Genomic DNA, 48,827 nt, shown 5'->3' with positions numbered 1-48,827 from the left:
GGCATACGAGATGCTGACAGGGGAGAAGCTGTAGATCGGCTGCAAATCAGTTGCAAATCAGCTGTAACCAGGCCTTCAGACCGCGCTCTTTCTGAAAGTGTAACCTTGTCACAGAATTCCTTTTGTTTTTTCTGTACAATACAGTTACAATAATACTTACAGAAGGGATGGATGATCATGAAAGTGAAGCTGGATAAACGGCTGACCGAGCACATGAAGGAAAAGGGACTTAGCCACATCCTGATCAGCCCTCATGTGTGCGCCACGTGAGGCGGCCCGATGCTGAATATATCGGCAAGGTTTGCCGATCCGGATGAGGCGGCCTCCCTGAAAGAAAATGGCTTTCAGAGCTTCGCCCACGATTTTGGCGAGGTCCTGATCTACCGGGAGCCGCTGCGCACGGCCGACACCGTGACCCTCGGTCTCTCCCGCTTTTTCAAAAAGATTACTGTAAACGGGATTTATTCCACATAAAGCAGAAAGGAGAAGAGTTCCCGGGAACCTGTGTAAGCAAGGTTCTCAAGAGAGCTCTTCTCCTTTGTCTTTATTTTGTATTTCTTATTCTGTATCTCTATTTTGTATACTTTTCCACAATCTCCTGCATGCGGTCAAACTGCTGCTCCATCTCATCCACCAGACGGAACTGTGTCCTGGCCCGGACCAGATTGTGCTCCGGATAATCTGTCTTGAAATAGGTATCTCCCTGGAGATAATCTGTCAGGAAGCGAATGCCGCACTCCAGCGTCATGAGCCGGGCACCCCAGGGAAGGCTCTTTATCTCCGCCTCAGTCAGAACATCCTTCGTCTCCTCCAGATACCCCTTCACATACAGCTCGTAGAGGGAAATGTCAAAGTGCATCAGATCCAGATTGGGCTCGTCCTCCTCTGCCGTGGCGGCGCCGAAGCGTATGGAGTCACCGAAATCATTGGCCGCAAGTCCTGGCATGATGGTATCCAGATCGATGATGCACAGCCCTTTCCCCGTCTTCTCGTCAAAAAGAATGTTGTTCAGCTTTGTGTCATTGTGGGTCACCCGCAGGGGCAGGATGCCTGCGTTCTGCTGCTCCACCAGCACACCGCAGTCCTTCTCTCTGGCCAGCGCAAAATCAATCTCCGGCTGACAGGAAGCGGCACGGTTTTTCAGATCCCGTTTCAGGGCGACCTGGAAGGCATCAAACCGCTTGACCGTGTTGTGGAAATCCGGGATCGTCTCATTTAATCTGGATGCCGGATAGTCGCAAAGCTGCTTCAGGAAATGGCCGAAGCTGCTGCCGGACTGATAGAACTGCTCCGGCTTCTCCACAAGCTGGTAGCAGACAGAGTCCGGGATGAAATTGTAGCATCTCCAGGGCTCCCCCTCGCTGTCCTCAAAGTAGTTACATCCGCTCTTTGTCTTGATGTAGGAGAGGGTTTCCCGATCCGGGTCTCCTCCCTCCCTGCGGATCACATTTCTCAGATACTCGGTCACGCCGAAGATATTGTCCATGACTCCGGCCGGATCCTTAAATACGTTGCTGTTCACCCTCTGCAGGACATAGGACAGCTCATCACCATCCTGGCCGGGCATGTAGACCGCGTAGGTCTCATTGATGTGGCCGGCTCCAAAGGGCTTCACATAGCTGCAGCGGTTGCCAAAGCCAAAGGCGTAGATGGCATCCTCCAGGTTCCTGTCCTCCACGCCGTCAATCTTTCTTCTGGTAGAAAAGATCACTTCCCCGGCCTCCACCTTCACCTTTGAGGCAATGCGGCAGTTCGCCTTCACCACGCTCCCCAGGCCGATGTGGGCGCCCCGCTCCACGTAGGAGTCGTGGTCCACCACAGCGCCGCTGTTGATGAGGACTCCGTGCTCCACCACTGTGTGGGTGTTGACAATAGCCCTCTGCATAATAAAGCTCCCTCTTCCGATAGATGCACTGGGGCTTACCACCGCCGACGGATGGATGATGGCCGGCACATTGTACCCCGCCTCCATCAGCTTCTCTGTCCAGTAAAGGCGCATGTTGTTGTCTCCCAGGGCCGCCACAGCCGTGTCATACTGTCCCAGAAAGCTCTCATAGTCGCAGCATTTTCCCACCACATCCGGCTCTCTCACCGCGTCGTCAAGAAACACTGCCTTCTCATATCCCAGAAGCTGCGCGGTCTCCTGGATCATATGGCCAAATCCGCCGGCCCCAAGTATCAGTAAACTCTTCATAACCTTCTCCGCAGGAGAGCTCACCGGCCCTCCTGTCCCCTTTCTTCTTGTTAAATACATATATTATAACATATCGCCAGGAAAACGGAAGCATTTATCAGAGCAGATATGCTCCTTCATCCACCCGCAGATGAGATCCGCAATCTGGTCGCTGTTGTCCTCCATCATGAGGGCGTGGGTGTTTCCTCTTATGCCCATCTCGGGCAGAGACATCCAGGTGCTGTCCCCTCCCAGCTCCAGAAGCCACTCGTGAAGCCTGCGCATGCTGTCCTCCCAGGCGAACGCGCCGGGCCACTTGTAGCCGTCGATACAGTACTCCTCGCCCAGGAAGTCTCCATACACAAAGAGAAACGGTATATCCTTAAAGGGCGAAACGTCCACCTTGTCCACGTCCATGTTGGAGGAGCTCTCCACCAGGATGACGCCCCTGACATTTTCCGCGTTTTTGAGAGCAGCCTCCAGGGCAAAGAGTCCGCCCTGGCTGTGTGCCATGACGATCATGCCCTCCTTCATGCTGGCAAAGTACTCGTCATAGGCCGCCTGCACCATGGCGTTGGAGGTGGTCCATCTGGGCACATGCTGCTTCATGAACTGGTCGTATTTACTGTAGTCGAATCGGCTTCCCTCGTAGGGGACACCGTATTTCGGCCCCAGACGGTAGGTAGTCCACCGCTCCGCGTAGCTGTTAAACATGGGCGGGCCCTGGTTGATCTCCGGAAACTGGGCCCAGGAGGACCGCCCTCTCTCCACGCCGTCAGACACATTTACATTGAAGCCATTCTGGAGAAAGCGGAATTCCCACCCCGGCCGCCCGTCCTGAGTGCTCTCCCACAGCGCGCCGGAGGAGCCGCCTCCGTGGATCATGCAGACCGGGTAGGGGACCACCGGGTCCTCCAGCCTTGTATACTGCACGTACATCTGCCCGGCCTGGAAATCTCCGTTGGGGTCATAGGTCACCGGCGGGCCCCCGGGCCAGAAGCTGGTCTGGATCGGGGCGCTCCCCTCAATGGTCACCTTTTTCCCTCCAATGTGATAGCTTCCCTTTGCAATAATGCTGACTGCTCTCTTCACGTCTCTGTCACCTCTTTCTTAAGCTTCTGAAAAGCTCCTGAAAATCTTCTCTTTCCCTTAAAAATGCGTACTGCTCATTCTTCTCAATGGCCGTCATGAGGGCATCCTTTATCTGCCCTCCAAGATCCGGGTCCAGCTCCTTCGTGGCAATGTGGGCAAAAAGGAAAGATTTTTCCATATCCCGTGGTCTGGACAGGGAGTCCAGCATCTCCCGCAACAGCTCCACGCAGCGGTCCCCGTCCCTCTCCTCCACGGCCACCGTAAATTCCAGAGTCAGGCCGCTGTAATCCCACTGCCAGGCCTCCATCACCTTCCGCCCGTAGCCGGCGATCTCCCGGGCCCGCTCCCGGTCACCCTCCCGCGCGGCCACAGTGGCCAGATTGTCGAGAAGCAGATAGACCTCTATGATGGAGCCGTTCAGCTTCTGCTCGATCAGCCTGGCGGCCTCCTCATTTTTCTCCTGCTTCATATACATGGAAATCTGCAGCTGTCTTTTGTCCAGCGAGCTGTACTCGGGAAGGCGCTGCAGGTATTCCCCCGCCTTCTCATAGTCCTCCTCCTGGATACAGAGGGAGGCCAGCGCATATCTGGCGCGGTCCGCGGACACAGGGTCATCGCATTTTACCGCCCTCTCATACAGCCGGACCGCATATTCCTGGCACTCCTGCCGCTGCTCGTCTCCCGCCGTCCTAAGGATCACAAGTCCCCGCAACATGGTAGCCAGCTGGTACAGGAGCTCCCCGCAGGAGGGATATTCCTCCGCCAGGTCCCTGACCCGGTCGACGGCTGCCTCTACCCCCTCCTCCTGGGAAATCCGGGCCACCTCATTCATCTCTTTTGCCATCTCCTCCCGGGTCAGGCTCTCCCGAAAGCACATCAGCGTATTGGGGTCTGACTTCAGAAGCCGGGCCAGGGCGGGGACAAGGGAAATGTCCGGGTAGGTGGCGCCGTTCTCCCACTTGTTCACAGCGGGCGCCGACACGCCCAGATACTCCGCCACCTGCTCCTGGGTGAGACCAAGCTCCCTGCGCTTTCTTCGTATCACATCGTTCATCTGCATAACATGCATAACAGTCTGTTCCTCCTCGTTTTTATTGCGAAGGCCTTCACTACTGTTATTGTAGCAGACGGATATCAGGATGTATATTGAACGGTCCTTAATTTTCAGGAAGTTTTTTTAACTGCAAGTTATGTTTTGTCACAGGATATATGTCATCTCATGCCAGCTCTCGCCGCCCCAGCAGGACTGGGACATACCCCCGTCCTCAAATCCCATCTTCAGGTACATGCCCACCTTTTCCTCCAGACAGGTCAGGACAAGCATCCTGCGGCCACGCTCCCGCTCCTGCCTGACATAGCAGGCCATCAGCTCAGAGGCCAGCCCCTGACGGCGGTACTGCGGCAAAACTCCCAGGCTGAGCACCATGACATTGGCTCCCCTTGGGTCATGGAGGTCTGTCTGCTTAAAAAATTCATCCCGCAGGGTGGACTCATCTGTCACAAGGCCGTTCAGATAGCCCGCCAGCCTTCCCGTCTCCCTGTCCACAGCCACCAGGAACTGTTCCCCCGCCAGGGTGGCCCTGGCCTTTACGACCTCCTTGGTCCCCGCCTCATTGGGCGGGAAGCACAGCCGCTCCGCCTCCGCCGCCTCCAGGACCTCCGACCGCCGGATCAGGCGGATCTCGAACCGCTCTTCCGTGCGGCCGCTTTTCTTCTCGGTCGTCTTCACGGTCATCTTCCCCGTCGTTTTTTCAACTGTTTTCTCAGTCATCCTCTGCTCTTCCTTTTCTTTTTTCATCCCAAAGAGAAAACGGGCAGTGTCACCTGCCCTCCATGTTTATCTTTGCCTCCTGATTTTATCACATATCGGCCTGTCTGTCCAAAAATCTCTGTTCAGAAGCCGAATATCCTCCTCCAAAGGAAGCTCATAGGAAATCAGCCCACTTCCATCCAGGTCCTCTCTTCTCATATCCACTGCCTGGATCCTGTGATTGTCATAGGTCTTGAAATAGTAAACTCCGGTGCAGGCGTTGACACAGCAGGAGTAGGTGGTGACATCTTCCCGCCCCTCCTCTGTCAGTACCATACCCCGCACCATGGACACGCTGTCAAGGATGTGGAAAAACTGGGACACATTTACCCTCTCCTCCCTTGGCGCCCTGGAGTTCCATCTGAGGAAAGCGGCCCGCACAAACCTGGATGCCGGCGACGCGTCTCCCGGAAGTCCGATAGCTCCCATGCCCTGCCCAAAGGGCTCCATGTCCAGGCCCTCGCCAAACCGGTTCTCCGGAGCTCGGGCTGTCAGATTCAGATACTGCCGCAGGTTCATAAGGTGAAAGGGAAATGGTGGATTATTTGTAAGCACCCCAAAGGGATTTTCATAGAGCTTCAGTCCCTCCTCCACCGGCTCGGCCGCCCATGCCTCTTTCCTGTCTGCAAGCATGAAATGCAGCGGGGCCAGCGGGACCTCCGGCGCAAAAGGAATACCCGTCAGATCTGTCTCCTTCAGATATCCCACGGCCTCTCTCACAGAGGAGCACTGCCCCAGCAGCCAGGGGATCACCTCGTAGGGTGTGACCTGGTATTTCTTTTTCCCCGCCACAGGATAAAAGGCATTTCCCGGGAAATTCAGCCCTGCCATGCAAAGCCCTTTCTCGTTGACCGCCTCAGCGTACATAGGATACTCCTCCATCACCGCCGCCATACCGATCATGCCGTAATGGCGGCCCATGGACTCCATCCTTTTGAATGTGAGGGGATACTTTCTCGGTGTGATGACCACCCGCTCCCCAAAGGAATACTCCAGGTCCAGATTTCTCCCAAAATAAAAATCTCCATTTTCGTACGTGATACAGGTACACATAGTCATCTCCTCCTATTGTCAGTATCCTCATCCTGCCCGTCCTTTATACCAGGAGGCTATCCCGCCTGTCTTCCCCCCTGTATCCCGGTCGGTCGCGCACTCCTACGCCAGCCCTTTTTCCTCCAGCCAGTCTATCAGGAGCCTCTGCCCTTTATTCCGGCGGCGGGCCATACGCCGGAACTGCAGGATCGTAAGGCCGGTAAAGGCAGCGGTCAGGACCGCCATCAGGACAACGGAGGAGAGGATGCTCTCCCCGCCGCATATCGTACTCCTGAATGCATCTACCGTGTAGGTGAAAGGCAGCCAGTCATGTATCCTGGCTACAAACGGCGGGGAGAGTTCAACCGGGTACGTGCCGGCAGACCCGGAGAGCTGCACGACCATAAATATCAGCATGAGGAAACTCCCCACTTTTCCAAGTGTAATGTTAAAATAGTACATGATCGAGGTAAAGGCTGCCGCTGTCAGGCAGGCAAAGAGCACAGTCTTTGTCATCTCTGCCGGAGCAAATCCATCCACCGCATGCAGAAGGAGGATGAGCAGGAGCCCCTGCAGGGCTGCCACAGGGTAGAGCACGACAGCCTTGCTGGCCCACCAGGAAAAACCACCCTTCAGCCTGCCCGTATATTTTGTAAGAGGATACATGAGGCAAAATGCCAGACATCCTACCCACAGTCCCACAGACATCATGTACGGCGCCATGGCATGCCCGTTATTTTCTACAACAGTCAGCTCCGTCTCCTTCGCATCCAGTGGAGAGGCAAACATGCCCACTGTCTGATCTCCGGCCTTGACTCTGCCGGCCTGTCCGGCCCCGTCCTGCAGCCCCGCTGCCAGCTCTTCCGATCCGGACTGCAGCTCCTTCATCCCCAGGTCCAGCGCCTCCGCGCCCTCATACAGCCTGGCCGCTCCACTGTGGATCTGCCTTGCACCGCCGGAGAGGCTGTCCGCCCCCTTTGTCAGCGTCCCGCTGTTTTCTGTCAGCTGCGCTGTCCCGTCAAACAGGCTGGCTGTGCCTGACGCAAACCTGTCCATCCCCACGGTCATGGCGTCCACTCCATCTGCAAGCTGTCCTGTTCCTTCTGTCAGGACGGTGCTGCCTGCCGCCAGACTGGACACCCCGTCCGCATAGGTCCTGATCCCACGGTCCAGCTCTGCCATTCCGCCAGCCACCGCCCGGCCGCCGGACCGGACCGCACTGACTGCACTGAGCATTTCTCCTCCTGCTGCCTTCAAGCTGTCCGCACCGCCTGCCAGCGCAGTATTCTCTGCCGCAAGGGCCTCGAGCCCGGTGCGGAGGCCGCCGACTTCTTTTGCCGCCTCCGGAAAATATTCTGACGCCTTCTCAAGCTGTCCCAGGGTCCGCGCTGTCTCCCCCACCTCTTCGGACATCTGCTCCGCCTCGCCGCAGAGTCCTCCAACCTCATCTGCCAGCCTGCTAAGCTCATCCGTCTGTACAGGCAGGATCTTTTCCTGCGCAGTCCCCAGCCTTCCGGCTCTCTCATCCAGCACGCTGCTCTCCTTGTCCAGCGCATCCGCACTCCCGGCCAGAAGCTCCTGCACCTCCGCCAGGCTGCCCGCCGTCTGCTCCATCTGCTCTGCGGTTGCAGCCATAGCTCGGTCCCAGCTGTCCAGCGATCCTGACGCGCGCTCTGAAATCTGACGCGCGCTCTCCATATATGCCTCTTTGTCCAGGCCTTCCGGCCCCTGCTGGCTTCCCGCGGAAGCATACAGGGACTGGATCACTGTGTTCAGGCCCTCCAGCGTCTCTCCCGGTACAGAGCCCTCCGCCAGGAGCTAGCTGTATATTCCCTCCAGCTCCCGGGCCGCCTCTGTCATAGCCTCTCTGGTGCCTTGCGCCTGCCGGCCTGCCGCACTGATCCTTTCATTTGCGTCGTCCACACAGCTCTCCACCAGCGCCCCGGCATTTCCAGCCGCCTCTGAGACGGTTGTTCTGGCACTCTCGGTCTGCTCCTCCGCATCAGAAATGCTGCCGCCTGCGCTTCTGACTGTGTCTGACGCCTGGCTGATGCCCTCTGCAGCTTCCCTCATATCTCCCGCCAGCCTGTCCACATCAGACTGTGCCTCCTCCAGCTCTGTCCCGGCAGAACCAAGTGCGTCTGCCACCTCCCGGATCTGCCTGTCTGATGTACTGTCCGAAAGCGCCCGCATCTGTCTGTGCACCTCTTCAAGCCCGGATCCAAGCCGCTCTGCCCCTGCCGCAAGCGAGGTGTCGCCGCCCGAGACCGCACGGTTTACCTCTGATATTCCCTCTGACACCTCCCCCAGATCTTCCAGAGACGCCAGCTGTCTCGAGCTCTCCTCCAGCTCTCCTGCCCCCTGTACATAGGCAGCGGCCTGTCCCACAAAGGTGTTGACAGCACTGACATACTGGTCCGCACCTCCAGCCAGGGCTTCCAGCCCCTCCGCAAGGCCGGAAGCTCCTTCTCCCAGCTCCTCTGAGGCGGACAGAAGCTGCCCTGACCGTGAATGCAGCAGCTCCACCCCGCCGGCGTACACCTTCACTCCTTCATCCAGAGAATGTGTGCCCGCTGTGAGCCGCGGGAGCTCTTCTTGTGCCGCGTCCGCCCCCAGCTTGAGCTGTGCTGCTCCGTCGTTGACCCGCCCTACACCCTCCGTGTATTCCTTCAGTCCTTTATCCAGCGTGTCTGCTCCGTCCGCAAAGGTGAGCGTACTGTCCTCCAGCCTCTTCATATTTTCCGTAAGCTCTCCGCTTCCGTCAGAGGCAGCGGCCACCCCGCCCGCAAGTACCCCGGCTCCGTCTGAAGCCTCCTGCATCCCTTCTCCGGCCTGTGCGATCCGGTCAAACAGGACCTCTGTGTAGGTCTCCGTGACCTGGGATGCAACCTCATCTCTGAGCCTGGCAAGCGCTGTCTCACTCATTTTTGAGGCGATATAATTTGTCCCGGGATTCGTCTCATACCGAAGCTCCATCTTCTGCGGCTCCTCATCCAGGAGCGTGGCTGCATTTCCCGAAAAGTCCTCCGGAATGGTGATCACCATGTACCATGTGCCATTTGCCAGCCCATCCCTGGCACTCTTTTCATCCGTAAAATGGAAGTCAAGGTCCCTGCTGTCCTTCAGAGCCTCCACCATATCGTTTCCTATACTTAATGTCTGCCCCTCGTATTCCACAGGCTGGTCCTCGTTTACCACCGCGACCGGAAGCTGCTCCAGGCTGCCGTACGGGTCCCACATGGATTTCAAAAATAAGCCCGCATAAATAAAGGGGATTACCGTGATCGCCGCCACCACCAAGAGCAGTATCTTGTTGTGTGTCAGGCTGCGTAGTTCTCTTTTTATCATATGCTTCCCTCTTTCTGTCATTTTGCTGATAAAAAATATACCACGGCACTCCTCCCTTTTATACAGACAAAACCCGCCCTGTGTCTGAAAATCAGTCACAGGGCGGGTTTTGCCCATACATTCATCCCCATACATCCATGCATCTCTTTTTTATACAGTCTCAAAGCGCCGGAGCATTTCTTCCACTGTCCCCTTTTTCAGGTCATAGATCCTGTCAAAGAAGAGGCGGATATCCTCTCCCAGCCCGGCCTGCAGCCACTCAGATATCACGCCAAAGCTCACAGCCTTCAAATACTGCACTATCATCAGGCGGTCTGTCTTTTTGATCTGCCGGCCGTCCAGCACAGCCTCAATATAAAGGGCAACAATCTGCTCACACATCTGCCAGAGATATTCATATTTCGTTCGTTATGTTGTTTTATATGCACAATCCATTTCGTCCATAATATTTTTGTAGCCAAAATGTAGCCACTATGTTTATTCACCTCAACTATACCTTCTGCACAAAATATTTTATCATCGGCTTATTTCGGGGCTCCACTTCCATTAATTACAATTTCATTTTTACTAAACACATTATCAATATCTTCCCATGTCATTGGTTCAGAAATGCTAAGAGGATCTATTTGAGAATAAGAGACTATCCGATTTCTTTCACTAGTTCCTTCATTGAAATTTAAACTATTGTATTTCAATGCCTTGGCAAATCCAGAAAGCACATAATCTACACCGCCATTTTGCTTTTCTTTCTGTTCAAACAAACCGTATTGATACAATGATGAAACCATAGCAGTTAGATTCGTTGTTTCTTCATAATCAAAAGAAGCGATATAATCTAATTCTTCGGGTGTACACATTATCAAAAATCTAGCGAGCTTATAATACAGGGAATCTTCCATTTCAGTTAAGAGATAGCATCTCGTAAGTTGAGCAAAATAGTCAACTTTTTTATCATCATTAATTTCATTAATGAGATGAATCTGCTTTTTTACAAATTTCTCATAATCCTTATTATCCTCATTAAATTTGCCCGCCATCTTTACCTGTTCGTTATAATTTCTGAATGTACCGAACATATATCTCTGCATTTTGTCCCAAAACAAAATTGTCGGTGCATGAAAAAGTAGATTCTTTATGTCGGTGCTGGAATCGACCAATGCACTTACATCACCTAGAGAAACTGCTTTAATAATATTCCAAAATGCATCCCCTGCATACGTATGAATATCTTCATCCTTTAAAATTGTTGTTAGCGTTACGATTTGCTTTTCAAACATTTTTATCCCCCTTATTAAATACACTTATCAAACAAAATAATACCATTCTTTCCCCATTTGTAACACAGTGACGACACAACCACCACTCACTTTAATACCATAAACTCAACAAACTTTTATTAATTTCCACTCGTTTTCATCCATTGCTCTGCCTCACCTCTTGTAATACAACAATATTTACATCATTGGTTTTTATTTGTTTCTAACTGTCACGCCTCTATAGCCTGTCTGAATTTTTAACTTTATAATATTCTGCTATAACTATATCCTCAACTTTTCTTTTTATACTACGAAGATTATTATATTGTATCAATGAACCTAACTGTTTGCTGATTTTTTCAATTTCAATCTTAACTAATGTTTTCTCATATATCTTGTCATTCAATTTTTGTGCTACTTCATTAATAAATCGTATTTTTTCTTCTTCTGACAATTCTACAAATCGATATACCATATCAAATCTTGACTTCAGAGGGTCTGGAACTGTCTCTACATATTTCCTTTACCTTGATACTCTATTGCCACTCGCATCTTCCCAATAAAAATATCATATGACAGATGTCCCTTAGCAGTTTTTAAAAAATCCGGACGAAACTGATACCATACAGCTGCCTTGGGATATAACTGTTTAACCATAAAGCTGATTGTCCTCTTCAATAACTCTCCTTTCTCCCTTTTCCACGAATCAGCACTGTATTCTCTTCCGGACAGTAATCTGCCATATCCAGAGCGGAAAGTTCTCCCACCCGAAGCCCCAGACAGAAAAGCAGCTCGATTATACACATATTCCGGACAGCCAGTCTTTCTTTATATTCTGACCAGGCCTGCTGATACTGGAAAGTAGCCGCCAGAATCAGCTCTTTAATCTCTTCCCTGGATAATGTCCTGGGCAATGTCCTTGGCAACTGAAATTTTCTGGCCGTGAACCGGAAGAAAATCTCATTTAAGTTCAAAACCATTCTGAGATAATCACAATACTGCTGAATGGAAACATATTTTCTGCGGATAGAACGGGGTGCTAATTCTATCTCATTCTGCATATAAAAAAATATTCATAGATGCTCCGGTCATTGATATCCCCGTAATGCCGTCTTTCCAGCCACCTGGAAAAATTCTGCAGGTCATTTTTATAGGCATACAGGGTATTGGATGACAAGTTTCTCTGCACAAAAAGCATATCAATAAAGTCCTGGATCAGGACTTCCTGTTGTTCCTTATTATATTCCATAGGCCCCTCCATTTTTCTCCTATCTGTTCATACAATTCCAATGATACCTTCTTATCCTTTTACTGTCCGGGGAGGGTGTCTGAAGAAAAATCCCGGAGGCTTCCGTTCCCGCTGTCTGTCCATATCATACCTTATATAAATTATAGTGTATGGATGGCCGAAAAAAAGGACCCTGCACTGTCTTTTCAAAGGCAGTACAAAGTCCTTTCCCTTCTTTTTTCTCTTATGCCAGTCCCTTTTCCTCTAACCAGTTATCCAGAGTCCTTTTTCCTCTTTTCATCTTAAGGGTTCGGATCTGGAACTCCAGAATGGTCAGCAGGGTAAAGACGATCCACAAAACGGTCAGGAATATTACGGCTTCCTGAATACTTTCTCCTCCTGATATGGTACTTCGGAAGGCTTCCACCGTATAAGTGAACGGTACCCAGTCATGAAGATAAGGGACAAAGCTTCCGGACAGTTCCAGGGGGTAGGTTCCCACAGAACCTGCCAGCTGGATCACCATAAATACCAGCATCAGGAAACTTCCCACTTTGCCAAAAGTATTGGTAAAGAAATACATCACAGACATAAAAGCCACCGAAGCCAGGCAGGCCACCGCCAGGGTTTTCCCCATTTCCACCGGCTCAAAACCGTCACACAGATGAAGCATAAAGATCATCACCGCTGCCTGGAGCAGGGCAATCAGATACAGTACCGATGCCTTGCTTCCCCACCAGGCCAGACCGGATTTCAGCTTTCCGCTGTACTTTGTCAGCGGATACATAAGACTAAAGGCAATACAGCCTACCCAAAGTGCCACAGACATCATATAGGGGGCCATGGCATGGCCGTTATTTTCTACCCTGGTGATCTGTGTTTCTTTTGTTTCCACAGGAGCTGCAAACATATCCGCCGTATCTTCTCCTTTATTCGTATCCCGGATCTGTTTTGCCCCCTCTGCCAGACTGTCTTTTAAAGTCCTAGTTCCTTCCGCCAGCTGTTCAATCCCGGATCCAAGAGTTTTACTTCCATCATGAAGCTGGGAAGCTCCGCTGCTGATCTGGGAGGCTCCGTCCTCCAGCTGTACCGCTCCTCCAAGAAGAGCCTGATTGTTTGCAGTAAGCTGGCCGGTTCCCTGGGACAACTTGCTGGTTCCGGCTACCAAGGTATCCATACCCGCCGAAAGAGTTCCTGCTCCCTGAGAAAGGGTCTGGGCTCCTGTCTTCAGACTTCCAGTTCCCTGTTTCAGATCCTTTGCTCCCTGGGACAGCTGTTCCACTCCCTGGGAAAGAGCCGGAAGCTGTCCCTGCATTTCCTGTACTCCTTTATCCAGATCAGAACTCCCCTGTACCAGACGGCCAAATCCCTCATCCAGCTGCCCGGCTCCCTGTACCAGTGCTTCCGTTCCCTGTGTCTTCAGTGCTCCGGCTCCATCCTTTGCACTCTGGATTCCGCCGGCAAGTGCAGGTGCCGCCTCAGTCAGCTGTTCTACTCCCCGGTTCACTTCTCCACTTCCCTGGGTAAGACGGTCAGCACCTTCCCTCAGCTGAGACAGACTGTCTCCAACCTGTGTGCCGATTCCGCTCTTCAGCTGCTCCATGCCGCTGTCCACTCCTGCCAGATACTGTTCTCCGGCTGTTTCTGTCTGAGCAGACAACTGTCCCAGACCTTCTGATAATGCCTGAAGACCCTTTACCACACTGCTCAGGTCTGTAGAATTTTCCCCTGCCAAACCGGCCCCGGTCATATCCCGGGCCTGCCGGGCTGCCTCTGCCATGGTCTGCTGATCCTGAGACAGGGCGGCACTGCTGTTCCCAAGAGCCTGAGAAGCTTCCTGGAGACGGCTTCCCGCCTCATTGGCTGCATCGGCGTTTTGCTGTGCAGCTGCCACTGCCTCCCAGGCAACGGATGCCACTGCATCTATATCTCCTGAATCAATTGCCTGCTGCAAGGAATCACTTAAATAAGAGGCGTCTGTACTTTCCACACCTCCCAGATTTTCTGCCGCAGCCTGGGCTGCCTCTGCCTGGTTTCCGGCTTCCTGGGCATTCCCCTCTAAAGTATCGCCCAGTTGGTCCCCACTTCCTGTTTCCTGGGACATGCTCTCCGTTCCCTGAATCCCCGCAAGGAGCTGATCGGCACTGGACTTTAACTGGTCCGCGTCCTCTTTCACAGAATCAAAAACCTGTTTTCCTCCATCCTGCAGCTGTCCGTTTACCTGATCAATACTGGCAGAAATGCCGGGGACTGCCTGTTCTTCCAGAAGCTTCATTCCCTGGGAAAGCTGAGCTGCCCCTTCATAAACCTCATTTGTACCTTCCTGAAGTTTCTGTGTCTGCCCGGGAAGCTGGGATGCTGCACTGTTCAGCTGATCCAGTCCTTCCTGTAAAGATGCAAGACCCCTGTCTGTCTGTTCAGCTCCTGCCTTCAGACTTTTGCTTCCCTCTCCCGCTGTCTTGACACCTGCGGCAAGCTGGGAAGACCCCTGGGATAATGCCCGGACTCCCTGAGAAAGTCCCGGGATCTTTCCTTCTAACTGTCCCATGCCCTCTTCCAGGGACTGGGCTCCTGCATCCAGGCTTTCACTTCCGCCAGCAAGTTCTTTTGCCCCGCTGTCCAGGGTTTTCGTCCCCTTGTTCAGTTCACTGGCCCCATCCTGAAGTTCACGTGCTCCCTTGTCTGCGGCTGTTACTCCATCTGTATAAGTCTTTAGTCCCTCTTCTAGGGTCTGACTGCCATCTCTGAATACCAGAGTACTATCTGCCAGAACCTGTAAATTCTCTTCGATCTGTTCATTTCCTGAGGCAAGTGCCCGAGTTCCCTCCTGGAGCTTCCCGGAACCATCTGCCGCTTCCTCCATTCCGTCCCCGGCCTTACCGATCTGTTCAAAAACCGCTTCTGCATAGGTGCGGGTAACTTCTTCCCGGACAGAACTCTGGATTTTCTCCATAGCTGTCTCGCTCATCTTAGAAGCAATGTAATTGGTACCCGGGTTTGTTTCATAAGAAAGTTCCATTTTTTCAGGTTTTTCCCGGGTAAGGGTGGCTGCATTGGCTGAAAAATCCTCCGGTATGGTAATGACCATATAATAACTTCCGTCTTTCAGCCCCTGCCGGGCCCTTTCCTTATCTGTAAAAGAAAAATTCAGAGAACTGTCCTCTTTCAGATTCTCCACCATTTCTTTTCCTATGTTTAATGTTTCTCCCTCATATTCTACCGGTTTATCCTCATTCACCACAGCCACGGGCAATTTGTCCATATTGCCATAAGGGTCCCACATGGATCCCAGAAAAAGGGTGGTATAAATGGTAGGAATTGCAATAATCGCAACAATAACTACCAACATGAGTTTATTACTCAGTAGCTTTTTCCACTCTAGTTTCAGCATTCTCCTGTCTCCTTTCTGTCTGCGCAACTAGTTATAGTTTAATAGATACTATGTTGATTATTTACACATACCGCATTATACTAGGGTTATAAATACCTTACAACCGACAATAATCCTTCGTTGCGTCTATTAATAGACAAAATGTCTATCTAGTGTCTATGGTTTATAATTTTTTTATATTTTCGAAAGGAGAAATCTATGAAAGAAAAAACTGACCGGAGAATCCGCAAAACAAAAGCCCAGCTTCGAGCCGGGCTTGCAAAACTTATGCAGGAAAAAAGTATTAAAGAAATTACTGTAAAAGAACTGGTAGAGGAAGTGGATATCAACCGTTCTACTTTCTATCTCCATTATACGGATATTTTCAATATGCTTTCCACCATTGAAGAAGAACTGCTGGAAGAGATCCGCCAGACCATTCAGAATCATCCGGTCAGTCCCTTTAACGAATCCAGCTTTCCTTTTATTGAGGATATTTTTCATATCCTGGCAGAAAACAAAGATATCTGCATCGCCTTGCTGGGGCCAAACGGGGATATCGCGTTTATCCATCGCATTGAAAATCTGATTTCCACCCACAGTCTTAACGTACTGCGCCGGACTTTTCCGGACACTATTGAAGACCTGAAATATTCCTATTCTTTCTGTCTTTCCGGCTGCATCGGTCTGGTGAAAACCTGGCTAACATCCGATACCGATGAAACGCCTCAATATATGGCCCAGCTCACCTTCCGGCTGATCATGAACGCCCTCCGTCATATGTATCCTGATAACACGCCCTCACAGACTCCTCTGTCAGGTTCCAAAAGCCCTCTGCCGGAATAGATCCGGCAGACACTTCTTCAGGATCTGTGTCTGACCGGGATTTTTATTGCTTTTCCAGAGCTTTCTGATACTCTTCCTTCAGTTCTTTGATTTTTTCCTCCTTTTCCCTGTCATAAAGCTGATTGTCCTCTTCAATAACTCTCCTTTCTCCCTTGTCGGGTAGTAATCAGCGCCGGATACGGCGCATAAGCTTTGTTACTTTCGTCGAAAGTAACGCAAAAGCACTTTCGACAGCCGTTCCGTCCGTCAAAAGCTGCCTTTGCGCCCTGCCGGGGGCTTTTCCCGCCCTACGGACGGGGCTACAGTTCCCGCCGCTTGCATCCGAAGTCATCGCCTTTCGGATCGCAGAGACTACATTCGCCACAGTATTTTCCGCCCGTTTTACAAGCCAGATTAGCGTCTGCATTTCTGCCTCGCTCAACTCCACATTCCCGAAACCCTCATTGAGCATGGCAATTCTCCCAGCTTCATTTAGGTGGGAGATACGGGCTTACCTGTTTTCCCTTTCTGGTTACGCATTTCATTCTGCCAGTCGATCACATCTTTTGCCGTGATCTCAGACATTTTTCTCTGCCCCAGATAAGGAAGAATTTTGCTTTGAATAATGCTTTCCTTAGTAAGCCATGTGTTTTCTTTCAATCGTGGACGCACATCTGCCTCATACAACTTGCAGAAACTCTCTAACGTCATATCCATATTTGCCTGTTTCTGCAACTGAAACTGCCGTTCCCACTCCTGCGCCTCCCGCTTAGTAGCAAACCCACGCTGGCATTTCTGCTTACGCTCCCCTTTCCAGTCTTTATAGCGCACCATTGCATACCAAGTTCCATTTTTCTCAGTTTTGTATACCGGCACTTCTAATTCCTCCCTCGTATGACTGTGTACCGTAAAACTGTTCATAAAAAAACTTGCGGTCAATCCTGCCGGGAATTGTAACACACCCTGTCTTTTCCAGTTCTTTGTTGAGTTTTCGGATCAATTTGTAAGCATAAGACTCGGAAACATCCAGCGCCTCCATGACTTCGCTCACTCGCATAAACATTTTCTCCATAAGCTACCTCTCTTTCTTATTTATTCTATACATTTTTGTATAGTCACATATTACTATACTTTTCTGTATTGGTCAAGTAGTTTTACAGAAATTTCTATACTTTTTTGTATTGGTTTTTCTTGATTGTACCTATACTTTTATGTTATACTCAATCTATCAAAAGACTTCAGATAGGAGAATGGTTATGGCTATTGGCGAAAGAATCCATTATTTCCGGCTGCTCCGTGGCTTTACACAGAAATATCTGGGCAAACTTCTGGGTTTTAGCGACTCTCAGGCAGACGTCCGTATCGCCCAGTATGAAAAAGGCGCACGCAGCCCGAAAGAGAAATATTTAAACGCACTGGCACAGATTTTTGAGGTATCGCCTCACGCTTTGAATGTTCCCGATATTGACACGGATATTGGACTTATGCACACTCTCTTTACACTGGAAGATACCCGTGGTCTGAAAATCGGAAAACTGGACGGCGAACTCTGCCTCCGACTGGACAAAGACACCGGAATGACCTACCACAGTATGTGGGATATGTTTAACGCATGGTATCAGCAGGCAGAAAAACTGGAGTCCGGCGAGATCACCAAAGAAGAATACGATCAGTGGCGTTATACCTATCCTAAAATGGAGGCTGAACAAACCCGCCAGGAATTGGACGCTCTGCGTGAAAAGCGAAAAGCTGAAAACAATACAGATTAAAAAAAGCCAACAAAAAAGGTCTTGCCAAATTGATTTCACTCAATTCAGTAAGACCTTTTCTATCGGTTTCAGTTGGATTTACCTGATAACCTCTGACGAAAAGTGAATAAATGCTTTTCATCCAGTGTTATCATTTTGTTATCAAATAGACCCCTAATGCGTCGCAAACGCCCTGTTTATGCGGGTTCTCAGATTTCTTTACTTACTCAAACTCTATCGTCCCCGGCGGCTTGCTCGTCAAATCGTAGAATACTCTGTTGACCCCTTTGACCTCATTGATGATCCTGCTCATCACCTTCTGCAGCACCTCAAATGGGATCTCAGCTGCCTCGGCTGTCATGAAGTCGATAGTCTTCACCGCACGCAGGGCCACAGCATAGTCGTAGGTCCTCTCGTCACCCATGACGCCGACAGAGCGCATGTTAGTCAGGGCCGCGAAATACTGGTTGATCTCCTTATCCAGGCCGGCCTTTGCGATCTCCTCGCGGTAGATGGCGTCTGCATCCTGGACGATGCGGACCTTCTCAGCTGTCACTTCACCGATGATGCGGATGCCAAGTCCCGGGCCCGGGAAGGGCTGACGGAACACAAGCTCCTCCGGAATGCCAAGCTCAAGGCCTGCCTTGCGGACCTCGTCCTTGAACAGGTCACGGAGCGGCTCGATAATTTCCTTAAAATCTACATAATCCGGGAGCCCGCCTACGTTGTGGTGGGATTTGATCACTGCGGACTCGCCGCCAAGGCCGCTCTCCACCACATCCGGGTAGATGGTGCCCTGGGCCAGGAAATCCACTGCGCCGATCTTCTTTGCTTCCTCCTCGAACACACGGATAAACTCTTCGCCGATGATCTTGCGCTTCTGCTCCGGCTCGGTCACGCCTGCCAGCTTGTTGTAGTAGCGCTCCTGGGCGTTGACCCGGATAAAGTTCAGGTCAAAGTCCCCCTCCGGTCCGAAGACCGCCTCCACCTCGTCTCCCTCGTTCTTGCGGAGAAGACCGTGGTCTACAAATACGCAGGTGAGCTGTTTGCCGATGGCTCTTGACAGAAGGCCTGCTGCCACAGAGGAGTCAACGCCGCCTGACAGAGCCAGGAGCACCTTGCCGTCCCCGACTTTTTCGCGGATCGCCTCAATGGAGCTCTCCACAAAGGAGTCCATTCTCCAGTCACCGCAGCATCCACAGACGCCGCGAACGAAATTGTAGAGCATCTTTGTCCCCTCCTGGGTGTGGAGCACCTCCGGATGGAACTGGATGGCATACAGCTTCTGCTCTTCATTTTCCGCTGCCGCCACAGGGCAGTCAGCTGTGTGGGCCGTGATACGGAATCCCGGGGCCACCTGGGAAATGTAATCGAAATGGCTCATCCAGCACACTGTATTCTCGGATACATTTTCAAACAACTTGGAGCTGCGGTCCACCATCACTTCCGTCTTTCCATATTCGCGCACAGCAGCGCGCTCTACCTTTCCGCCCAGCACATGCATCATAAGCTGTGCGCCGTAGCAAAGTCCGAGAACCGGGATGCCCAGTTCAAAAAGCTCTCTGGAATAGGTAGGTGAGTCTTCCAGATAGCAGCTGTTGGGACCGCCGGTCAAAATGATCCCTTTGGGATTTTTACTTTTGATGGTCTCGATATCGGTCCTGTAAGAATAGATTTCACAGTACACATTGCTCTCGCGGACGCGGCGCGCCACGAGCTGGTTGTACTGACCGCCGAAATCCAGTACAATGACTAATTCTCTTTTCACCGCTTGTTCCTCCTCGTATTTTTTTCCTCAATGGAATAGTTCTATTATAAAGTAGCAGGGCTCTGTTGGCAACAAAAACCGACATTTTGTCCGGCAGCCGCAAACCGTTTTTTCTCCGGCAGACGGTCTGGTCGGCTAGGTCAAAGCCTGGTGCTTCCATTTCCCGCTGAAATACCGGGCGATAAAGCAGATGCTCCGCACCACCCAGTCGATGATCATAGCCACCCACACGCCGAACACTCCCATACCCATATATTTCCCCAGTATATAGCTGAAAATAATGCGGAAGATCCACATGGACACAACGGAGATGACCATGCACATCCTGGCGTCCCCGGAGGCCCGGAAGGTGGCCGGTATAGTAAAGGCCAGCGGCCAGATCAGCACGCAGCACACGGCATAGAAAATGACAATGTCCGCTGTCACCTCCGCTGTCTGGCTGGACAGATTGTAGGCCTTCAGGATCAATGGCAGAGCCAGCACAATGATCACGTTGGTGACCACCATGCAGGCGTAGGTGATGCACAGGAGCTTTTTCGTGTAGTATTTCACCTGCCCGTAGTCCCCGGCACCCACGCACCTGGCGATCACCGTCGTCACCGCCAGAGCGATAGCCATGCCGGGCAGCACCTGGAAGGAGGCGATCACATTGGACACCGCGTTGGCTGCGATGGCGTAGGTGCCAAAGGTGGAGACAAGGCTCAGCACGATGATCTTCCCGAGCTGGAACATGCTGTTCTCCAACCCGTTTGGCACGCCGATACCCAATATTTTACGTATCATATCCCAGTCGGGCCGGTATCCGCGGGAGGGTCTCACATAGATGGCGCGCCGCCGGTCCGCCAGCAGGATCATGATGAGAATGGCCGCCGTCATCCTGGACACCAGCGTGGGGATAGCCACGCCCTCTGTCCCCCTGTGAAAGCCGTAGATCAAAATGGCGTTTCCGGAAATGTTGATGACATTCATAACAATGGAAACCCTCATGGAAATCTCGGAATTTCCCATGGTACGAAAAATGGCCGCCCCGCCGTTGTAGAGAGCGATAAAGGGGATGGAAGCGGTCACGATCATCAGGTAGGTGTCCGCATGCTCCATGACATCCGCCTCGATCTGGCCGAAAACACCGTGCAGGATCCAGTATTTACAGGCGTAGATGAGAAGGGTGATGGCCACGGCGCACACGGTGATAAACCAGACAAGCTGCTCCGCCGCCTGGCAGGCCTTCTCCTTCCTCTGCTGTCCCAGATACTGGCCTGCCACCACGGCGCCGCCGGTTCCCAGGGCGGCAAACACATTGATGAGCAGCACCATGATATTGTCCACAAGAGAGACCCCGGACACAGCCGCCTCCCCCACACTGGCCACCATGATACTGTCCGCCATTCCCACAAGGACTGCCAGCATCTGTTCAATGATCAGCGGAATGATAAGAGCCGTCAATGCCCTGTTATCAAAAATATACTGTTTCTTATCTGTTTCTTCTGTTCTTATCTTCAACGTTCCCCCAGCCTTCTAAAGCTTATCTCTGTGAGCCTTTACATCAAACGCAAAGGTCAGCTCTTTTTCTTCTCCCCGGTACACCGTCAGGCTTCCGGTTCCCTCTTCCCCTCTGGTGCGGACATAGCAGCCTGACATGCCTCCCTCAAGAGCTGCCAGAGCAGGGCCCTCCAGCTCAATGCATCCCTCCGTCTCAAACCGCAGCACATCGTGGGCGTAGGGAGCCAGATTGCCGTTCTGGTCCACAGCCCGCAGCCGGATGGTGGCCATGTCCCATGTGTCATCGTCCGTGAGCACATCTGTGTCGCAGATGCCCGTCAGATGGATCTTCTCCACCGGCGAGATGGTGACTGTCCGGATGACCTGATCGCCCCGCAGGGCCTGGAACCTCCACACAGCTGTCTCCACGCCCCAGCTGCCCATGTATTCGTCGGTCTCCTCCTGCGATGAAGCCTCGCCGTTCACAGCCATTTCCGTTTGCTCTTTCCTTCCGAGCACAGCCTCATACAGCCTGCGAAGCCAGCCTGTCAGGCCTCCGCTCCGCCTCTCGTCTGCCTGTCCCGCCTCCGCTCGGCCTCCGCCTGTCCCGGATGTCTTTGCCTGGCTGGCATCAGCCCCGGGCGCAGTCCGCTCTGCTGGCGAATCTCCCCCGATCAGCACCGGCGAATGGGAAAGATGAGGATATTTCCTGGTGGGAAAATACTCTCCTGCCAGGGCATCATTTTTATAGAGACGCACCCTATCCCCGTTGGTAAAGACCGCCACCTCGCCGATCTGGCCCGCCGGGTGGTCCCCGATGCTCATGGTGCTGCTGACCGTAAGCACCGGCCGATCCTCCTGGCAGGAGGCGTAGACGCTGGCCGCCAGCTTGGGGTTGCGGAACATATCCAGGACGCCATGATAGCAGATTTTGTCCCCGCTGCCAAAATCCTTGTGGGTGTTGTAGTCAAACATACACCACCCGAAGGTGCCGCCGATATCCGCATGGGAGGCCGCGCTGTCCAGTACCCGGACGTGGCGCATGGCGTGCTCCTTCCTGTGCTCCTCATCGTCAAATGCCTTTGTGGGGAACATGTGCCCATTGTATTCTGTGATAAAGTAGGCCTTCTCCATATCCGGCGTCACTGCCGCCTTGGCATCACAGCCCGGATTATCCCCTGTGTGGCTGAAGTCATTGTAGGTGTATACGTCCTCCAGCAAGTGGCTCTTTTTCAGATAGCGCACGCCGCCCGTTGGCCTGGTTGGATCCAGGCCGCGGGCCGTCTCTACGGTTCTTTGGTAGAGTCCGTCATCGTCCTGGCTCTCATTGATCCGGACGCCCCACATGAAAATGCTGGGATGGTTCCGGTACTGGCGGATCATTTCCTCCGTATTTCTCACAGCCTGCTCCTTCCACTCTTCCCCGCCAATGTGCTGCCAGCCGGGGATTTCCGTGAAGACCAGAAGCCCCAGCTCATCGCACCGGTCGATAAAAGCATGACTCTGGGGATAATGGCTGGTGCGCACCGCATTGCAGCCCAGCTCATATTTCAGGATGTCCGCATCCAGTCTCTGCGCTCTGGCCGGCGCCGCATAGCCCATATAGGGCCAGCTCTGGTGCCGGTTCAGTCCCCGTATTTTCACCCGGTTCCCATTCAGCCAGCATCCGTCCGGCTTCATCTCGATCCTCCGGAAGCCAAAGCGGACTTCCTCTGTATCCATGACATTCCCGAATTTCAGGAGCTCCAGGTGCAGCGTGTAGAGCCGGGGATGCTCCGTATCCCAAAGCCCTGCCCGGGGCACATGCATGTGGAAATGATCCTGGAAGCCCTGCTCCTCCAGCCGGGCGAAGATCTCGCCGTCCTCTCCCAGCACACGGGCCCGGATCTGGCAGCCCCGGGCTCCCTCCGCCTCCAGCTTTACCTCCAGATGCTTTCTGTCATCCGGCATGACAAAGACATCCCGAAAATGAATTTTCTCCTTCACCTCCAGGTAGACCGGGCGGTAAATGCCTCCGTAGGTCAGATAGTCCACCACATAGCCAAAGGGCGGGATATCCAAAGTTTCCCGGCTGTCCACCTTGACCACGATCCGGTTTGTCTGGCCGTACCGCAAAAGCCCCGAGAGCTCCACCTCAAAGGCTGTGTATCCGCACCCGTGGACGCCGGCGGATTTTCCGTTGCAGTACACCTCCGCCTGGTGGGCAGCGCCCTCCAGTGTCAGCGCGACGGATTTTCCCTCCCAGTCTCTGGGAATGTCCAGTTCTTTTATGTAAGCGCTTACCATCTGATAATCCTTCTCGTTGCAGTAGCGCAGAGGAAGCATCTTCACTGTGTGGGGAAGCTGAACCCTCTCCAGCTCCTCCAGCCTCTCAGACGGCATGCTGTTCAGACTTCCGGTATAGTGCTGTGTAAAGTACCAGTTGTGGTTGATCTGATAGCGCATGTTGTCCCTCCTTTGTGAGTTTGACTGTCGATTTTCTTCATTAGATATGATAGCTTATACAAAGGAATATTACAAGAAGCCAAAACAACCTGCTATACGCATCATGCCGAGAGGACTTCAGGCAAAAAAGGCTGCCGGGGCCTTTCATATAATGCCCCGGCAGCTTTTCCTGCCTTTCCCTATACAACCGCTTTTTGTTTCCATCTGCCGCTGAAATATCTCAAAGCAAAACAGATACTCCTCACAATCCAGTCAATAATCATTGCCACCCATACTCCATATATTCCCCAATCAGTAGCTCTTGCCAGGATATAGCTGAAAATAATCCTGAAAATCCACATAGATACAACAGAAATCGCAAGACAGACTCTGGCGTCTCCTGCAGCCCGCAAAACGGCAGGAACCGTGAATGCCGCCGGCCAAATCATTACTGTAAAGAAGGCATAAAAAACAACAATAACCGATGCCACTTGTTCTGTCCTGTCCGAAAGATGATATGCCTCCAAAATAAATGGTAGAAGCAAAACAATAAGAAGGTTTATGATAAACAGGCAGATATATGTAATTTTCATCAGCTTTCCCGTGAAATATCTCACCTGAATATAGTCTCCCGCCCCCACGCATCTGGCAATCACAGTATTTACTGCCAGAGTAATCGCCATCCCTGGCAGCACCTGAAAGGATCCAATAATATTGGCAACTGCATTTGCCGCAATTGCATAAGTCCCAAATGTGGATATCAGACTGAGAACTATAATTTTCCCCAGCTGGAACATTCCGTTTTCCAGCCCGTTTGGGATTCCAATACTCAATATCTTACATATCATCACTCTGTCAGGCACGCACTTAGAGAAAATATTGAGATGCAGCTCTCTCTTTTTGTTCTGCAGAAGAATCACGATGAGGAGAGCCCCCACGATCCTGGAAAACAGAGTAGGGACTGCCACACCTTCTGTTCCCCGGTGAAAGCCATAAATGAACATAGCATTTCCGGAGATATTTATAACATTCATGATAAGAGATACATACATAGGAGCCTGGGCTGCTCCGATAATTCGGAATATTGCAGCTCCGCCATTGTATAGTGCAACAAAGGGAATGGAGGCCGCCACGATCAGAAGATACGTCTCCGCATGTCTCATAACTCCCCGATCAATCTGCCCAAAAAGTTCACACAAAATCCAATTTCTGCCTATATAAATCAGTGTCGTAGTTATGACTGCACAGATCGTGACAACCCGCACCAGCTGGTCCGCAGCCTTCTGGGCCTCATTTCTTCGCCCATGTCCCAGAAGCTGTCCCGCAACAACTGCCCCGCCTGCTGCCAGCGCTGAAAACGCATTGTTAAGAAGCACCATAATCGTATCCACAAGGGATACCCCCGATACTGCTTCCTCTCCTACCTCCGCCACCATAATACTGTCTGCCATTCCCACCAGCACTGCCAGCATCTGCTCTGCGACGAGGGGAATGATCAGAGCTGCCAGCATATAGTTGTCAAACAAGATATTTTCTGACAGTTTCTTCCCTTTCAAACTCTTCCCGGCTTTCCCGCACGCAGACTTCAGTCCGCCTTTTCTACATAGTCTTTCATAGCCTTAAAAATAATAGCAACGGATGTAGCCCCGGCATCCTGATACCCAACAGAACGTTCCATGAGAGATTTGGCACGTCCGAATTTGGCAACATATTTTTTTGTGTCCTCCATACCCTGCTCTGCCGCGTTGGCAGCCTTCTCCAGCATTTCCTCCAGACTATTCCTGTTTTCTTCCATAGCCTCCACAGCAGGCTCAAAGGCATCCACCATCGTCTTATCTCCTCGCTGCGCCTGGCCTCTTTTTTTCACAGCCTCCAGTGCATCTCTCATAATCTGCGGAAAATTCTCACAGGTCAGTTCGGTCATCTTCTCTTTACCTTTGATTCCTCCCAGGAACATGGTTCCAAAGATAACTCCTGAGGCTCCGCCCATTGAATTCAGCATCGCCATCCCCATTGTCTTGAAAACTTCATTCACACTGTCAAAGTCTGTTTTGTCTGTAAGAGCCTTTTCCGCCTTCTCCATACCTCCCGCCATGCCGATTCCGTGGTCTCCGTCACCAATCTTGCTGTCAACCTCTGTGAGATAAGGCTTCTGCCCGATAACCGCCCTGCATACTTCACAGAGCATTTCTCTCGTCTGTTCTATCGCAATGCTCTTCATTTCTCTCGTTCCTCCAATCAATACTTCAGCGCTTCTCTGGCGTAATAAGGCGAAAAGCAGGGAACACTGTAATACTTTTTCAGCTCCTCATCCAATCTCAGGATGCTGATGGAAAATCCTCCCATCTCCTGACAGGTACACCACGTCTTGATCTCAGAGTCAAAAACCTTTATTCCATCCATATCAAGATGCTTCCGAAGTTCGTTGTAGACTACGTCCAGCTCCAGAAGAGGCGTGGACCCAAGCCCGTTTACAAGAACCGCCGTTTCATCGCCTTCTCTCAAATTCAGTTCGCTTTTCAATTCTGCGTACATCCGGTCCACAAGCTTGTCTGCCGGCTGCATCTTTGTCCTCTCAATGCCGGCCTCCCCATGGATCCCCATGCCGAACTCAATCTCGTCCTCTCCCAGCTCAAAGGCAGGTTTATCGTTTCCAGGTATAGTGCCCGGACTTGTAGCCACACCAATAGTCGCAATGCTGTCTCTGGCCTTTTCCGTCACCCTGACTGCCTCATCCAGCTCCAGGCCGGCATCACACGCGGCGCCGGCGATTTTTATAACGTAAGCCATCCCGGCAATTCCCCTTCTGTCCTTCCACCGCTCCTTGGGCGCCGATACACAGTCATCCCGCACGCGCACATGCGCTGTCTTTATGTCCTCAAAGTCGCACATCTCCTCGGCCATATCAAAATTCATATTGTCTCCTGCGTAGCAGCCGTATACAAACAGAACACCTTTCCCCTGCTCAGCAGCTTTGGCGGTCTCCGTGATCAACTGAGGATTTGGGGACGCAAAAATATTTCCGCAGGCCACTCCGTCCGCAAGTCCTCTCCCCACAAAGCCTCCAAACATAGGTTCATGTCCGCTTCCCCCGCCGATGATCAGCGCAACTTTATCCTTTCTCCTCTCCTTTGCGAGATATGCATTGCACTCCCCTACCCTCTCATAGTATCTCTCATATGCTTTCAAATACCCGGAGAGCATTTCTTCTACCACTTGACTTGTATCTTCATTTAAAATTTTTTTCATTGCCGCACCTCCGCATGAGCCTACAGGCCAATTTTTTCCATCCGATCCAGGATCTCCTTCACATCGCTCTCGTCCAACTCCACATCTGCCGCCAGCGCTGTGTCTTCTATCTGAAATACTCTGCGCGCGCCGCAGATCACATTTATATCTGAACCTCTGGCAAGCAGAAATGCCACGGCAAGCTGGGGCTGCGTACAGTGATATTTCTCGCAGATATCCTTCAGGCCGTCCACAAAGCCAAGTACCTCCGGAAACTTATCCGGCTTCCACAGCGGAGAGTCTTCTCTTGCATCTCCTGGCTGCACTTTGTAATCTGCTTTCGTTTTTCCTGTCAAAAGACCTCTTTCAAGAGGCATATATCCATGGAAGGAAAGTCCCAGTTCACGGCAGAGCGGAATGATCTCCTTCTCTGCAGAGCGGTCCAGCATACTGTAATGCCCCTGTATGATGTCAATCTCTCCACAGGAGGTATACGCGCGGATCTCATCCGGTGTCATATTGGAGGCTCCTATTGCCCTGATCTTCCCCTCCTTTTTCAGCTCCATCAGTGTGCCTACCGTCTCTTCCACCGGGGTCATGACCGGAGGGCATGCCGGGTTATGTGTATAGTAAATGTCAATGTAATCTGTACCCAGCCTTTTAAGACTTCTTTCTATCTCAGTCCTGATAGCATGGGAGGTAAGGTTTCGCGTAACCCGATGTCCATCCTTCTCAAACCGGAAGCTTCCCTCATCATCGTCCCACCACAGGCCGCACTTTGTGGAAATGATATACTCAGAACGCCTTCCCTTTATTGCTTTTCCGATCACTTCTTCACTGTGTCCAAATCCATATACCGGTGCTGTGTCAATGGTGTTGATGCCGAGCTCCAAGGCCCTGTGGATTGTCCTGACTGACTCGTCATCATCCGAATTTCTCCACCATGTTCCTCCGCCAATCCCCATAGCTCCCATCGTAATGACAGATGCTTTAATTCCGGATCGTCCAATCTCCATATATTTCATAATGTTCACTCCTTTCGTTTAGCTTTCTTTTTTTAGATATTGCGGCATCTCTGTCAGAATACTTACAATACTCTCCACTCCATATACGAGAGCCCCCTCATTCAGCCGGAATCCGCTGTTATGAGTGGGGTATACAGTTCCGTCTTCCTCTGTGTATCTGGCTCCCACCCGGAAATAGCACCCTTTTCTTTTTTTCAGATATTCTGAAAAATCCTCGCATCCCATAACAGGCGGGTGATCCAGAATATGCTCCCTTCCAAAATGGCGGGACAGGATCTCTTCTACCGCCTTTTCTGTCCCTGCCTCATTACAGAGGGGACCGCAGCCTTCTTCTACAGCTATCTCCGTATCTGCTTCATACATTTCACCAATACATTTCACCGTGTTTTCCATGTTCTCTATCAGAATGTCTCTGCACTTTTCATCATGAAAGCGAAGCGTACCTCCGATATGGATCTCCTCCGGAAGGCTGTTGTAGGTCGTGCCGCCATGAATCTGTGTTACGCTGAGAAGCGCGGAAGACATGGGATCGATCTTCCTCGATACAATCCTGTTCAGCATGCACGTCAGCTCCGCTCCTGCCAGGATCATATCCTGAGCGAGATGAGGAAAGGCAGCATGCCCCTCCTTTCCTGTAAGTCGGATATCAAATTTATAATTGGCTGCAAAATTTGCTCCGGGGCGGACAGAAAAAAATCCCACCTCCTCGTCAATACTGTAATGCAGTCCGAAAATCCGATCCACTCCTTCCAGTATATTGCTTTCTTCGATCATCTTCGCGCCACCCGGCTGTACTTCCTCTGCTGGCTGAAAGATGAGCCGGATCTCTCCTCCCAGCTCATCCCTCATCTGATTCAGAATGACAGCCGCTCCCAGCAGGGTAGCCGTATGTCCGTCATGACCACAGGCGTGCATCACTCCGGGATTGACAGAACAGGGGCTGTGGTCTGGATTCTCCTGTATAGGAAGCGCATCCATATCTGCCCTGAAGGCCAGCACAGGCCCGGGAGCCCCTGTCCGCATGACAGCTGCTATCCCGGTCTTTCCTATGCGGCGGATTTCCATATCTGTGTGGGTTTTCAGTATATTCTCCGCAAAGGCCGCCGTATTTTCCTCACAGAATCCCAGCTCCGGATGTGTGTGCAGATAATGGAACCATTCTGTTACTTCAGGTCTTATTTTTTTTGCATATTCCCTTATCTGTTTTCTCAAATCCGTACCTCTCCTTATTTTCCCGCATTAGCATCCAATCTCAGGACACCTCCCGCGCCCACATTCTCATCCGGATGCTCTTTAATAATAACCACCGTGTTTACTTTCCTGCCCTTAAAAAAGTCATCCACCGTTTTTTGTATTCCCTGTACCATATCTCTCTTATACTCAACAGGCTTTCCCGGGGCTGTATAGATAAAGAAAGTAATCTGTCCGCCCTCGTGCGGTGTATTACAGCACTCCGGAATTGGGTATAAATAAACGTCTCTGAGTGTCTCCGGAAGACGAAACGCCTTTACGGCCGCATCTCCGATCACCTTTACAAATTCTCTGCTTTCCTCTTCTGTAAACTGCAGACTTGTAGATACAATAACAGTTGCCATATGATTTTCTCCTCTCTTTCAATTAATAGATGTCCGGAACATCAAATACTGGATTCTTATAGCTGAGCTGTCCGCTCTGTAACCAGTATCCGGTAGGGATTCTTGCATCGCCATATGTCTCTGTCAGCCAGTCGGCAAATTCCTCTGAGCATGCTGTCTCCCAGATGTCTTCCATCCACTGTGAATCCTCATTTTCCTTCAGGCAGCAGAACCCCTGTCCGCCCTGATCCGCGCATGCCTGATTTGACTCAGACGCAATGATATAACAGCTGTCTATGGTTTCCTGATCCATCTGATAGAAGGTCATGGCTGGCATAGTCTCCGCATCCAGATCAGGCAGCGCCCCTACACGGCTTCTTGCGTCAATCTCCATTAAATTCAGATTTTTGGGATTGGATGTCACATCCAGCACTGTCGGATTTTCTGCGGATTCATCCAGCTTGATCAGTCCCTGCTCCACAAGGATATTCAGCTCCCTTTTCCGGTTAGAGCTATCGTTTGCCACTGCCACAGATGCTCCGTCCGGCAGATCCTCTATATTTTCATATTTCTGACTGATCACGTACACGGGACTGTTTGTCACCTGATCCTTGTAATAGATCAGATCACTTCCGTAGCTCTCGTTGTAGGACTCCAGATAGGGAATATTTGCCACGTAATTCAGCTCATTTTCCCCTTCCGCGGCAGCCTGCATAACGGATACGGTTTCTGAATACACCTGCGCTTCGATATCGTATTTGTCCGAAAGCTGATCCGCGATCCAGTTAATGATCTCTTCGTCCCTTGCAAGAACGCCTACAGTGATCTTCTGTTTTTCCTCGCCCTGCGAATCGCTGCCGCCGCTGCTCCCGCACGCTGTCAAAGCAAATACCATTGAACCCGCAAGTAACGCTGCTACTACTCTTGTTCGTTTTTTCATAATGTTGTCTCCCTTCTTTTTTATTTTTTTACTTTTGCATATGTCAAATTACCCACCCACTGGATAATCTGTACCAAAATGATCAGCACAACAACCGTACTGTACATTACCAGATCATCAAAGTTCTGATAACCATATGTGAGCGCCACTGCACCAAGGCCTCCGGCTCCCACAACTCCTGCCATGGCCGTAAAGCCCAGGATGGATACGATGGCCAATGTAACATTGGTGACAGCGGAAGGAATTGCTTCCTTTATAATGATGTAAAAAGTAATCTGAAGATCATTGGCCCCAAAGGATTTAGCCGCTTCGATCAGTGCGGGATTTACTTCCTTAAAGCTGCTCTCCAGAAGCCTTGCCACCTGCGGAGACGCGGCAATGGTAATTCCAAATATGGCTGCCTCGGTTCCGATAATTGTTCCGCACACTGCCCTTGTGAGAGGGATAATGGCAATGATAAGAATCAGAAAAGGGATCGACCGGAGCACATTGATAATCGTGCTGACAATACCGTACACCAGCCTGTTTGGTCTCAGCCCATATGGATTGGTCGTCACAAGCAGAATTGCCAGAACCAGTCCGATGATGACACAGGTTACACAGGAGGCCAGAAACATGATCATCGTCTCCTCCAGCCCGGGAAGCAAAATATCAAATACTAATCTGTCCATACTCATAACGTTTTACACATGATGATTCCCTCACCATTTCTCCTTTCCTTGTTTATCGAGCTCTCCAGTAAATCTGTCTCTTGTCCAGGTACTGTTGAGCCTTGTCCTTCTCCTCAGCCGGAAACTCCAGAACGATATTTCCAGCTACGCTGCTGCGGTATCTGTCCATCCCGCCCCACACAACATTAAAATTGACTCCTGCCTGTACTGCCAGCTCAGAGAGAATGTACTCTGTTGATTTTTCTCCTTCGATTCCCTGCTGTATCTCCAGATAGATCTTCCCTTCTTTTCTCGGAAATTCGGTACTCTTTCCCAGTACCTCCTGTAACGTCTCCGGATGATTCAGGAAAATGTCCTTCACCTCTCCGCTGATTGTAAGCTTGCCATGGCTCAGGATCGTCATCTTATTACAGATATTCTTCACAACCTCCATCTGGTGTGTGACAACTACGATCGTAATCCCTGACTTCCTGTTGATCTCCTTCAGCAGCTCCAGAATGGACTGGGTAATATTCGGATCCAGGGCTGAGGTGGCCTCATCGCAAAGCAGAATCTTAGGATTCAGAGCCATGGCTCTGGCGATAGCCACTCTCTGCTTCTGACCACCGCTCAGCTCTCTTGGCAGAGCTTTGACTCTCTCCGCCATTCCCACCAGCTCCAGATTCTCCAACGCCCTCTTCTGCATCTCCTTCTTATTATATTTCAGGCACCGCATAGGAAGGCAGACATTGTCCATCACGTTCATCCTCTCAAGGAGGGAAAACTGCTGAAAAATCATCCCTACATTAGAACGAAATTCCCGAAGCTTTTTGCCTCTCAGTGTCTTGATGTCAATACCGTCTACTATCAGACTGCCTTCCTCAAAGGGAAGCAGGCCATTAATACATCTGAGCAGCGTGGATTTCCCGGCTCCGCTGACCCCCACAAGCCCATAAATGTCTCCATCCTCAATCGTCACATTGATTCCTTCCAATACAGGCGTGTCGCCAAATTTCTTGCATAAATCTTTAATCTCTATCAATCAGATCACCTCTTTCTTGTATCGGCTTTCAGCTCCTGCCATACTCTTCCGCCACCTCATAGATCAGACTGTTCAGATATGTTCCTCCCGGGAGAAGCGCACAGCCGGGAGCAAACACAAACCGGTTGTCTCCATTCTCTTTTAGCGCTGTCCTAAACCTCGCAACCAGCCTTGCCTTAACTTCCTCTCTGTCATTGTTCGCAGTCAGGAAGTCATGATCCTGATCAATACCGGCTATGATAACCTTGTCTGTCCTCTGCCGCACATCCGCAATCCTTGTAATGTCCTCTTCTTTCGTGTCAGCCGGACAGTTCTCCCAGTTCAGCGCCTGCACGACGTCATTGCCGTATCCGTAATATCTGTCCATACGTAGGTTGGCATTTCCGTGGGCATGTATCATATTGAACCAGGTTTTCCCTTTACAGTACTCAATGATCTGTCTCTCGTACGGTTCACAGAACTCATCATATTCCTGCTCCGTCAGAATATGAGACATGGCATACTGGTTTGCCAGAAAAATACCGTCAATCCTCTCATCAAACAGCGCGTCCAAATAATTCTGATTGGTTTTTGTCATCGCCCTCAACGCTTTGTGCAGTGCTTCCGGATCCTCCTTCATCATTTTTTTGATTGGTCCAGGATCCAGACAGCCCGCACACTCCTGAACGGCAGTCAGCGGATTAAAAATCGTAGCAATCAGCGGTATGCTATCCCCGTAATGCCGCTTCAGATTTTTTAAAACCTTCAGCTCCCTGTCAAACACAGGATTATCCACATCTAAAACCGGGAGCTTTGCGGCGTCCTCCGCCGACTCAATCGGATATTTTTCGATTTTTCCGCACCACTGGGTCGCCACTGTGGAAGGCTGTATCTTTCCCCCAAACGCCTCTGTATAGTAGTTCCCGTTGGTCATGATCTTGATAAAATCCCAATGATTAAAATCTGTAGAAGCGATAAGCATCCTCGTAAAGTCTGTTACGTTCTTATCTACCAGCGGCATATGATACCAGCCGCCTACTGGTGTCCTGTCAATCCTTCCTCCTTCTGTCAGTGCCCTGATTCTTTCTTCTCCTGTCATAATACCCATACCTCTCTCCTCTTTTATTTTCTATCAGATATCATACTTGCTCATCCAGCGATAAAGGGTGGCTCTCCCTATTCCCAGCTCCTTCGCAATATCCTTTTTGCTTTTTTCGCTGTACAGCAGCAGCTCTCTTATTTTGTCTGGATCGCACTTCCCTCCTTTTTCCGCCTTTTTAAACCCATATTTAAATTGAAGCCTCTTCACTTCCTCCAGGGTAATCTTGCTTTTCACTGTATTTCTGATAACGATCTCTGAAAACGTCCGTATGGACTGTCTGCCCTCAGGCCATTCACATTCCGCAAGATAACCAATTATCGTATCGTCCCCTTTCCAGCTCGTACTGTGATATACGCGGCTGTAATAGTCTAGATAGCGCCTGAAATAAAATTTCAAATCCTCTCTGTTTTCGACAATGTCTGTCATTCTAATGTGATTTTGCGAGACGTAATAATACAGCTCCTCCAAAAACAATCCTCTTTTTACATATTCTTCAAGCTTTGTCTCTGAAGTCGTTATGAGACGTATATTTTCTCCATATCCCTCCTTTGCCTGAAGAAGAGTCAGATATTCTACCAGCTTTTTCTGAAGATAAAGGGGCAGCTTCTCTATGGAGTACAGGCCAAGGGCTCTTCCTCCCGCCATGACTACACTGCCCTGAAATTTCCCCGGTACTCCGAAAAGCTCCTGTTCCAGAATCCTCTCAATCTTTCCACATTCTACCTCCAGGATTCCTCCGCCGTCCGCGGCGTACTTCAGAAGGAACATTTTCGCAATCTCATCATTTTCTTCTTTACGCATCCCCTCGATCAACATGGAAAGCTCATTATACGCGGCCTGCTTCGCGGCTTCCTTCGCGGGCCTCATAGCATCGCTGTCTGAAAAGTACAGATCGATCCATTCCGGAAGCTTGAACATCCTGGCCTGCTTCTTTTTCATAAATGCCACATCAACATACTCAAAAAAAAAGGCCGTCTTTTCTGTCTCTTCCTCCAACTCATTTTTCTGTTCTGACGCAAGCCTGAGAATTCCGCTTGTCTCTTTAAAAAATCTTGCCCCTACAGTGTATCCCTGCTCTTTCTGCCGCTTATACATACTCCTTCTTTCCAGACATTCATCCAAAGGATAACCCTGCGCCGCCTCCCCCTCCTCCAGGAAAAACTCCTGAAATTTTTGATTCGCAAAGCATATTCTTCTATTCTCATCAAAGACAACTATTGGCTCCTGCACTTTATCCAGAAGTCCGTTAGCGGATTTGTCAATACTCGCCGCCAGCTCCTGAAGATAATTCCTCTGTATTTTCCCTGATATCATTTCCGCCATCTGACGCAGGAAATCCACCGCATCCTCAAGAGTCCACTTCATCCTTCCATCTAGCCTCGGTCTCACCAGAATGGCAATGACACCCGCACAGCTTTTCCCTTCCATAATGGGCACGCCAGCTATACTTCCTATCTCGCACTGTTCGTATTCCGGACATTTTTTACATTCCTCTGAACACCTCCGGTCTTTTACCACCTTTTCCCTCGCAGTGACAATAATATTCCCGACAACCGAATTCACTTTTATCCCAATTGGAGCCTGATGATATTCAAATGTATTAATCACCCTGTTCATATGCTTGTCCACCACAATAATGTCTGTGTCAAGAAGTCTTTTCAGTGTATAAGCCAGCTGCTTTATTTCATCCTTCAACGCAATCAGTTCCATTCGCTGTCATCTCCTTATCAGTCAAATCATCCCTCCTATTGTCCGAGCATAATCTCTAAAATCTCTCTGTCCGTGCTTCTCATTCCTTTCGATGCAACTCTGCCTATATTTGCGATCGTCTGTTCGGCGTCATCTGCTACAATTCCTTCCCCGGCCCGGAAGCTTGTCTTATTCTTTGCCAGCTCATATCCCAGGAACGCGCTGTAAAGCGCAGTCGCTATCTTTGCCGCACAGCTGGATTTTGCTCCGTCACAGATCATCCCTCCACAGGTTGCTGTTGAGTTGACTATAATCTCCAAAATTGTCTCAACTGTCTCACCGTTTAAATAAGCAATTCCACACACCGCCCCGGCAGCAGCACTGACAACCCCACAGAAGGCTGACAGCTTTCCGATCCCTGTCTTCTGATGTATCGTTATAAGATTTGACACGCAGAGGGCTCTCAGAATTCTTTCCTCCTCAATCCCTTTTTCCCGGGCATACAGGATAACCGGAACAGAGGCTGTGATTCCCTGATTCCCGCTTCCGCTATTAATCACAACCGGCAGAGGGCAGCCGTTCATCCGGGCGTCACTTCCCGCAGAAGCACCGGAGCATATTTCTGAAAACGGGAAAAAGTTCAATCCTTCCGTCCGCTTTCCGACCTCAGACCCCCATCTGTTTTTCATTCCTTCTTCCGCAATTTTGGTATTACACTCTATCTGCGCCTCGAGAACGTCTCTGACCTGATCCAGCGGCACATGATCCGCATAGCTCACAATATCTCTGACATTCATAAATTCCCTGGATATTTCTTCATCCTGTTTTCTCTGACGCTGATGGAAAACTTTTCCGTTTACCACTACCTCCCCAAGCTCTGTGTGAGAGTCCAGAATCTCCACACTCACATTATTTTCTCCGGAGAAAGCATGAATTACTACGTGCAGTACATGTTCTGTATCCAAAAGCTTTACACTAACAATATTCTTCTGATACAATATGTCCAGCATCCGCCTGTCAGCTTCTGTAATATCTTCCAGAACCTTCATTCCCTTTTCAGGATTTCCTCCTATAGCTCCAATCAACACTGCCGCCTCTATGCCCTTTCTTCCATCTGTCTCAGGGACTGTAACGGCCTTCACATTTTTTATGATATTTCCAGAGCAGAGCGCCTCAATCCTATCGGGCATTGTTCCTAGAAGCTTACGGGCGTACGCAGAAGCAAAGGCTATCGTTACAGGCTCTGTACATCCCAGTGCCATTTGAAGCTCTTCCCTCAATATCCGTGTATAAAGCGCTTCATTTTCATTCCTCTGCACCTTCACTCTTTTCCTCCTCTCCGTGTCTCATTTGTTTATTTTTGAGACACATTTTGGTTATTTTTTCAATCTTTTCTGTTGTTTTATACTATAATTATGACGTATTTATCTATTTTGTCAATATTTCATGATTTTTTGTCTCATTTTTGTCTCACTATTGTATATTTTATGCTTTTCTTTGAATTATTTTGGAATTTTTTTACATTTTTGGCACAATTTTCTCTCAATCCATCCCTGATTTGAACAAAAAAAAACAGCCGGCGAGCCGACTGTCCGTAAAAAATATTATCCCTGCATCCCGCCCAGGAGCAACGCCTCCAGAAGTAGCAACGCAAGAAACAAAATGTTCCAGAATGTAAACACCTTCAGAAACCTCCCCCTGCTCCGGGGATACTCTCTTGTCACGATCTTGTAGGAAATGAGACTGGCCAGGGATGCGATCAGCGTCCCCAGCCCTCCCAGATTGACCCCTGTCAGGAGGGGCTGGATCCGGTCCGTAAATCCCGACAGAAGGATGGCCGCCGGCACATTGCTCATGACCTGGCTGGCCAGCACGCCCGTCAACAGCTCCCGCCCCTTTACAGCGGAGATCAGGGCCTCGCTGACGAGTGGGATCCGCTTCAGATTCCCCACAAAAATGAAGAAAAAGAGGAAGGTAAAGAGGAGAAAATAGTCCACCTCCAGGTACAGCCTCCGGTTCAGTACCGCCACGGCCACTGCCACGCAGAGGAGAACCGGAATGTAGGGCAGCACCCGAAACACCACCAGAAGGCAGAGAAGCAGGAGAACCAGGAAAGGAAGGATCTCCATCACCAGCTTTCTCCTTCCACTCTCCTTCTCCGTCTTCTCAGGATGCTTCTCCGTCTTCTTCTCCATCTCCACTTCCATTAAAGGCTCATCCTTCCCCGCAAGCACAGCAGCCAGAAGGAGCAGAAGCGACAGCCCCGCATAAGGGAGAACCGCCCCCGCAAACCCGCCTGCCGTGAGATCTGAGATGGAATACAGGTACAGGTTCTGGGGATTGCCAATGGGGGTGGCCATGCTCCCCAGATTGGCCCCAATGGTCTCCAGCACCACCAGCTTCACGATCCGGTCCTCGTAGCCGGTCATGCGGAACACCAGCATCGTAAAGGGGACAAAGGTAAGCAGTGTCACATCGTTGGTGATGATCATGCTGGAAAAAAAGCAGAGCAGCACCATGATGGCAGACAGCGCCCGCAGACTCCCCGCTCTCCTGAGGAGGGCGTGTCCCATCAGTGTAAACACGCCTTTAGACCTGAGCCCCGCCACAAGGATCATGAGACAGAACAGCAGCGCAATGGTGCGCCAGTCCGGGTAAGTCAGATAGACCCCGTCCGGCCGCACAAAAAAGGCGGACAGGACCGCCAGCAGAAGGGACACACAGAATACCGTTTCATTTTTCAGGATATTTTTTAAAATCTTTTTCGCCATTTCTCTTTCTCCCTGCCCCGAATAATTTTCCGAGGCGCAAAAACAGCCCGCCGTCTCCCGGCGGGCTGTTTTCTATTATAAATTCTGTCTCTCTTTCACGCAACATCTATTTAAAGGGATCGATTTAAAAGAATTGGTTTGTTTAGCTGTTGTATACGTCCAGATTGATCTCTTTTTCCTTGGCGTTTACGATGACGTTTGTGGCAGCGTCGCCGATTACGTTCAGAGGCAGGAGCGCCATCTCAACAGGACGGTTGATAGCTACGACAAGGGCGTAGGCGATCATGCACAGATCGGAGGTCCAGCCCATACCGGAGAGGATGGTTACGATCAGGGTCGTCCCTGCGATCGGGATAGCCGGGCAGCCCATAGCCGCGCAGATGGAGAGGAAGGCCACAACGACCAGGTTGGCCGGTGTCACGTCGATGCCCGCGCTTGTGGCGATGAAGGTCACTGCGAACATGTGCATAACGGTGGTTCCGTTCATGTTGATGGTCATACCTGTCGGAAGCACGAAGCTGGTGATCTCGCTGCTGCAGCCCAGCTCCTCCAGGTTTGTCTTTGTGTTCAGGGGCAGGGTCGCCGCGGAGGAGTTTGTGGAAAATCCAAACACGCCTACCTTGGCGATCTTCTTGATAAACTTGAAGGGGTTCAGCCTTGTTGTCAGCCAGATACCGATGGGATAGATGGTCACAACCAGGATGAACAGGGTGATCATAGCTCCCACGATGTAGGCCGCCGCCGGCGCCAGGTACTCAGCGCCGTAGATGGCGAAGGTACGGGATACCAGGCAGAAGATAGCCACAGGGCCCACCTTGTTGATGAGGAAGGTCAGGTAGAAGTTGATGACCTCGCTTCCCGCCTCCAGCACATGCTTCAGGGGATCTGTCTTCTCTCCCAGCACGTTCATGCAAAGGCCGATGACGATGGCCACTACCACAACCGCCAGGATGCTGTTGTTGCTGCTCATGGACTCGATGATGTTGGACGGAACGGCTGTCACGATGGTGGCCAGCGGGTTGAACTGGTCGATGGTGGCCGCGTCTGTAACCGCCTCGGAAGGCAGCTTTACATTGAAAAGTCCGGCTGTCTTCATAGCGTAAGCCACAAGTCCTCCAAAGAAGGCGCCCACGATGTAGAAGCAGACAAAGCCAAGGACTGTGCGCCCTGCGATCCTTCCCAGCTTGGAGGAGCTGGAGATACTGCACATGGCAAGGCTCAGGGAGCAGAGCACCAGCGGTACGATGGCCGCCTGCAGGCCCCTCATAAAGAGCTGTCCGATGATGTAGAAAAGACCAAGCGCCGCGGTTCCGTCAGCTGCTGTGATATCCTGGAACAGGATCTTGTTGATAATGTCCCATGTGCCTTCATTTCCGGAGTCCAGCATAGAGCTGCGGATAAACATGAAGATCAGTCCGACTACAAGTCCGCCGACCAGGGCGATGATCATCTTTTGAACAACGGACATTTTTTTCTTGTTCTCTGTTTTATCCATTTCGTTTTTACTCCCTTTTCTATTTATCTTTTAAAATCTTTACTCAAACTGCGATTGCACCGCGTCGTATCCGGTCTCCTTTGTCCGGATCTTCATGACACTCCTGATCTCATAGCTGAAGATCTTTCCATCTCCCACGTCCCCGGTGAAGGCTGCCTTCTGGATGGTGTCAATCACTTTCTTCTCCCACTCCTCCGAGGACACGACAATCTCAAATTTAATTTTGGGCTGAAGGAAAATGTCGATCTCCGATCCCCGAACCACTTCCTTATACCCACGCTGGGCGCCGCACCCCATGACCTGGGACACAGTGATACCGTTGACCTCTATCTGGTTGAGGGCGTCCTTCACTTCCTCAAATTTTTCCTCTCTGACAATTGCTTCCACTTTGATCAGCATATATTTTCTTCCTCCTCATGCTCTTATCAAAAATATTTCCTTTTAGTCAAAACCATTGAAGGACGGGTAAGCATTTTCCCCGTGCTGAGTCACGTCAAGTCCGATCATCTCATCCTTCTCATCCACCCTGAGTCTGGTGAAAATGCGGATAATGCCGATACAGATCAGTGAGCCGACCACCGCAACTGCTATGGTGACAATAATACTGATGACCTGCGCGATAAACAGTCCTGTCTCGCCAAACACCAGGCCATTCCATTGTGCTACAGAGTTGATGGAGCTCTGACCGAACAGTCCGGTGGCTATGCCGCCCCAGATACCGCCGATACCGTGGCATCCAAAGGCGTCCAGAGAGTCGTCGATCTTCAGTTTGTGTTTGATCAGATTGATCATGAAGTAGCAGATAGGGCTCACAAGAGCGCCGATGATAAACGCAGACCAGATAGGCACAAATCCGGCTCCCGGCGTGATGGCCACCAGGCCCACCACGAGACCCGTACAGGCGCCTACCAGTGTGGGCTTGCCCTCCTTTACCGAGTCAATGAGCATCCAGGACAGAAGAGCCGTTGCCGCGGACACGGACGTGGTCATAAACGCATGGGCCGCCAGACCGTCTGCTGCCAGCGCGCTTCCCGCGTTAAATCCATACCATCCGAACCAGAGCAGAGACGCACCCAGCACCACAAAGGGGATATTGTGGATGCGGTAGGATGTCTTCTCGTAGCCTTTGCGCCTTCCAAGGTAAATGGCCAGCACCAGGGCGCTCACGCCGGAGCTGATGTGTACCACATTTCCTCCCGCAAAGTCCACAGAGCCGATGGAAGCGAGAAAGCCTCCCTGTCCCCACACCATGTGGGCCATCGGATAGTAGACGATGACCGACCAGAGGGCAATAAACGCGAACAGCGCCTTAAATTTCATCCTGCCCACCACAGCCCCGGTGATAAGAGCCGGTGTGATCATAGCGAACATCATCTGAAATCCCGCATAGACAAGATGAGGGATCGTGTCTGAATAGGGGCCTGCCTCCCAGCCAACGCCGTTGAACGCCAGCCATCCGAAATCCCCGATCACCCCGCCGTGATCGCTGCCAAAGGCAAGGGAATAGCCAAAGAGCACCCACATAAATACGGACAGTCCCATGATCGCCACACAGGCCATCATGGTGTTGACCACATTTTTCCTTCTGACCAGGCCGCCGTAGAAAAAGGCCAGCCCCGGCGTCATGATAAATACAAGCGCCGCACAGACCATCATAAATCCAGTGTTTCCTGTGTCCATAAAAATACCTCCCGTGTATCCTTTAGATTAAAACGAAAAAACGCCTGACCGGTGAAGGCGTTTTACCGTCTCACCGTCAGGCGTCTTTGTCTTGTGGCTAAGTCTAGCAGATGGCAATCCTGAAATCAAGGAAAATCGTTTTTTAAATAACAAGTTTGTTAAAAATTAGAGAATATCTCCCGATTTCTCTTTGATTATCAGTCAAATTCACAAGGCCGGGTGGTGCATGCCCTTGTACTTTTCCCGGGTGGCAAGTCCGCCCCGTATGTGCCGCTCAGACTTGTTCACATCCAGGATCTTCCTCGCCTCCGCCGCCAGGGCCGGGTTGATCTGGAGAAGGCGGTCGGTCACGTCTGGTCGTGTCAAGGTAGGAATAAAAAATTTCGGATATAATTGTTCATGTGCAAAATTTAAAATGAATTCACTCCTTCTGCTGTAAGATCCATTTCGCGTGCCGTGTTTTTCCTTCTGCAGCCACTAATCCTTCTTTCTTCATTGCCTGTAGTAAATTCGATACTTTTTTTGACTTCTGCCCCTCATCCAAAACCTCCGGCAATGCATTTTCCAACACTTCCATTATTTCCCGTTTACTTGCTTCTCCCATTGCCTCTAATGCTTTCACAATTAGCTGCTTACAGATATCATCCTCCAAGCCTCTATTGCGAATATAAGCCGCCTTTTGCCCTACAATATCTGCAACCTTAAAAGAGACAAAAATATTAGGATATCTGCCTTCTACCAGTCCCTGTCTTTTCAGCAGCTTAAAACTCTCTTTTGAGATTACTTCTTTCTTTTGTACTTTGTCCAAAAGAAATACCATTCTCATATTTAATTCTGTGTCCGCATGCAAGAGCTGAGTATAATTTTTGTCCAGGATTTTTCCATAGACCGTAACCCTTACCCTGTTCGCAATGCTTAAATCATATGTTGGCAATGGAAAACATTTATCCCTCTGTATCTGATACATCATTGGAATCCCCATTGAATTTGTATCAATCATATACAAATTAACCATTGCATTGCATAAAAACACATTTCTATAATATGGCGGTTTATATCCCGGTTCCAAAGCTGTCTCTATTGTCTCAGGTATAAATGCCCCTTCGTTGATAAAAACCAGCTTGTCTTCAAATTCCTCTACATTAATTTTCCCTCTCATGCGATAGTCTTGGTGTGCAATACAGTTATTTATAATCTCTTTAATCAGCTCGGGCTCATACTGATTTACTTCGTCTGGAAACAACGTCTGCTGCCCTGCTATATATCGATATTTTTCATTTCGTATTTTATTGTAGACTTTATCAACAGCAAGCAGCATCGGCATGTCAAAATGTTCATATGCTTTAACTGAATTATCCGCATTATAAAGCGTCCATGTTATTCTCGGAATAAAGCCATCGAAAAAATAAGCTGATTCACTTTTCCCAAGTAAAAGTAAGGCCGTCCTTGTTATTTTCCCTTTAATCGTAATTCCTGCTTTATTTAGTACTTCCACGTCCGACAACTTGCTTAAGATCTCCTGAGCTTTTCCCCTATCGCTCTGTCGTTTTGAAAATAGCTCTCTCGCTTTTTTTACTGCAACCGGATCCAAATCTTCCACTGATGCTTCTTTGACAATCTCTTTAGACCAATCCATTCCAATCTGACTTCTAATCAAGTCAACTTTATTCATTGGGAGCGGACATAATGATTCATGCTCCCTCGCATAAGCAGCGCCCTGCCATGTTGTAGGAATGCCTCTGATTGCCGGAGGAATCTGAAATGCTATAATCCGACATTTATGCATACTCAATTCATAAATTTCCAAAAATGTCAACCGTTCATTAGTTCCATTTACAAGTTCCTTTTTCAGACTCTGCAGCCCACCTTGTTTTCTGAATTCTGTTCCTGTAAATTTCTTGTCATTAGAAATGCCAAACACCAGCCACGCTTCCTGAAAGCCACGGATATTTGCTTCATTGCTAAGCGCAGAAAAATATTTGCCAATATCATTAAATGAATAGTTTGTTTTCGCTTCTTTAAATTCAACGACTTCACTTTCAAACGACTCTATCATTTGTATGATTTTTTCTTTCAATTGAATATCTGTATAAATCATATACTTCTGTCCTCTCCAATTATCTGCATATTCCTTTGGTACTTTCTTGCTATAGCTAATTCTATGACTAAACTATGACTTTCTATGACTAATTCTATAACTTTTTATGACTAATCCTATAGCTAAACAATAACTTTCTAAAGCTAATTCTATCTGATTTATAGTCCAAACACAAGAATATACAAAAAATCACCCGGCACATTTCTTTGTACCGGATGACCATATCCCTTTACCCATGTTGATGAAGATATTTCTCTCTCGTAGCCATCCCTCCCCGGATATGCCGCTCCGATTTATTCATATCCAGCACCTTCCGCGCTTCCCGGGCCAGGGACGGATTGATCTGGAGGAGCCGCTCGGTGACATCTTTATGTATCGTTGATTTACTGACCCCAAACTGCTTTGCCGTCTGCCTCACGGTTGCCTTATGTTCAATGATATAACATGCGATCTCCACTGCCCTCTCCTCAATATACTCTTTCATAAAAACCCCTGCATACATTCTTTTTACAATGTATGCAGGGGAATAAAAAGTCATGCTTTCCTTTCAAAATCATCCTGTACAATGATCGCCTTCTTAATCCTTCCTGGAAATTACAGCTTTTATATGATATCCTCCATTCTGATCTTACTGTTGATCGGCGGTGCGATAATCCCCTTTTTTTCAATCGCATCAAATCCACTGATAAAGTTCTTCAGCTTTTTATTTTCATCCGAATTATTGTTAAAATAAAACCTCTTATGACCGGCATACCTGTATACTTCCCCTATATCCGTTTCTCCATCCGCGTGCTGGCCGTAATATATATAATTTCCCTGGCTGGAGAGTAATACACATTCGCCAAACAGATCCGTTTTCAAATTTTTCTTATTTGTAATACCGTTTTCATGATGAAATGAAGATTCTACTGCAAGTTTTCCCTCACTATAAATATTATCTCCGCAGTAAGCAATGTTAGAATTATTGTTTGCATCATGAACATCAAACTCCCTTGGTATTTTCTTCTGGCATCTTCCATCTACATAATATTCATCGTATGTTAATATGTCAGTGACACGCATGACATATACCATAGGCAGCTTTTCTTCTTTTTCTCGTCCCAGCCTTGGCAGCAAGCTTTTACCCGCCAGGCCGATGACAAAGATATCCTGTTTTGTAATAAACTCTTCCTTAGACACACAGCCCAGTTCAGATAACACTTCCGGATTACTCTTTAAAAATCCTTTCCATTTTTGATCTATAACTTCCTTTTTTATCCTAACGGTTTGCTTCTTTCAAGCTTTATCCTTTCTTTTATGTTCTCTTTGACTTTTTCATACAAATAATTTTTAATCCCCTTTCGTATCCTGGGCTTACAGCAAGCCAATGTGCATGTTCCGTAAAACGGATTAGGCGCAAACCCCGTGTCGCATTTCATAACATACTCATAAACAATCATCGGCTGTTCCTCCTTGAACATTATCTGCCGTGAATCCGCAAACCTTCAGGAACATATCCCAACTTTTTTAGAGGAGCAGGGGCTTTCTGTAAAAGATAATCCGGATTAAAAAGCTGCTATTTATAAAAAACAGGTGTCTATCCACAGTACCGCACTATCGAAACAACAAACCAGTCTGTCATAAAATCCGTCCCAAAGAGTTCTGCTCATGCGAAGCTTATGGAAACCTCTGAAAAAGGCATGGCACCAAATCATCTTTTCATGTATAAAGAAATGGGCGAATTCCATAGGCCTTGTACGGTAGATAAAGGCTGGTAAAAACGACTCGCTCTCTTTCTCCTTTATCCTTTATTCTATAAAAATTTTTTCTTTATGCCCATCTCATTCATTTGTCAGTATCAGTCAACCACTCTTCAACCAGAACAGTCTCCTCTCCAATAGCCTGAGCAATCTGTTCCGCTGCCATGCCCATTTTCACAAGATTGAGAGCTATAGTCCGTTTTTCTTCCTGCTTTCCCTCCTGTTTGCCTGTCTGTCTGCCTTCTTCCCAGGCTTCCTCCCGCTCTTGTCTTATATGCCTCGCCTGGTCATACTCATATATGCTCATCCTCTTTGCCTCCGCTCGATATTTCCTTAAAAACTCTTCAAGGATCCCCTCCCGAATACATTCCGTTATCGTGCGCTCCACCGCCTCTTCTATGGGCAGCTCCGCGGCATAGCTTCTTATGCGGGCTGTGTACTTGGCATAGTCCGCCAGGGTCTTACACGCCCTCATAAGCTCCGGATTGTGGCCCACGTTGATATTCAGCATCACCGCCTCCAGCTCCAGCTTATGCTCCTCTTCCTCCACCTCGTACAAGTCGGACAGCCGCAGTATCCGCCTGTCAGGCTGTTTCTCCTCCCCGTTGTAGAAGATGATAGACTGGGGCGGCGGAAGGTTGGGGCTGTAGGTGGACTGGTGCTCGTACAGGGAGAGCCGGGATCCTTATACTGTTTTCCTCTTACTGAGTATTCCGGACGATTCTGAACCGTCATTCCGGAAACACGGTACCGTGATTCCGCTTTGATGGATACCGCAATTCTGGGCAGTGAATACCGTGATTCCGGTCAAAGGATACCGATTTTCTTTATAATGTATCCATACGCTTTGAAGCGTAAATACATTACAAAGGAGGTCATCGTTTATGACCAAGTATCGCGAGATCATCCGGCTATCCGGATTAGGTCTTAGTCAAACCAACATTGCCCTCAGCTGCAATGCATCTAAAACAACCGTCAACAAGGTGCTGAAAGCTGCAAGGGAGCAGAACCTTTCATGGCCGCTGGATCCTAAACTAACAGATCCCGTCCTTGGCAGTCTGCTTTTTCCTGATTCGAAAGCAAAACCTGCCATATCAAAGCGGATGCCTGATTACGAGCATATCCGCAAGGAACTTCTCCGCAATGGAGTAAATAAGAAGCTTCTCTGGGCAGAGTACCTTGAGGAATGCCGCCTCTCCGGAGATGAGCCGCTTATGTATTCCCAGTTCTGCTATTACATCCAGCAGGATGAGCAGAAGCGCCGTGCCACTATGCATATCAATCGAAAACCTGCAGAACAGGTTGAAGTAGATTGGGCTGGAGATCCGGCACACATCATTGATCCGGATACCGGCGAAATCTTGGATGCTCACATCTTCGTAGGAGTCATGACCTACAGCCAGTACCCATACGTAGAAGCATTCATGGATGAAAAGCAGCCATCATGGATCACTGCTCATGTCCATATGTACGAGTACTTTGGCGGTGTTGCTAAGATTCTCGTGCCGGACAACTGCCGTACTGCTGTAGAGCACAATAAGGGCTGGAAAGATCAGCGCATCAATGCTGTCTATCAGGAGATGGCAGAGCACTATGGCACTGCGGTTATTCCAGCCCGTGTCCGGGCTCCAAAGGACAAGCCCAATGCCGAGGGCAGTGTAGGCAATATTTCCACATGGATCACTGCAGCCCTGCGTAATGAGCAGTTCTTTTCCCTTGATGAATTAAACCGGGCAATCCGACAGAAGCTGGAAGATTTCAGCCATCGCCCTTTCCAAAAGAAAGAGGGCAGCCGGTATGAGATCTTCCGCGACGAAGAACTGCCACTCTTGGCACCTTTACCTGCTACCCCATATGAACTGGCGGAATGGAAACAAGCCACCGTTCAGTTCAATTATCACATATCCTTTGCCGGAATGCTATACTCAGTTCCTTATGAATATATAAAGCGCAAAGTTGATGTACGGGTTACAGATAAAACTGTTGAGATTTTTTACAATCACAACCGGATTGCGTCCCATCGCCGTCTTTATGGCCGTAAAGGGCAATACAGTACGGTTACAGAGCATATGCCGGAGTCCCACCAACAGTATCTGGAATGGAACGGTGACCGTTTCCGCAAATGGGCGGAGCGGATCGGCTCCAGTACCTGCCAGGTAGTAGATGCGATCCTTGCCTCCAAGCGTGTAGAACAGCAGTCCTACCGCAGTTGTATGGGGCTTTTGAAACTGGCCGACAAATATTCTGTTGACCGTTTGGAAGCCGCCTGCCGGAAAGCGCTCTCTTTTACGGCTACTCCCAGTTATAAGAGTATCAAGAACATCCTTGATACCGGAAACGATCAGCTGGAGATGCCGGACAAGGGAGCAGCAACAAGCAGCCATACAGAGCCAACAAAGAACAGCCATGCGCTTACAAGAGGAGCGGATTACTACAGGAGGTAAGGAACCATGACCACACAAAGCACGATAGATAAACTCATTGAAATGCGCCTGACTTCTATGTCAGATGCATTCCGCACCCAGATGGAGGACCCAAGGATGAAAGGGATTCCTTTTGAGGATCGTTTCGGGATGCTGGTGGATATCGAATATAGCAACCGCAAGAGTAACAGCCTGAAGCGTCTGATCCGTAATGCCGGATTTGACCAGCCGGACGCATACATTGGCGATATTAACTATACTTCCGGGCGCAAGCTGAACCGTTCTTTGATTGAGCGGCTTGCAACCTGTGAATACATCACAGAACACAGGAATCTCTTTATTACCGGAGCTACTGGGAGCGGGAAGACCTATCTGGCATGCGCATTCGGGATGGAAGCCTGCAAACAGCGTTACAAGACGAAGTATATTCGCCTGCCGGATCTGCTCCTGGAACTGGAGATGGCTCGTAATGACGGCACATACAAAAAGGTCCAAGGAAAATACGCCAACCCGATTCTGCTGATCATTGATGAATGGCTTCTGCTGAAACCCACAGAATCCGAACAGCATGACATTCTGGAGCTTCTCCACAGGAGACGCAGGAAGTCATCTACCATCTTCTGTTCCCAGTATGATTCCAATGGGTGGTATGATCAGCTTGGTGGTGATGATAGTCCCCTCTCAGAAGCAATCCTGGACCGCATCAAGCATGATGCATACAAGATCAACATCATTCCGACTGATCCTGCGAATTACAGATCCATGCGGGAAGTATATGGATTAGATCCTGCATTAAGCGAGTAAACTCGCAAGTAGCAATCAATTAAGTGCGGTATCCCTGCTCCGGACTCGCAGTATCATAGTCCCGGACTTACGGTATCCGTTCCTCCGGAACAGGGGTACATTTTCATCGTAATATACAAAAACCATTTCTTAAATATAGACTATACCCTTCTTTGGTAGAATTCAATGTAACAAACATAAAGCCAAGATGATTTCTCCGAATTTCTTCAATCCTGCTCATACAGTCGTCAAGAAGAATATCTGACAAATTAATCTTCAGACCTTTTTCTGTCACCGCCTGTACTAAACCATGATACTTCTCATCCAGCACAAAGCAGTTAATATGTACAGCGCCACCTATTTTCCGAGTAATGCCGGTATCAAACTGTTTAATATATCCCAGCTCAAAATTATAGTATCCTATGATTGTCTGATTATCATCAGACAAAAACACATAAGTTTTTCCAAAATTATCATCTAAAGAAATGGAACTTTTCAAGAAACGATCAAGATAATCATTGCCCGAATGGAAAGATGATGCCAGCTTTTGCAGACTGGCATCATATAGAACAACATTAATTCCTGTATTATCCATACTACCTCTTTGTAATCTTTACTTCAGCCTTTTTTGTAGCTGGATCTACAACAACTGAAAACTTATGGGAGCGAATAAATTCCCTTCTGTCCTTCTCTTCTGGAGACAAGTTCTTTTTAATGCTCAGATTTTTCCTTGTAACAAATGGACGGTTCGAAACACATGCATAATTCATAATATTCCTCCTTCCTTTTGTTGTATTTTAACACTGTCTAATAAAAGCATAAAGGGAAATGTTGTTCTTTCTTATTCTTTACAATTTAATATTATCTTATATCGTAGATACTATGTTTTCTCACAGGTCTATTTATAAAAATTCAAAATTTCGCTGGCGTCAGATGGATTACCTATTACGTATTACCATTTCCTCCACACCATCTTATCCACCACACCGGTGTAGCTCTGGATGATCTTCACCACCTTGGTGCTCACGTTCTCCTCCACATAGTCCGGCACCGGGA

44 protein-coding genes and 4 pseudogenes are annotated in these 48,827 nt (G+C 49.6%); 5 read left to right on the top strand and 43 right to left on the bottom strand.

Features of this window, described 5'->3' with window-relative positions; all coding sequences use genetic code 11:
* Positions 1-279 precede the first annotated feature (279 nt).
* Complete coding sequence (locus NI21_RS0105030; protein WP_033125147.1) at positions 280-474, top strand: hypothetical protein; 195 nt, start codon at positions 280-282, stop codon at positions 472-474.
* Positions 475-571: 97 nt separating this feature from the next.
* Here the strand turns inward: NI21_RS0105030 and NI21_RS0105025 are convergent, their stop codons facing one another.
* The 13 genes and pseudogenes from NI21_RS0105025 to NI21_RS0104970 form a co-directional block, all read right to left on the bottom strand.
* A complete protein-coding gene (locus NI21_RS0105025) occupies positions 572-2,194 on the bottom strand; it encodes a phosphotransferase (RefSeq protein ID WP_033125163.1) in 1,623 nt (540 codons plus the stop codon).
* Between the two features lie 63 nt (positions 2,195-2,257).
* Positions 2,258-3,265: a hypothetical protein gene (locus NI21_RS0105020; RefSeq protein WP_052083952.1), complete on the bottom strand. Its 1,008-nt coding sequence runs from the start codon at positions 3,263-3,265 to the stop codon at positions 2,258-2,260.
* Between the two features lie 7 nt (positions 3,266-3,272).
* Complete coding sequence (locus tag NI21_RS0105015; protein ID WP_081957981.1) at positions 3,273-4,334, bottom strand: helix-turn-helix domain-containing protein; 1,062 nt, start codon at positions 4,332-4,334, stop codon at positions 3,273-3,275.
* Positions 4,335-4,463: 129 nt separating this feature from the next.
* Positions 4,464-5,036: a GNAT family N-acetyltransferase gene (locus NI21_RS0105010; RefSeq protein WP_033125160.1), complete on the bottom strand. Its 573-nt coding sequence runs from the start codon at positions 5,034-5,036 to the stop codon at positions 4,464-4,466.
* A 66-nt stretch (positions 5,037-5,102) separates the two neighbouring features.
* Positions 5,103-6,128 (bottom strand): choloylglycine hydrolase, encoded by a 1,026-nt coding sequence (bsh, locus tag NI21_RS0105005; protein ID WP_052083951.1) that lies wholly within the window; start codon positions 6,126-6,128, stop codon positions 5,103-5,105.
* 102 nt (positions 6,129-6,230) lie between these two features.
* Positions 6,231-7,874 (bottom strand): YhgE/Pip family protein, encoded by a 1,644-nt coding sequence (locus NI21_RS15830; RefSeq protein WP_034810304.1) that lies wholly within the window; start codon positions 7,872-7,874, stop codon positions 6,231-6,233.
* Between the two features lie 51 nt (positions 7,875-7,925).
* A complete protein-coding gene (locus NI21_RS16030; protein ID WP_197052604.1) occupies positions 7,926-9,455 on the bottom strand; it encodes a YhgE/Pip domain-containing protein in 1,530 nt (509 codons plus the stop codon).
* A 150-nt stretch (positions 9,456-9,605) separates the two neighbouring features.
* Positions 9,606-9,839 (bottom strand): annotated as a pseudogene (locus NI21_RS0104990) (hypothetical protein); the annotation flags it as partial.
* A 140-nt stretch (positions 9,840-9,979) separates the two neighbouring features.
* Entirely contained in the window at positions 9,980-10,732 is a 753-nt protein-coding gene (locus tag NI21_RS0104985) for a hypothetical protein (protein WP_033125145.1), read from the bottom strand.
* Between the two features lie 217 nt (positions 10,733-10,949).
* On the bottom strand, positions 10,950-11,186 hold the full coding sequence (locus tag NI21_RS0104980; protein ID WP_033125144.1) for a hypothetical protein: 237 nt from the start codon (positions 11,184-11,186) through the stop codon (positions 10,950-10,952).
* 199 nt (positions 11,187-11,385) lie between these two features.
* Positions 11,386-11,637 (bottom strand): tyrosine-type recombinase/integrase, encoded by a 252-nt coding sequence (locus NI21_RS16025; protein ID WP_147581164.1) that lies wholly within the window; start codon positions 11,635-11,637, stop codon positions 11,386-11,388.
* Between the two features lie 119 nt (positions 11,638-11,756).
* Positions 11,757-11,960 (bottom strand): site-specific integrase, encoded by a 204-nt coding sequence (locus NI21_RS17240; protein ID WP_158229568.1) that lies wholly within the window; start codon positions 11,958-11,960, stop codon positions 11,757-11,759.
* A gap of 223 nt (positions 11,961-12,183) precedes the next feature.
* Positions 12,184-15,330 carry a YhgE/Pip domain-containing protein gene (locus NI21_RS0104970; protein ID WP_033125143.1) on the bottom strand — a complete coding sequence of 1,049 codons (3,147 nt, stop codon included), beginning with the start codon at positions 15,328-15,330 and terminating at the stop codon, positions 12,184-12,186.
* Between the two features lie 198 nt (positions 15,331-15,528).
* Between NI21_RS0104970 and NI21_RS0104965 the strand changes: the two genes are divergently transcribed.
* Positions 15,529-16,155: a TetR-like C-terminal domain-containing protein gene (locus NI21_RS0104965; RefSeq protein WP_052083947.1), complete on the top strand. Its 627-nt coding sequence runs from the start codon at positions 15,529-15,531 to the stop codon at positions 16,153-16,155.
* A gap of 474 nt (positions 16,156-16,629) precedes the next feature.
* Here the strand turns inward: NI21_RS0104965 and NI21_RS0104955 are convergent.
* Both NI21_RS0104955 and NI21_RS0104950 read right to left on the bottom strand, forming a co-directional pair.
* Positions 16,630-17,010 (bottom strand): annotated as a pseudogene (locus NI21_RS0104955) (Arm DNA-binding domain-containing protein); the annotation flags it as partial.
* A complete protein-coding gene (locus NI21_RS0104950) occupies positions 16,991-17,206 on the bottom strand; it encodes a hypothetical protein (protein ID WP_033125142.1) in 216 nt (71 codons plus the stop codon). The pseudogene NI21_RS0104955 and the gene NI21_RS0104950, both read right to left, overlap by 20 nt.
* Positions 17,207-17,390: 184 nt before the next feature.
* On the opposite strand from NI21_RS0104950, the gene NI21_RS0104945 reads away from it, so the two are divergent.
* The gene (locus tag NI21_RS0104945) at positions 17,391-17,903 is read left to right on the top strand and encodes a helix-turn-helix domain-containing protein (RefSeq protein WP_033125141.1); all 513 of its coding nucleotides are present in this window, start codon (positions 17,391-17,393) and stop codon (positions 17,901-17,903) included.
* 202 nt (positions 17,904-18,105) lie between these two features.
* Here the strand turns inward: NI21_RS0104945 and guaA are convergent, their stop codons facing one another.
* From guaA to NI21_RS0104820, 25 genes and pseudogenes are all read right to left on the bottom strand, one after another.
* Complete coding sequence (gene guaA, locus NI21_RS0104940) at positions 18,106-19,650, bottom strand: glutamine-hydrolyzing GMP synthase (RefSeq protein ID WP_033125140.1); 1,545 nt, start codon at positions 19,648-19,650, stop codon at positions 18,106-18,108.
* 135 nt (positions 19,651-19,785) lie between these two features.
* Positions 19,786-21,150, bottom strand: coding sequence for an MATE family efflux transporter (locus NI21_RS0104935; RefSeq protein WP_243425750.1), 1,365 nt, complete (start codon positions 21,148-21,150; stop codon positions 19,786-19,788).
* 15 nt (positions 21,151-21,165) lie between these two features.
* Entirely contained in the window at positions 21,166-23,574 is a 2,409-nt protein-coding gene (locus NI21_RS0104930) for a glycoside hydrolase family 2 TIM barrel-domain containing protein (RefSeq protein WP_033125139.1), read from the bottom strand.
* Positions 23,575-23,753: 179 nt separating this feature from the next.
* Entirely contained in the window at positions 23,754-25,109 is a 1,356-nt protein-coding gene (locus NI21_RS0104925) for an MATE family efflux transporter (protein ID WP_033125138.1), read from the bottom strand.
* Between the two features lie 29 nt (positions 25,110-25,138).
* Positions 25,139-25,774 carry a dihydroxyacetone kinase subunit DhaL gene (gene dhaL / locus NI21_RS17005; protein ID WP_033125137.1) on the bottom strand — a complete coding sequence of 212 codons (636 nt, stop codon included), beginning with the start codon at positions 25,772-25,774 and terminating at the stop codon, positions 25,139-25,141.
* A gap of 17 nt (positions 25,775-25,791) precedes the next feature.
* Positions 25,792-26,802: a dihydroxyacetone kinase subunit DhaK gene (locus NI21_RS17000; protein WP_033125136.1), complete on the bottom strand. Its 1,011-nt coding sequence runs from the start codon at positions 26,800-26,802 to the stop codon at positions 25,792-25,794.
* Positions 26,803-26,822: 20 nt separating this feature from the next.
* Complete coding sequence (locus tag NI21_RS0104910; RefSeq protein ID WP_033125135.1) at positions 26,823-27,806, bottom strand: aldo/keto reductase; 984 nt, start codon at positions 27,804-27,806, stop codon at positions 26,823-26,825.
* Positions 27,807-27,824: 18 nt separating this feature from the next.
* A complete protein-coding gene (locus tag NI21_RS0104905; protein WP_033125134.1) occupies positions 27,825-29,018 on the bottom strand; it encodes a M20 family metallopeptidase in 1,194 nt (397 codons plus the stop codon).
* A gap of 14 nt (positions 29,019-29,032) precedes the next feature.
* Complete coding sequence (locus NI21_RS0104900; RefSeq protein WP_033125133.1) at positions 29,033-29,401, bottom strand: tautomerase family protein; 369 nt, start codon at positions 29,399-29,401, stop codon at positions 29,033-29,035.
* Positions 29,402-29,423: 22 nt separating this feature from the next.
* On the bottom strand, positions 29,424-30,320 hold the full coding sequence (locus NI21_RS0104895; protein ID WP_081957978.1) for a MetQ/NlpA family ABC transporter substrate-binding protein: 897 nt from the start codon (positions 30,318-30,320) through the stop codon (positions 29,424-29,426).
* Positions 30,321-30,340: 20 nt separating this feature from the next.
* Positions 30,341-30,997 carry a methionine ABC transporter permease gene (locus NI21_RS0104890; protein WP_033125131.1) on the bottom strand — a complete coding sequence of 219 codons (657 nt, stop codon included), beginning with the start codon at positions 30,995-30,997 and terminating at the stop codon, positions 30,341-30,343.
* 46 nt (positions 30,998-31,043) lie between these two features.
* Positions 31,044-32,012 (bottom strand): methionine ABC transporter ATP-binding protein, encoded by a 969-nt coding sequence (locus tag NI21_RS0104885; RefSeq protein ID WP_033125130.1) that lies wholly within the window; start codon positions 32,010-32,012, stop codon positions 31,044-31,046.
* Positions 32,013-32,040: 28 nt separating this feature from the next.
* Positions 32,041-33,099 (bottom strand): uroporphyrinogen decarboxylase family protein, encoded by a 1,059-nt coding sequence (locus NI21_RS0104880; protein WP_033125129.1) that lies wholly within the window; start codon positions 33,097-33,099, stop codon positions 32,041-32,043.
* A 24-nt stretch (positions 33,100-33,123) separates the two neighbouring features.
* Positions 33,124-34,803 carry a sigma 54-interacting transcriptional regulator gene (locus NI21_RS0104875; protein WP_033125128.1) on the bottom strand — a complete coding sequence of 560 codons (1,680 nt, stop codon included), beginning with the start codon at positions 34,801-34,803 and terminating at the stop codon, positions 33,124-33,126.
* A gap of 35 nt (positions 34,804-34,838) precedes the next feature.
* On the bottom strand, positions 34,839-36,107 hold the full coding sequence (locus tag NI21_RS0104870) for a serine dehydratase subunit alpha family protein (protein ID WP_242842815.1): 1,269 nt from the start codon (positions 36,105-36,107) through the stop codon (positions 34,839-34,841).
* 279 nt (positions 36,108-36,386) lie between these two features.
* Entirely contained in the window at positions 36,387-37,553 is a 1,167-nt protein-coding gene (locus tag NI21_RS0104865) for an SLC13 family permease (RefSeq protein ID WP_033125127.1), read from the bottom strand.
* Between the two features lie 142 nt (positions 37,554-37,695).
* Positions 37,696-39,048 carry a dicarboxylate/amino acid:cation symporter gene (locus tag NI21_RS0104860; RefSeq protein ID WP_033125126.1) on the bottom strand — a complete coding sequence of 451 codons (1,353 nt, stop codon included), beginning with the start codon at positions 39,046-39,048 and terminating at the stop codon, positions 37,696-37,698.
* Positions 39,049-39,087: 39 nt separating this feature from the next.
* On the bottom strand, positions 39,088-39,447 hold the full coding sequence (locus NI21_RS0104855) for a P-II family nitrogen regulator (protein WP_081957977.1): 360 nt from the start codon (positions 39,445-39,447) through the stop codon (positions 39,088-39,090).
* A 42-nt stretch (positions 39,448-39,489) separates the two neighbouring features.
* The gene (locus NI21_RS0104850) at positions 39,490-40,728 is read right to left on the bottom strand and encodes an ammonium transporter (protein WP_033125125.1); all 1,239 of its coding nucleotides are present in this window, start codon (positions 40,726-40,728) and stop codon (positions 39,490-39,492) included.
* Positions 40,729-40,935: 207 nt separating this feature from the next.
* Positions 40,936-41,082 (bottom strand): annotated as a pseudogene (locus NI21_RS0104845) (sporulation transcriptional regulator SpoIIID); the annotation flags it as partial.
* Positions 41,083-41,149: 67 nt separating this feature from the next.
* Positions 41,150-42,826 carry an RNA-binding domain-containing protein gene (locus NI21_RS0104840; protein ID WP_033125124.1) on the bottom strand — a complete coding sequence of 559 codons (1,677 nt, stop codon included), beginning with the start codon at positions 42,824-42,826 and terminating at the stop codon, positions 41,150-41,152.
* Between the two features lie 229 nt (positions 42,827-43,055).
* A complete protein-coding gene (gene spoIIID / locus NI21_RS0104835) occupies positions 43,056-43,310 on the bottom strand; it encodes a sporulation transcriptional regulator SpoIIID (protein WP_033125149.1) in 255 nt (84 codons plus the stop codon).
* A gap of 119 nt (positions 43,311-43,429) precedes the next feature.
* The gene (locus NI21_RS0104830; RefSeq protein WP_033125123.1) at positions 43,430-44,026 is read right to left on the bottom strand and encodes a hypothetical protein; all 597 of its coding nucleotides are present in this window, start codon (positions 44,024-44,026) and stop codon (positions 43,430-43,432) included.
* Positions 44,027-44,079: 53 nt separating this feature from the next.
* Positions 44,080-44,265, bottom strand: a complete 186-nt coding sequence (locus tag NI21_RS0104825) for a hypothetical protein (protein WP_033125122.1) — start codon at positions 44,263-44,265, stop codon at positions 44,080-44,082.
* A gap of 385 nt (positions 44,266-44,650) precedes the next feature.
* On the bottom strand, positions 44,651-45,124 hold the full coding sequence (locus NI21_RS0104820; RefSeq protein ID WP_052083945.1) for a hypothetical protein: 474 nt from the start codon (positions 45,122-45,124) through the stop codon (positions 44,651-44,653).
* A 325-nt stretch (positions 45,125-45,449) separates the two neighbouring features.
* On the opposite strand from NI21_RS0104820, the gene istA reads away from it, so the two are divergent.
* Complete coding sequence (gene istA / locus NI21_RS0104815; RefSeq protein WP_033125121.1) at positions 45,450-47,009, top strand: IS21 family transposase; 1,560 nt, start codon at positions 45,450-45,452, stop codon at positions 47,007-47,009.
* A gap of 6 nt (positions 47,010-47,015) precedes the next feature.
* Positions 47,016-47,792 carry an ATP-binding protein gene (locus tag NI21_RS0104810; protein WP_033125120.1) on the top strand — a complete coding sequence of 259 codons (777 nt, stop codon included), beginning with the start codon at positions 47,016-47,018 and terminating at the stop codon, positions 47,790-47,792.
* Positions 47,793-47,895: 103 nt separating this feature from the next.
* Here the strand turns inward: NI21_RS0104810 and NI21_RS0104805 are convergent, their stop codons facing one another.
* The 3 genes and pseudogenes from NI21_RS0104805 to NI21_RS17235 form a co-directional block, all read right to left on the bottom strand.
* Positions 47,896-48,366 carry a hypothetical protein gene (locus tag NI21_RS0104805; protein ID WP_033125119.1) on the bottom strand — a complete coding sequence of 157 codons (471 nt, stop codon included), beginning with the start codon at positions 48,364-48,366 and terminating at the stop codon, positions 47,896-47,898.
* A gap of 1 nt (position 48,367) precedes the next feature.
* Entirely contained in the window at positions 48,368-48,541 is a 174-nt protein-coding gene (locus NI21_RS16715; RefSeq protein ID WP_156111848.1) for a hypothetical protein, read from the bottom strand.
* A 182-nt stretch (positions 48,542-48,723) separates the two neighbouring features.
* Positions 48,724-48,827 (bottom strand): annotated as a pseudogene (locus NI21_RS17235) (UDP-N-acetylglucosamine 2-epimerase); the annotation flags it as partial.

Origin of the sequence: Eubacterium sp. ER2 (assembly GCF_000765215.1) — a bacterium.
Classification (GTDB): domain Bacteria; phylum Bacillota; class Clostridia; order Lachnospirales; family Lachnospiraceae; genus Claveliimonas; species Claveliimonas intestinigallinarum.
The sequence above is the reverse complement of the archived record's forward strand: the minus strand, read 5'-3'. Positions and strand labels throughout refer to the sequence as shown.

Bases quoted from the DNA above. Each gene is read 5' to 3' on its own strand.
- NI21_RS0104950 (WP_033125142.1), bottom strand. From the start codon at position 17,206: ATGGAGAAAATGTTTATGCGAGTGAGCGAAGTCATGGAGGCGCTGGAT.
- NI21_RS0104865 (WP_033125127.1), bottom strand. From the start codon at position 37,553: ATGGCGAAAAAGATTTTAAAAAATATCCTGAAAAATGAAACGGTATTC.
- NI21_RS17000 (WP_033125136.1), bottom strand. From the start codon at position 26,802: ATGAAAAAAATTTTAAATGAAGATACAAGTCAAGTGGTAGAAGAAATG.
- NI21_RS16030 (WP_197052604.1), bottom strand. From the start codon at position 9,455: ATGATAAAAAGAGAACTACGCAGCCTGACACACAACAAGATACTGCTC.
- istA (WP_033125121.1), top strand. From the start codon at position 45,450: ATGACCAAGTATCGCGAGATCATCCGGCTATCCGGATTAGGTCTTAGT.
- NI21_RS0104985 (WP_033125145.1), bottom strand. From the start codon at position 10,732: ATGTTTGAAAAGCAAATCGTAACGCTAACAACAATTTTAAAGGATGAA.
- NI21_RS0104855 (WP_081957977.1), bottom strand. From the start codon at position 39,447: ATGCTGATCAAAGTGGAAGCAATTGTCAGAGAGGAAAAATTTGAGGAA.
- NI21_RS0104810 (WP_033125120.1), top strand. From the start codon at position 47,016: ATGACCACACAAAGCACGATAGATAAACTCATTGAAATGCGCCTGACT.
- NI21_RS0104895 (WP_081957978.1), bottom strand. From the start codon at position 30,320: ATGAAAAAACGAACAAGAGTAGTAGCAGCGTTACTTGCGGGTTCAATG.
- NI21_RS0104910 (WP_033125135.1), bottom strand. From the start codon at position 27,806: ATGAAATATATGGAGATTGGACGATCCGGAATTAAAGCATCTGTCATT.
- bsh (WP_052083951.1), bottom strand. From the start codon at position 6,128: ATGTGTACCTGTATCACGTACGAAAATGGAGATTTTTATTTTGGGAGA.
- NI21_RS0104970 (WP_033125143.1), bottom strand. From the start codon at position 15,330: ATGCTGAAACTAGAGTGGAAAAAGCTACTGAGTAATAAACTCATGTTG.
- NI21_RS0105030 (WP_033125147.1), top strand. From the start codon at position 280: ATGCTGAATATATCGGCAAGGTTTGCCGATCCGGATGAGGCGGCCTCC.
- NI21_RS0104930 (WP_033125139.1), bottom strand. From the start codon at position 23,574: ATGCGCTATCAGATCAACCACAACTGGTACTTTACACAGCACTATACC.
- NI21_RS0104805 (WP_033125119.1), bottom strand. From the start codon at position 48,366: ATGGATAATACAGGAATTAATGTTGTTCTATATGATGCCAGTCTGCAA.
- NI21_RS16715 (WP_156111848.1), bottom strand. From the start codon at position 48,541: ATGAATTATGCATGTGTTTCGAACCGTCCATTTGTTACAAGGAAAAAT.
- NI21_RS0105015 (WP_081957981.1), bottom strand. From the start codon at position 4,334: ATGCATGTTATGCAGATGAACGATGTGATACGAAGAAAGCGCAGGGAG.
- NI21_RS0104880 (WP_033125129.1), bottom strand. From the start codon at position 33,099: ATGGGTATTATGACAGGAGAAGAAAGAATCAGGGCACTGACAGAAGGA.
- NI21_RS0105025 (WP_033125163.1), bottom strand. From the start codon at position 2,194: ATGAAGAGTTTACTGATACTTGGGGCCGGCGGATTTGGCCATATGATC.
- NI21_RS0104965 (WP_052083947.1), top strand. From the start codon at position 15,529: ATGAAAGAAAAAACTGACCGGAGAATCCGCAAAACAAAAGCCCAGCTT.
- NI21_RS0104945 (WP_033125141.1), top strand. From the start codon at position 17,391: ATGGCTATTGGCGAAAGAATCCATTATTTCCGGCTGCTCCGTGGCTTT.
- NI21_RS0104890 (WP_033125131.1), bottom strand. From the start codon at position 30,997: ATGAGTATGGACAGATTAGTATTTGATATTTTGCTTCCCGGGCTGGAG.
- NI21_RS0104900 (WP_033125133.1), bottom strand. From the start codon at position 29,401: ATGGCAACTGTTATTGTATCTACAAGTCTGCAGTTTACAGAAGAGGAA.
- NI21_RS0104825 (WP_033125122.1), bottom strand. From the start codon at position 44,265: ATGATTGTTTATGAGTATGTTATGAAATGCGACACGGGGTTTGCGCCT.
- NI21_RS0104840 (WP_033125124.1), bottom strand. From the start codon at position 42,826: ATGATTTATACAGATATTCAATTGAAAGAAAAAATCATACAAATGATA.
- NI21_RS0104850 (WP_033125125.1), bottom strand. From the start codon at position 40,728: ATGGACACAGGAAACACTGGATTTATGATGGTCTGTGCGGCGCTTGTA.
- dhaL (WP_033125137.1), bottom strand. From the start codon at position 25,774: ATGAAGAGCATTGCGATAGAACAGACGAGAGAAATGCTCTGTGAAGTA.
- NI21_RS0104875 (WP_033125128.1), bottom strand. From the start codon at position 34,803: ATGGAACTGATTGCGTTGAAGGATGAAATAAAGCAGCTGGCTTATACA.
- NI21_RS0104980 (WP_033125144.1), bottom strand. From the start codon at position 11,186: ATGGTATATCGATTTGTAGAATTGTCAGAAGAAGAAAAAATACGATTT.
- NI21_RS0104860 (WP_033125126.1), bottom strand. From the start codon at position 39,048: ATGGATAAAACAGAGAACAAGAAAAAAATGTCCGTTGTTCAAAAGATG.
- spoIIID (WP_033125149.1), bottom strand. From the start codon at position 43,310: ATGAAAGAGTATATTGAGGAGAGGGCAGTGGAGATCGCATGTTATATC.
- NI21_RS17240 (WP_158229568.1), bottom strand. From the start codon at position 11,960: ATGGAATATAATAAGGAACAACAGGAAGTCCTGATCCAGGACTTTATT.
- NI21_RS0105010 (WP_033125160.1), bottom strand. From the start codon at position 5,036: ATGACTGAGAAAACAGTTGAAAAAACGACGGGGAAGATGACCGTGAAG.